Source organism: Methylobacterium sp. A54F (genome assembly GCF_053346035.1).
Genome location: NZ_JBKFBF010000012.1, coordinates 105821 through 160609, shown reverse-complemented (window position 1 = coordinate 160609; position 54789 = coordinate 105821). Strand labels below are relative to the sequence as shown.

56 protein-coding genes and 2 pseudogenes (1 of these 58 running past the window's edge) are annotated in these 54789 nt (G+C 71.6%); 36 read left to right on the top strand and 22 right to left on the bottom strand.

Going from position 1 to position 54789, the window contains the following annotated elements; translation table 11 throughout:
* Nucleotides 1–8: 8 nt before the first annotated feature.
* Complete coding sequence (locus ACLBXP_RS19765) at nt 9–593, top strand: urease accessory protein UreE (protein WP_447669493.1); 585 nt, start codon at nt 9–11, stop codon at nt 591–593.
* A gap of 227 nt (nt 594–820) precedes the next feature.
* On the opposite strand, the gene ACLBXP_RS19760 is transcribed toward ACLBXP_RS19765, so the two are convergent.
* Nucleotides 821–1057, bottom strand: coding sequence for a DUF2934 domain-containing protein (locus ACLBXP_RS19760; RefSeq protein WP_447669491.1), 237 nt, complete (start codon nt 1055–1057; stop codon nt 821–823).
* Nucleotides 1058–1453: 396 nt separating this feature from the next.
* Here ACLBXP_RS19760 and ACLBXP_RS19755 point away from each other — a divergent pair, with 396 nt between their 5' ends.
* The gene (locus ACLBXP_RS19755; RefSeq protein WP_447669490.1) at nt 1454–1663 is read left to right on the top strand and encodes a hypothetical protein; all 210 of its coding nucleotides are present in this window, start codon (nt 1454–1456) and stop codon (nt 1661–1663) included.
* Nucleotides 1664–1760: 97 nt separating this feature from the next.
* On the opposite strand, the gene ACLBXP_RS19750 is transcribed toward ACLBXP_RS19755, so the two are convergent.
* The 6 genes from ACLBXP_RS19750 to ACLBXP_RS19725 form a co-directional block, all read right to left on the bottom strand.
* On the bottom strand, nt 1761–2753 hold the full coding sequence (locus ACLBXP_RS19750; protein ID WP_447669489.1) for a calcium-binding protein: 993 nt from the start codon (nt 2751–2753) through the stop codon (nt 1761–1763).
* A 296-nt stretch (nt 2754–3049) separates the two neighbouring features.
* The gene (locus ACLBXP_RS19745; RefSeq protein WP_447669488.1) at nt 3050–3934 is read right to left on the bottom strand and encodes a 2-hydroxy-3-oxopropionate reductase; all 885 of its coding nucleotides are present in this window, start codon (nt 3932–3934) and stop codon (nt 3050–3052) included.
* 33 nt (nt 3935–3967) lie between these two features.
* Nucleotides 3968–4738: an HpcH/HpaI aldolase family protein gene (locus ACLBXP_RS19740; RefSeq protein WP_447669487.1), complete on the bottom strand. Its 771-nt coding sequence runs from the start codon at nt 4736–4738 to the stop codon at nt 3968–3970.
* Nucleotides 4739–4763: 25 nt separating this feature from the next.
* Nucleotides 4764–6125: a glucarate dehydratase gene (gene gudD, locus ACLBXP_RS19735; RefSeq protein ID WP_447669486.1), complete on the bottom strand. Its 1362-nt coding sequence runs from the start codon at nt 6123–6125 to the stop codon at nt 4764–4766.
* A 123-nt stretch (nt 6126–6248) separates the two neighbouring features.
* Nucleotides 6249–7133: a LysR substrate-binding domain-containing protein gene (locus ACLBXP_RS19730; RefSeq protein ID WP_447669485.1), complete on the bottom strand. Its 885-nt coding sequence runs from the start codon at nt 7131–7133 to the stop codon at nt 6249–6251.
* A gap of 84 nt (nt 7134–7217) precedes the next feature.
* Nucleotides 7218–8543 carry an MFS transporter gene (locus tag ACLBXP_RS19725; protein WP_447669484.1) on the bottom strand — a complete coding sequence of 442 codons (1326 nt, stop codon included), beginning with the start codon at nt 8541–8543 and terminating at the stop codon, nt 7218–7220.
* A 387-nt stretch (nt 8544–8930) separates the two neighbouring features.
* Here ACLBXP_RS19725 and dusA point away from each other — a divergent pair, with 387 nt between their 5' ends.
* Nucleotides 8931–9941, top strand: coding sequence for a tRNA dihydrouridine(20/20a) synthase DusA (dusA, locus tag ACLBXP_RS19720; protein WP_447669483.1), 1011 nt, complete (start codon nt 8931–8933; stop codon nt 9939–9941).
* A 1-nt stretch (nt 9942) separates the two neighbouring features.
* Here the strand turns inward: dusA and ACLBXP_RS19715 are convergent, their stop codons facing one another.
* The 3 genes from ACLBXP_RS19715 to cobS are packed head-to-tail and all read right to left on the bottom strand — an operon-like array spanning nt 9943 to nt 11742.
* Nucleotides 9943–10635 (bottom strand): retropepsin-like aspartic protease family protein, encoded by a 693-nt coding sequence (locus tag ACLBXP_RS19715; RefSeq protein ID WP_447669482.1) that lies wholly within the window; start codon nt 10633–10635, stop codon nt 9943–9945.
* Nucleotides 10632–10844 (bottom strand): DUF1289 domain-containing protein, encoded by a 213-nt coding sequence (locus ACLBXP_RS19710; protein WP_447669481.1) that lies wholly within the window; start codon nt 10842–10844, stop codon nt 10632–10634. The genes ACLBXP_RS19715 and ACLBXP_RS19710 overlap by 4 nt, the downstream gene beginning before the upstream one ends.
* Before the next feature lie 31 nt (nt 10845–10875).
* Nucleotides 10876–11742, bottom strand: coding sequence for an adenosylcobinamide-GDP ribazoletransferase (gene cobS, locus ACLBXP_RS19705; RefSeq protein WP_447669480.1), 867 nt, complete (start codon nt 11740–11742; stop codon nt 10876–10878).
* 115 nt (nt 11743–11857) lie between these two features.
* On the opposite strand from cobS, the gene cobT reads away from it, so the two are divergent.
* Nucleotides 11858–12877, top strand: a complete 1020-nt coding sequence (cobT, locus tag ACLBXP_RS19700) for a nicotinate-nucleotide--dimethylbenzimidazole phosphoribosyltransferase (protein ID WP_447669479.1) — start codon at nt 11858–11860, stop codon at nt 12875–12877.
* 18 nt (nt 12878–12895) lie between these two features.
* On the opposite strand, the gene ACLBXP_RS19695 is transcribed toward cobT, so the two are convergent.
* The 3 genes from ACLBXP_RS19695 to ACLBXP_RS19685 all read right to left on the bottom strand — a co-directional run bounded on the left by ACLBXP_RS19695 (nt 12896) and on the right by ACLBXP_RS19685 (nt 16731).
* A complete protein-coding gene (locus ACLBXP_RS19695; protein WP_447669478.1) occupies nt 12896–14413 on the bottom strand; it encodes an aspartate ammonia-lyase in 1518 nt (505 codons plus the stop codon).
* A 78-nt stretch (nt 14414–14491) separates the two neighbouring features.
* Entirely contained in the window at nt 14492–15421 is a 930-nt protein-coding gene (locus tag ACLBXP_RS19690; RefSeq protein WP_447669476.1) for an amino acid ABC transporter substrate-binding protein, read from the bottom strand.
* Nucleotides 15422–15450: 29 nt separating this feature from the next.
* Complete coding sequence (locus ACLBXP_RS19685; RefSeq protein WP_447669475.1) at nt 15451–16731, bottom strand: dicarboxylate/amino acid:cation symporter; 1281 nt, start codon at nt 16729–16731, stop codon at nt 15451–15453.
* Nucleotides 16732–17044: 313 nt separating this feature from the next.
* Between ACLBXP_RS19685 and ACLBXP_RS19680 the strand changes: the two genes are divergently transcribed.
* The 14 genes and pseudogenes from ACLBXP_RS19680 to ACLBXP_RS19615 all read left to right on the top strand — a co-directional run bounded on the left by ACLBXP_RS19680 (nt 17045) and on the right by ACLBXP_RS19615 (nt 29928).
* Nucleotides 17045–17962: a branched-chain amino acid ABC transporter permease gene (locus ACLBXP_RS19680; protein ID WP_447669474.1), complete on the top strand. Its 918-nt coding sequence runs from the start codon at nt 17045–17047 to the stop codon at nt 17960–17962.
* Between the two features lie 7 nt (nt 17963–17969).
* Nucleotides 17970–19364: a high-affinity branched-chain amino acid ABC transporter permease LivM gene (gene livM, locus ACLBXP_RS19675; RefSeq protein ID WP_447669473.1), complete on the top strand. Its 1395-nt coding sequence runs from the start codon at nt 17970–17972 to the stop codon at nt 19362–19364.
* Nucleotides 19364–20269 (top strand): ABC transporter ATP-binding protein, encoded by a 906-nt coding sequence (locus tag ACLBXP_RS19670; RefSeq protein WP_447669472.1) that lies wholly within the window; start codon nt 19364–19366, stop codon nt 20267–20269. Before livM ends, ACLBXP_RS19670 begins: the two co-directional genes overlap by 1 nt.
* Entirely contained in the window at nt 20266–21060 is a 795-nt protein-coding gene (locus ACLBXP_RS19665) for an ABC transporter ATP-binding protein (protein ID WP_447669471.1), read from the top strand. The genes ACLBXP_RS19670 and ACLBXP_RS19665 overlap by 4 nt, the downstream gene beginning before the upstream one ends.
* 4 nt (nt 21061–21064) lie before the next feature.
* On the top strand, nt 21065–21427 hold the full coding sequence (locus ACLBXP_RS19660; protein ID WP_447669470.1) for a DUF6867 family protein: 363 nt from the start codon (nt 21065–21067) through the stop codon (nt 21425–21427).
* Nucleotides 21428–21479: 52 nt separating this feature from the next.
* Nucleotides 21480–22616, top strand: coding sequence for a branched-chain amino acid ABC transporter substrate-binding protein (locus ACLBXP_RS19655; protein ID WP_447669469.1), 1137 nt, complete (start codon nt 21480–21482; stop codon nt 22614–22616).
* A gap of 410 nt (nt 22617–23026) precedes the next feature.
* Nucleotides 23027–24624 (top strand): annotated as a pseudogene (locus ACLBXP_RS19650) (porin).
* A 241-nt stretch (nt 24625–24865) separates the two neighbouring features.
* Nucleotides 24866–25786, top strand: a complete 921-nt coding sequence (locus tag ACLBXP_RS19645; protein WP_447669468.1) for an amino acid ABC transporter substrate-binding protein — start codon at nt 24866–24868, stop codon at nt 25784–25786.
* 86 nt (nt 25787–25872) lie between these two features.
* Entirely contained in the window at nt 25873–26595 is a 723-nt protein-coding gene (locus ACLBXP_RS19640; RefSeq protein WP_447669467.1) for an amino acid ABC transporter permease, read from the top strand.
* Complete coding sequence (locus ACLBXP_RS19635) at nt 26595–27287, top strand: amino acid ABC transporter permease (RefSeq protein WP_447669466.1); 693 nt, start codon at nt 26595–26597, stop codon at nt 27285–27287. The genes ACLBXP_RS19640 and ACLBXP_RS19635 overlap by 1 nt, the downstream gene beginning before the upstream one ends.
* 155 nt (nt 27288–27442) lie before the next feature.
* Complete coding sequence (locus ACLBXP_RS19630) at nt 27443–28171, top strand: amino acid ABC transporter ATP-binding protein (protein WP_447669499.1); 729 nt, start codon at nt 27443–27445, stop codon at nt 28169–28171.
* Between the two features lie 82 nt (nt 28172–28253).
* Nucleotides 28254–28919, top strand: coding sequence for a nitrile hydratase subunit alpha (gene nthA / locus ACLBXP_RS19625; RefSeq protein WP_447669465.1), 666 nt, complete (start codon nt 28254–28256; stop codon nt 28917–28919).
* Nucleotides 28916–29602, top strand: coding sequence for a nitrile hydratase subunit beta (gene nthB / locus ACLBXP_RS19620; RefSeq protein WP_447669464.1), 687 nt, complete (start codon nt 28916–28918; stop codon nt 29600–29602). Before nthA ends, nthB begins: the two co-directional genes overlap by 4 nt.
* Nucleotides 29599–29928, top strand: coding sequence for a nitrile hydratase accessory protein (locus ACLBXP_RS19615; protein WP_447669463.1), 330 nt, complete (start codon nt 29599–29601; stop codon nt 29926–29928). Before nthB ends, ACLBXP_RS19615 begins: the two co-directional genes overlap by 4 nt.
* Before the next feature lie 13 nt (nt 29929–29941).
* Here the strand turns inward: ACLBXP_RS19615 and ACLBXP_RS19610 are convergent, their stop codons facing one another.
* Complete coding sequence (locus ACLBXP_RS19610; RefSeq protein ID WP_447669462.1) at nt 29942–30202, bottom strand: hypothetical protein; 261 nt, start codon at nt 30200–30202, stop codon at nt 29942–29944.
* Between the two features lie 244 nt (nt 30203–30446).
* On the opposite strand from ACLBXP_RS19610, the gene irr reads away from it, so the two are divergent.
* Entirely contained in the window at nt 30447–30962 is a 516-nt protein-coding gene (gene irr, locus ACLBXP_RS19605) for a Fur family transcriptional regulator Irr (RefSeq protein WP_447669461.1), read from the top strand.
* Between the two features lie 98 nt (nt 30963–31060).
* On the opposite strand, the gene ACLBXP_RS19600 is transcribed toward irr, so the two are convergent.
* Nucleotides 31061–31648, bottom strand: coding sequence for an SH3 domain-containing protein (locus ACLBXP_RS19600; protein WP_447669460.1), 588 nt, complete (start codon nt 31646–31648; stop codon nt 31061–31063).
* A 227-nt stretch (nt 31649–31875) separates the two neighbouring features.
* On the opposite strand from ACLBXP_RS19600, the gene ACLBXP_RS19595 reads away from it, so the two are divergent.
* Nucleotides 31876–32880 (top strand): 2-hydroxyacid dehydrogenase, encoded by a 1005-nt coding sequence (locus ACLBXP_RS19595; RefSeq protein ID WP_447669459.1) that lies wholly within the window; start codon nt 31876–31878, stop codon nt 32878–32880.
* 329 nt (nt 32881–33209) lie between these two features.
* On the opposite strand, the gene ACLBXP_RS19590 is transcribed toward ACLBXP_RS19595, so the two are convergent.
* Together ACLBXP_RS19590 and ACLBXP_RS19585 are read right to left on the bottom strand one after the other, a co-directional pair.
* Nucleotides 33210–33845: a cyclic nucleotide-binding domain-containing protein gene (locus ACLBXP_RS19590; protein ID WP_447669458.1), complete on the bottom strand. Its 636-nt coding sequence runs from the start codon at nt 33843–33845 to the stop codon at nt 33210–33212.
* Nucleotides 33846–33931: 86 nt separating this feature from the next.
* The gene (locus ACLBXP_RS19585; protein WP_447669457.1) at nt 33932–35257 is read right to left on the bottom strand and encodes a flavin monoamine oxidase family protein; all 1326 of its coding nucleotides are present in this window, start codon (nt 35255–35257) and stop codon (nt 33932–33934) included.
* A gap of 122 nt (nt 35258–35379) precedes the next feature.
* Here ACLBXP_RS19585 and ACLBXP_RS19580 point away from each other — a divergent pair, with 122 nt between their 5' ends.
* Nucleotides 35380–36096: a sulfate transporter family protein gene (locus ACLBXP_RS19580; RefSeq protein ID WP_447669456.1), complete on the top strand. Its 717-nt coding sequence runs from the start codon at nt 35380–35382 to the stop codon at nt 36094–36096.
* Between the two features lie 7 nt (nt 36097–36103).
* Here ACLBXP_RS19580 and ACLBXP_RS19575 read toward each other — a convergent pair whose 3' ends face one another.
* From ACLBXP_RS19575 to ACLBXP_RS19560, 4 genes are all read right to left on the bottom strand, one after another.
* Nucleotides 36104–37267 carry a complex I NDUFA9 subunit family protein gene (locus ACLBXP_RS19575; protein ID WP_447669455.1) on the bottom strand — a complete coding sequence of 388 codons (1164 nt, stop codon included), beginning with the start codon at nt 37265–37267 and terminating at the stop codon, nt 36104–36106.
* 117 nt (nt 37268–37384) lie between these two features.
* Complete coding sequence (locus ACLBXP_RS19570; RefSeq protein WP_447669498.1) at nt 37385–38095, bottom strand: phosphatase PAP2 family protein; 711 nt, start codon at nt 38093–38095, stop codon at nt 37385–37387.
* A gap of 50 nt (nt 38096–38145) precedes the next feature.
* On the bottom strand, nt 38146–38688 hold the full coding sequence (locus ACLBXP_RS19565) for a 2'-5' RNA ligase family protein (RefSeq protein ID WP_447669454.1): 543 nt from the start codon (nt 38686–38688) through the stop codon (nt 38146–38148).
* A gap of 84 nt (nt 38689–38772) precedes the next feature.
* On the bottom strand, nt 38773–39912 hold the full coding sequence (locus tag ACLBXP_RS19560) for a spore photoproduct lyase family protein (RefSeq protein WP_447669453.1): 1140 nt from the start codon (nt 39910–39912) through the stop codon (nt 38773–38775).
* A gap of 74 nt (nt 39913–39986) precedes the next feature.
* Between ACLBXP_RS19560 and ACLBXP_RS19555 the strand changes: the two genes are divergently transcribed.
* From ACLBXP_RS19555 to ACLBXP_RS19530, 6 genes are all read left to right on the top strand, one after another.
* A complete protein-coding gene (locus tag ACLBXP_RS19555; protein ID WP_447669497.1) occupies nt 39987–40910 on the top strand; it encodes an alginate O-acetyltransferase AlgX-related protein in 924 nt (307 codons plus the stop codon).
* A gap of 209 nt (nt 40911–41119) precedes the next feature.
* Nucleotides 41120–42094: a glutathione S-transferase family protein gene (locus ACLBXP_RS19550; RefSeq protein WP_447669452.1), complete on the top strand. Its 975-nt coding sequence runs from the start codon at nt 41120–41122 to the stop codon at nt 42092–42094.
* 70 nt (nt 42095–42164) lie between these two features.
* The gene (locus ACLBXP_RS19545) at nt 42165–42665 is read left to right on the top strand and encodes a hypothetical protein (RefSeq protein ID WP_447669451.1); all 501 of its coding nucleotides are present in this window, start codon (nt 42165–42167) and stop codon (nt 42663–42665) included.
* Between the two features lie 129 nt (nt 42666–42794).
* A complete protein-coding gene (gene trxA, locus ACLBXP_RS19540; protein WP_447669450.1) occupies nt 42795–43709 on the top strand; it encodes a thioredoxin in 915 nt (304 codons plus the stop codon).
* Nucleotides 43710–43735: 26 nt separating this feature from the next.
* Nucleotides 43736–44404, top strand: coding sequence for an LON peptidase substrate-binding domain-containing protein (locus ACLBXP_RS19535; RefSeq protein WP_447669449.1), 669 nt, complete (start codon nt 43736–43738; stop codon nt 44402–44404).
* Between the two features lie 12 nt (nt 44405–44416).
* Nucleotides 44417–44623: a Trm112 family protein gene (locus ACLBXP_RS19530; protein WP_447669448.1), complete on the top strand. Its 207-nt coding sequence runs from the start codon at nt 44417–44419 to the stop codon at nt 44621–44623.
* A gap of 22 nt (nt 44624–44645) precedes the next feature.
* Here ACLBXP_RS19530 and ACLBXP_RS19525 read toward each other — a convergent pair whose 3' ends face one another.
* Nucleotides 44646–45839, bottom strand: a complete 1194-nt coding sequence (locus tag ACLBXP_RS19525; protein WP_447669447.1) for a DNA methyltransferase — start codon at nt 45837–45839, stop codon at nt 44646–44648.
* A 559-nt stretch (nt 45840–46398) separates the two neighbouring features.
* On the opposite strand from ACLBXP_RS19525, the pseudogene ACLBXP_RS19520 reads away from it, so the two are divergent.
* The 9 genes and pseudogenes from ACLBXP_RS19520 to ACLBXP_RS19480 form a co-directional block, all read left to right on the top strand.
* A pseudogene (locus ACLBXP_RS19520) lies at nt 46399–46485 on the top strand (PEP-CTERM sorting domain-containing protein); the annotation flags it as partial.
* Complete coding sequence (locus tag ACLBXP_RS19515) at nt 46482–46829, top strand: septal ring lytic transglycosylase RlpA family protein (protein ID WP_447669446.1); 348 nt, start codon at nt 46482–46484, stop codon at nt 46827–46829. The pseudogene ACLBXP_RS19520 and the gene ACLBXP_RS19515, both read left to right, overlap by 4 nt.
* Nucleotides 46830–46934: 105 nt before the next feature.
* The gene (locus ACLBXP_RS19510) at nt 46935–47249 is read left to right on the top strand and encodes a polyhydroxyalkanoic acid system family protein (protein ID WP_447669445.1); all 315 of its coding nucleotides are present in this window, start codon (nt 46935–46937) and stop codon (nt 47247–47249) included.
* A 63-nt stretch (nt 47250–47312) separates the two neighbouring features.
* Nucleotides 47313–47537, top strand: coding sequence for a hypothetical protein (locus ACLBXP_RS19505; RefSeq protein WP_447669444.1), 225 nt, complete (start codon nt 47313–47315; stop codon nt 47535–47537).
* 43 nt (nt 47538–47580) lie between these two features.
* Entirely contained in the window at nt 47581–49392 is a 1812-nt protein-coding gene (locus ACLBXP_RS19500; RefSeq protein WP_447669443.1) for an ATP-binding cassette domain-containing protein, read from the top strand.
* A 399-nt stretch (nt 49393–49791) separates the two neighbouring features.
* The gene (locus ACLBXP_RS19495; RefSeq protein WP_447669442.1) at nt 49792–51498 is read left to right on the top strand and encodes a porin; all 1707 of its coding nucleotides are present in this window, start codon (nt 49792–49794) and stop codon (nt 51496–51498) included.
* A 160-nt stretch (nt 51499–51658) separates the two neighbouring features.
* A complete protein-coding gene (locus ACLBXP_RS19490) occupies nt 51659–53731 on the top strand; it encodes a hypothetical protein (protein ID WP_447669441.1) in 2073 nt (690 codons plus the stop codon).
* 128 nt (nt 53732–53859) lie between these two features.
* The gene (locus tag ACLBXP_RS19485; protein WP_447669495.1) at nt 53860–54126 is read left to right on the top strand and encodes a hypothetical protein; all 267 of its coding nucleotides are present in this window, start codon (nt 53860–53862) and stop codon (nt 54124–54126) included.
* A gap of 582 nt (nt 54127–54708) precedes the next feature.
* A protein-coding gene (locus ACLBXP_RS19480) for a hypothetical protein (protein WP_447669440.1) crosses the window boundary here: on the top strand, nt 54709–54789 show its 5' portion. The gene runs 210 nt beyond the window's last position; only the first 81 of its 291 coding nucleotides appear in the window; it begins with the start codon at nt 54709–54711; the stop codon falls past the right edge of the window.

Genomic DNA, 54789 nt, shown 5'->3' with positions numbered 1-54789 from the left:
AGGAAACCATGCCGCAAGCCACCACCATCGTGCGGAAGGCCGCCGTGCGCGCCGACGCCGTCGCGGACGCCGTCACCCTCGACCATGCGGCCCGGCAGGCGCAGGACGGCACCCTGACGACGGAGGGCGGCCTTTCGGTCGCGCTGAGCCTGCCGAAGGCCGGCGCCCTCGAAGACGGCGACGCCCTGCGCCTGGAGGACGGCCGCCTCGTGCTGGTGCGGGCGGCCGGCGAGGCGCTCCTCGAGGTGCGGACGCAGAACCCCGCCCGCCTGATGCGCCTCGCCTGGCAACTCGGCGGGAGCCACGTCGCCGCCGAGATCGGCGCGGACGTGCTCTACGTCCCGGCCTCACCCGCCAACGCCGAGCTGATCCGGGGACAGGGCTGCACCGCGACCGCCGTCACCCGCGCCTTCCGGCCCGAGCGCGCCGCGCACGACCACAGCACCTGCGGGCACGATCACGGCCATGACCATGCCCATGACCATGCGCATGGGCACGATCATGGTCACGCTCATGATCATGGGCACGCCCACGGGGCCGAGGGCGGCCATCACGCTCACGTCCACGGTCCCGGCTGCAAGCACGACCACTGAGAGCCTGCTTGATTCATGAAAGCAAAGGGCTGTCGGACCGGTGGCCGTTGTCCAGCCCATCCCCCTCATCCTGAGGTGCCGCGAAGCAGCCTCGAAGGAGCCGTCCAGAAGCCGCGCGATCCCTGGAGCCCTCCTTCGAGGCCGCTGACGCGGCACCTCAGGATGAGGTAACGCGTTGGAATAACGCCTCAAACAGGCTCTGAGGCTGGCGCCCGCGCGCCGGTCCGCTAGCTGCGGTCCGGCGCCCGGTCGTCCTTCGGAGCGTCCTTCGGGGTTTCGGCCGGCGCCTTCCCGTTGCCCTGCGGCGGGTCGCCGGCCGGCTCGCGGCCGCGTTGAGCCCTGAGCTCGCGCTCGGCGAGGAGCCAGAACTCGATCTCCAGGCCCTCCGGCCGATGGTTGCGCTCCCAGAGCTCGTAGGCTCGCTCCCGGATCTCTCCCAGGGTGATGGGTCGATCAGTGGGCACGGGCCGCCTCCGTGCCGGAGCGCTCGCGGCGGACGCGTGCGGGGTCTGACCTGCCGATGCTGGCCTGCATGCCCTGGGTCTCTGACAAGCGGTGTTTCGCGGAAGCCCCCGGTTCCGGAACCGGAGGCCGGACGGTGATCCAACCGTTCCCTCGTGCGGCGGTTTCCTCCGGCCGCGTCGGAGACGCATTAGGTGCGGTGCAGCGGCAGGCTATCGTGCCCTGCAGATAGCCGGCGGACGCAGGCCGGACAAGTCCAGCGTCGCCGCGGGGCAGAATTTCGAAGCTTGGCTTGATATTTTAACATAGGATCATTGAACCCGTTCCTGGTCTATCCTCTCCTATGTGACGCTGTCGCAGCGCGTCGAGGCGGTCGGAGGAAACATCGGGAGGTTCGCATGGTCGCCAAGCAAGCCGAACTGGAGGCGCGCATCATCGCGCTGGAATACGCCCTGGAGGTGCTGGTCAACTGCCTGACCGACGCGCGGGCGATCCGACCCACGAAGATCGCCAACCTCCTCACCGCCGCGGCCCCGGAGGCCCAGTCGGCCTGCGGCAGCCCCGAGGTGGCCGCGGCCCTGAAGCAGCTCGCCCTCAAGCTGGGCTGACGCCTGCCCGGCCCGTCATGCGGTGCTCAGGCCCCGGACACGGAAGAGCCCCGCGGCCAAAGGGCCGCGGGGCTCCCCGGTTCGTTCGCGGTTTCCGTCAGGCGAAGGAGCCGGTGTTGACCGCGCTCGACTGAACGCCGGACAGCTCGACGGTGCCCCCGCCCGAGAGCGTCAGCAGCGCGTTGCCGCCGGTGGAGGTGCCGAGCGTGTAGGTCTGCCCCTGCAGGTCGAGCCGGTCGCCGCCCGCCTGATCGAAGCCGAGGATCAGGTCGGTGCCCGACCCTTGCGCGAAGAGGTAACGGTCGGCGCCGAGGTCGCCCGACAGCACGTCGTTGCCGAGATCCCCCGACAGGATGTCGTTGCCCTGCCCGCCGAAGATCGAGTCGTTGCCCTGACCACCCCACAGCGTGTCGGTGCCCTGGTTGCCGAACAGCAGGTCGTTCGCCTGGTTTCCGAACAGGAGATCGTCGCCCACGTTGCCGGCCAGGAGGTCGGCATCCGCCTCGCCGTAGAGGACGTCGTTGTCGCCGCCGCCGTTGAGGGTGTCGGCCCCGGTCCCGCCCCGCAGCGTGTCGAGACCGAAATCGCCGACGATCACGTCGTTGCCGTCGCCTCCGAAGAGCTGGTCGTTGCCGAGGTCGCCGTCCACGAGATCGTCGCCGGCCTCGCCAAACACGAAATCGTCGTCCTCGCCACCGGCAACGAAGTCGTTCCCGTCGCCGCCGTAGACGTAATCGTTCTGCTGCTCGCCGACGAGGAAGTCGTTCCCGGCGCCACCATAGAGCGTATCGTTGCCGGGATTGCCCGCGGCATAGTCCTCGCCCTCATTGCCAAAGATCACGTCGTCGCCGACCTCGCCGATGAGCTGGTCGTTGCCCTGGCGCCCGTAGATGGTGTCGTTGCCGGGACCGGCCGCGATGTAATCGAGGTCCGCACCGCCGTCGAGGAAGTCGTTGCCGGCCTGCCCGTCAATACGGTCGAAGCCTGCGAGCCCGGACAGCGTGTCATCGCCGACGTCGCCGATGATGATGTCGTCGCCGCCCGTACCCGTAAGATTGTCGTTGAGGGGAGATCCAATGAGGCTGGCCATGGCGTAAGTCTTTCCTCGCCTGACAGCGATGCTGCTGCGCTTGAGGAACCGCGATGTTGCACCCAAGTTCAGAAATTAACTGCCTCAATGTGTCGCATTACATATGTTAATAGACGGGTTTTCGTGAGAAGTGCGTCAACGCCAAGCTGAGATTACGGGCTTTTGCTCGGTTGGACCGGTGCGCGGGACGTTTCTACAGACGATAAACCAACGCGATGCTGCCGGGGCAAAGGGCCTGCCCGGGCAGCGGCCCGGGGAGGGTCGGATCGGGCGGCCTTGCCCCCGGCGCCGAAGGCTCAGCCCTCGGCAACCGGATGGTTCGCCATGATCTCGAGGGCGCGCACCATCGCGGAATGATCCCAGCCTTCGCCCCCGTTGGCCACGCAGGCGGAGAAGAGCTGCTGCGCGAGCGCCGTCGCGGGCAGGCTCAGGCCGAGGCTCCGTGCGCCTTCGAGCGCCAGGTTGAGATCCTTCTGGTGGAGCTTGATGCGGAAGCCGGGATCGAAGCTGCGCGTGATCATCCGCTCGCCGTGAAGCTCCAGGATCCGCGACGTCGCGAGCCCTCCGGTGATCGCCTGCCGGACCTTGGCCGGATCGGCGCCCGCCTTTGAGGCGAACAGGAGGCCTTCGGCCACCGCCTCGATCGTGAGCGCGACGATGATCTGGTTGGCAACCTTGGCGACCTGGCCCGCGCCGGCTTCGCCGACATGGGTCACCGCCTTGCCCATCAGCCCGAACAGCGGCGCGAGGCGATCGAACGCGGCGGCCGTGCCGCCGACCATGATGGACAGCGTCGCGTTCCTGGCGCCGACCTCGCCACCGGAGACCGGCGCGTCCAGGTAGTCGCAGCCCATCGCCTCGATGCGCTCGGCGAAGCCGCGCGTCGCGATCGGCGAGATCGAGCTCATGTCGACCACGGTCTTGCCGGGGCGCAGGCCGGCCGCCACGCCGTCCGCCCCGAACAGGACGGCTTCGACGTCGCCGGTGTCGGGCAGCATCAGGACGATGATGTCGGCGCGCCGGGCGATTTCGGCCGCGGTGGCGCAGGCCGTGCCGCCGGCCGCGATCAGGGCGTCGGGCACGGCCCGGCGCGTCTTGAGGAACAGCGTGTGGCCGCCCGCGATGAGATGGCCCGCCATGGGCGCACCCATGATGCCGAGGCCGATGAAGCCGACGTTCATGACTGTCTCCGGAAATCTGGATCGGGCGCGGGGTCAGGCGCCGTCGCGGAAGCGGGCGGCGAGGGCCTCGGAGCTGCGCGCGAGGAGCCCCATGTCCGACCCGACCGCCGTGAAGCGCGTCCCGGCGGCGACGTAGCGCCGGGCGAGCTCCTCGTTGGCCGTGAGGATGCCGGCGTGCCGGCCGGCCTTGCGGATGCGCAGGATGGCCTGCTCGATCACCGCCACCACCTCCGGGTGGTTCTGCTGGCCGAGGTAGCCCAGGCTCGTCGAGAGATCGCCGGGGCCGATGAAGACGCCGTCGACGCCCTCGACGCCCGCAATCTCCTCCAGGTTGTCGAGGGCCCGGCGCGACTCGATCTGCACCGCGACGAAGATCTCGGCCTCGCAGCGGGCGTGGTAGTCGGGGATGCGCCCGAACCGGGCGGCGCGGGGCGCCTGCGAGAAGCCGCGCACGCCGCGCGGCGCGTAGCGCGTCGCCGCGACCGCGCGGCGGGCCTGATCGGCATCGTCGATGTTGGGGATCATCAGCGACTGCGCCCCGGTGTCGAGGATGCGCTTGATGGTGATCGGCTCGTCGCTCGGCACCCGCACCATCGCGCTGGCGCTGCCTTCGCCCATGGCCTGCAACTGGCCGTAGATGTCGCGCAGGTCGTTGGCCGAGTGCTCCATGTCGAGGAGCAGCCAGTCGAAACCGGAGCCCGCGACGATCTCGGTCGAGATCGGGCTGGCGAGGCTGCACCACAGCCCGATCTGCTGGCGGCCTTGCGCCAGCGCGGCTTTGAAGCGGTTGGTCAGGATGTCCATGACGGGAACTCCGTGAAACGTCGGCTCAGCGGACGAGGCAGGGGCGCTTGTTGTCGAAGGTCCAGCCGGGGATCAGGAACTGCATCGCCGCCGCGTCGTCGCGGGCGCCGAGGCCGTGGTCCCGGTAGAGCTGGTGGGCCGCCTCGAGCTCCGTCCAGTCGATCTCGATGCCGAGGCCCGGCCGTTCCGGCACCCGCACGAGGCCGCCGCGGATCGCCAGCGGCTCCCTGGTCAGCCGCTGGCCGTCCTGCCAGATCCAGTGCGTGTCGATCGCCGTGACGTTCCCGGGCGCCGCCGCGGCGACGTGGGTGAACATCGCGAGCGACACGTCGAAGTGGTTGTTCGAGTGGGAGCCCCAGGTGAGCCCGTGGTCGCGGCAGAGCTGCGCGACCCGCACCGAGCCGGCGAGCGTCCAGAAGTGCGGGTCGGCCAGCGGGATGTCGACCGAGCCGAGCTGGATCGCGTGGTTCATCTGCCGCCAGTCGGTGGCGATCATGTTGGTGGCGGTGGGGAGCCCCGTGGCGCGGCGGAACTCGGCCATGATCTCGCGGCCGGAGAAGCCGTCCTCGGCGCCGCAGGGGTCTTCCGCGTAGGCGAGCACGTCGCCGCGGCCCTTGCACAGACGGATCGCCTCGGCGAGCGACCAGGCGCCGTTCGGATCGAGCGTGACGCGGGCCTTGGGGAAGCGCTCGTGGATCGCCGTGACGGCGGCGATCTCCGCCTCGCCCTCCAGCACCCCGCCCTTCAGCTTGAAGTCGTTGAAGCCGTAGGTCTCGTAGGCGGCTTCCGCGAGCCGCGCGATGGCCTCCGGCGTCATCGCCTCCTCGTCGCGCAGCCGGAACCAGCCGTCGCGCGCCTCCGGTTCGCGGTAGGGCAGGTCCGTGCGGCGGCGATCGCCGACGTAGAAGAGGTAGCCGAGCATCTCGACCGCGTCGCGCTGCTGGCCCTCGCCGAGAAGGGCGGCCACCGGCACGTCGAGGAACTGGCCGAGCAGGTCGAGGAAGGCCGATTCGACCGCCGTCACCGCGTGGATGGTGATGCGCAGGTCGAAGGTCTGCAGGCCGCGCCCGCCCGCGTCGCGGTCCGCGAAGCGGGTGCGCATCGCGTTGAGCACCGCCTGCCAGGCGCCGAGGGGCTGCCCGACGACGAGGTCGCGCGCGTCCTCCAGCGTCCGGCGGATGCCCTCGCCGCCGGGGACCTCGCCGAGGCCCGTGGCACCGGTCGAGTCGGTGAGGACCACGAGGTTGCGGGTGAAGAAGGGCCCGTGCGCCCCCGAGAGGTTCATGAGCATCGCATCGCGGCCGGCCACCGGCACGACCTTCATCTCGGTGATGGCGGGCGCGCGCGAGAAGCCGCGGGGGGAAGGGCTGGTCGTCTCGGGTGTCATGGCGTTCTCCCGGCTGCGGCGGCCTTCGTCGTGCCGTCCGTGCCTCCGGTTCTACGCCCGGCCCACGATGCCGGTCCAAGACCAAGGGTGGATCGATCGATGCGCGCGACGCATCGATGCCGGCTACGCGAGCGATTCGAGGACGCTCACCACCTTCCCGATCAGCGGATCGTCCCGGTCGCGCCGCCAAGCCAGGAACAGTTCGACCGACCGGGGCCGCATCATCGCGAGCGGCCTGAACACGACGCCCTCGAAGCGCAGGCGCTGGGCGGCCTCCGGCACCAGGGCGAGCCCGAGGGACGCGCGCACCAGGGCGAGGATGGAGTGGATCTGCGTGAGCTGCTGCAGGACACGCGGCTGGACACCGGCCTCTCCCAGCAGGCCAACAGTCAGATCGTGGAAGTAGCGCGCCTCGTGCGGCGCGTAGGCGATGAACGGCATCTCGTGCAGGTCGCGCACCGTGAGCGCATCGCGCCGGGCGAGCGGATGGTCGGCCGGCAGGGCGACGATGAGGGGCTCCGCGAGGGCGCGGACGCAGACGAGGTCCGAATGCGTCACCGGCGGACGAATCAGCGCCGCATCGATGCGGCCGGCAAGCAGCTCCTCGACTTGATCGCGCGTCACCATCTCCCGCAGGGCCAGGGTGACGTCGGGCATCGCGGTGCGGCAGGCGATGACGAGGCGGGGCAGGAAGTCGTAGGCCGAGGCCGCGGTGAAGCCGACCTTGAGCACCCCGGCCCGGCCGGCCGCGACTTGGCGGGTGACGTAGGTCGCGGTCTCGGCGAGCCGCAGGATGCGCTGCGCCTCCGGCAGGAAGCTGCGCCCCGCCGCCGTCAGCCGCACGGAGCGGCTGGAGCGCTCCAAGAGCTGCACGTCGAGGATGCGCTCGAGGACCTGGATCTGCCGCGACAGGGGCGGCTGCGTCATGTTCAGCCGCGCGGCGGCCCGGCCGAAATGCAGTTCCTCCGCGACGGCGGCGAAGCAGCGGAGCTGGCTGAAATCGAGCATGCCGCACCATAGCCGAACGCGGCCGCGACCGGAGTCGCGACCGCGGGGGGAAGTCCCGGGGAAGTCTGCGGGGACGGGGCGGGCTCAGCGCAGCTCGACCCGCTTGATCTCGCCGACGATCACCAGATAGCAGAGCACCGCCACCAGGGCATTCAGCCCGACGAACACCAGCGCGCCGTTGAACGATCCCGTCGCGTGGACGATGTACCCGATCGCGATCGGGGTGGTGATGCCGGCGGTGTTGCCGAAGGTGTTGAACAGGCCGCCCGAGAGGCCGCCGCTCGTGCGCGGCGAGGTGTCGGAGACGACCGCCCACCCGAGCGCCCCGATGCCCTTGCCGAAGAAGGCGAGCGCCATCAGGCCGACCACCACCGCATCGGCCTGCACGTAGTTGCAGCCGATGATCACCATCGAGAGCAGCATGCCGCCGACGATCGGGACCTTCCGCGCCACGGTGAGCGAGTGGCCGCGCTTGAGCAGCAGGTCCGAGATCCAGCCCCCGAGGATGCCGCCAATGAAGCCGCACAGGGCCGGGAGCACGGCCGCGAAGCCCGCCTGGAGGATCGACAGCCCGCGCTCCTTGACGAGGTAGACCGGGAACCAGGTGAGGAAGAAGTAGGTCAGCGTCGTGATGCAGTACTGCCCGATGTAGATGCCGAGCAGCATGCGGTTCGCGAGCAGCTGCCGGATGGTGTCCCAGCTGTTGCCCGGAGCCGCGGCCCCGGTGCGCCCGTCCATGTCGAGCAGCGCGCCGCCCGCGGCGAGGTAGTCGAGCTCGCCCTGATTGATCGACGGGTGCTCCTTCGGCCCGTGAACGGTCTGGGTCCAGATCAGCGCGAAGACGATGCCGATCACGCCCATCATGGTGAAGACGTGCTCCCACCCGAAGGTGTGCACCACCCATCCCATCAGCGGCGCGAACAGCACGGTCGCGAAGTACTGCGCGGAGTTGAAGAAGGCCGACGCCGTGCCCCGCTCGGCCGTCGGGAACCAGGCGGCGGTGATGCGCGCGTTCGCCGGAAACACCGGCGCCTCGGCGAGGCCGACGCACAGGCGCAGGCAGAACAGCACCGCGACCGCCGCGAAGCCGGTGAAGAAGCCGACCGCGCCCTGGAGCAGCGTGAACAGCGACCACAGGAAGACGGCGCCGGCATAGACCCACTTCGCGCCGTAGCGGTCGAGCAGCCAGCCGCCGGGCAGCTGGGCGAGCACGTAGGACCAGGCGAAGGCCGAGAAGACGTAGCCCATCGACACGGCGTCGAGGCCGAGGTCCTTGGCGAGCGCGGGGCCCGCGATCGAGAGGGTCGCCCGATCGGCGTAGTTGATGGTGGTCGCGATGAACAGCATCGTGACGATGCCGAGCCGGACGCGGCTCGACCGTGCCGCGCTCATGGCCAGAGCAGCGCTCATGGGCGATCTCCTCCTGGGACCCGTCCGGCCCGTACCGTGACGGACGCCGATCGACTTCTTCGTCTCAGGGAGACGCGGCGACCTTGCGCGAGGATGATCCTAGGGGTGCATAATCATGCCAGTCCAAATCAATCTCTGAATGGATCGATGCCGTATCTGCATTGATGGCGGCTTCGAGGCCGATGCTTTATCCAGGATGACCGACAGGCGGCTGCGGGCTCGCAGGATCGTGCAACCTGCCGCAGGCGTGGCGAGCGGCGATCCGCACCGGGCCGATCGTCGGGCCTTTCCGCACTGTCGGACGACCGCCCGCGCGTGGTATCCGACGCCGCCACCCTGTCCCGATCGCACCGACGTTCTCCGCTCGGCGCGACAGCATGAATCGACATGGAAGACGACGCACAGAGCTGGAGCGCATACCGCTTCTCCGTGGCCCCGATGATGGACTGGACGGACCGCCACTGCCGGGCCTTCCACCGGGTCCTGTCGCGGCGCGCCCGCCTCTATACCGAGATGGTGACGACGGGCGCCGTGCTGCACGGGCCGCGCGAGCGGCTCCTCGGGTTCTCCGCGGTCGAGCACCCGGTCGCCGTCCAGCTCGGCGGATCGGATCCGGACGACCTTGCGGCCGCGGCGCGGATCGCCGTGGATTTCGGCTACGACGAGATCAACCTCAACGTCGGCTGCCCCTCCGACCGGGTGCAGGACGGCCGCTTCGGCGCCTGCCTGATGTGCGAGCCGGCCCTCGTCGGCGCTTGCGTCGCGGCCATGAAGGCCGCCGTGCGGGTGCCCGTGACCGTGAAGTGCCGCATCGGCGTCGACGAGCAGGACCCGGAGGTCGCCCTCGACGCCCTCGCGACCGAGGTGACGCGGGCCGGGGTCGACGGGCTCGTGGTCCACGCCCGCAAGGCGTGGCTCAAGGGCCTCTCGCCGAAGGAGAACCGCGACGTGCCGCCCCTCGATTACGGCCGGGTGGCCCGGCTGAAGGCGGCGCTGCCGGACCTGCCGGTCGCGATCAACGGCGGCATCGCGACGGTGGCGGAGGCCCGCGCGCAGCTCGCCCACGTCGACGGCGTGATGATGGGTCGCGCGGCCTACGCCGAACCGGCCGGGCTCCTCGCCGTCGACCCCGAGCTGTTCGGCGAGCCCGCGCCCGTGGCGGATCCCTTCGCGGCGGTCGAGGCCTACGAGCCCTACATCGCGGCCGCCCTCGGCCGCGGCGAGCGCCTGCACGCGATGACGCGCCACATGCTCGGGCTGTTCAACGGGCGCCCCGGCGCGCGGGCCTATCGCCGCCACCTCTCGGTCGCCGCGACGCGCGGGGATGCGGATCTCGGGACGCTCCGCGCGGCGGTCGCGCACGTCTCGCGCGCGCTTCCGGAGCCGCGCGCGGCCTGACCTAGCGGCCCTGCAGGATCAGGCAGTCGCCGCGCACCTCGTAGGAGGGCAGGCGGCTGAGGAAGCTCTGCCCCAGCAGGTTGCCGGAGAGCGCCCCGGGCCGGCTCACCACCGCGGAGACCCGGCGCTCGGTGATCGGCCCGATCGTGAGGCTGTCGAGGAGCACGGGCGCCACCGTCGCGACGCCGTTGGCGGTCGCGACGCGCTGGGTGTAGGCGTTGTCGGCGGGGCGCAGGCCGAGGGCCGCCGCGTTCTCGGCGGTGAGCACCACGGCGCTCGCCCCCGTGTCGAACGCGAAGGACTGCGCCCGCCCGTTGACGATCGCCTCGACCTGGAAGTCGCCGTCGGCCCGCCGGTTGATCGTGACGGTGCCGCCCGGGCCGACCACCCCGGTGCCCGGCCGCAGCTCGCCCATCACCCGGGCGCCGACCGTGCCGAACTGGTCGCGATAGGCGTAGGCCGTCACCGCCACGAGGAAAATACCGGCCCAGATCAGGAGGTTGCGGACGCTCTCGCCCATCCGGTCGCGGAAGCGGTGCCAGAAACCCGCGGTGACGAGGATCAGCACCGCGGTGCCCGAGGCGAGGCCGGCGAGCTGATCGGGCGCGAGGCCCCCGGCGATCCGCTGGCTGCCGTCCGTGGCGATCAGCAGGACGAGGGCGAGTCCCAGGATGGCGAGCCCGGCATACATCATGGCTTGCTGTCGACGATCCCGCCCCGCGTGCCCGGGAGATAGGCGCGCCGGAGGCGTTCCGCGAGGCCGGCCATGATGGTGCGGCGCTGCGGCTCGGTGAGGCCGCCCCAGCGGGCGATCTCGTCGCGGGTGCGGCCGCAGCCCCGGCAGAGGCCGGTGGCGTCGTCCAGGACGCAGACTTTCGTGCAGGGGCTCGACGGTGGGCTCATCCTGTCCAGATGCCTGTCCGGCGCGTGTCCATCAAGCGGGCAGCGCGAGCAGCAGGCCGATCAGGGCCGCGATCTCCGCGACCTGCTGGCAGGCCCCCACCACGTCGCCGGTCTGGCCGCCGATCCGGCGCCGGGCGAGCTCGGTGACGGCGAGGGCCGCGGGCCCCGGGAGCGCGAGCATCAGGAGGAGGCCCTGCCAGGGCAGGCCGAAGGGGAGGGCGAGGAGCGCCAGGAGCACGCCGAGAGCCAGCGCGACCCCGACCGTGCCGGGGCTCGGCCGGCCGACCGCCGCGCCGGCCCCGCCGGGCCGGGCCGGCCGCAGCAGCACCAGCGGCGCGAGCGCCGCGACCCGCGAGAGCGCCGCGGCGAGGAGGAGCGCCACCGCCGTGTCGGCCCCAATCCGGTCCAGCAGCGTCGCGAGGGCCCCCATCCGCAGGGAGAGCGCCAGGACGAGGGCGGAGCCCCCGTAGGCGCCGATCCGGCTGTCGCGCATGATCTCGAGGCGCCGCGCCGGGTCGGAGCCGCCCCCGAACCCGTCCGCCACGTCGGCGAGGCCGTCCTCGTGCAGCGCCCCCGTCACCAGCACGGCGACCGCCACCGCGAGGCCCGCGGCGATGAAGGGCCCGAGCCCGAGGCCGCGGGCGGCGAGCAGGGTCAGCGCTGCCGGCACCGCGAGGAGGAGCCCGGCGAGCGGGAGCATCCGGGGGGCGGTGCGGAAATCCGGCACCGCGTGCGGGTCGGGCTCGCCGGGCAGCCGCGGCACGGGCAGGCGGGAGTAGAAGCGCAGGCAGGCGGCGAGATCGTAGACGAGGTCCCGGCCCGGCCACTCGGCCTCGTCCGGTCGCGGTTCCTGCCCGGGTTCTTGGCCGGGTTCTTGGCCTCTGGGGTCGCCCTGCATCGCCCGACGTCCTTCACCCTCGCCCCCGTGCCCGTTATAGCTCCGGCCCGCGCCGGCCCGGGCCCGGCTTCCCGCCGCCCACAGGATTTCTCGGCGCCCCCAGAGCGAGACCCGCATGAGCGAGACCGGCCCCTTCGCGGACATCCGCCGCCTGATCGAGACCATGCCGGGCCCGGACCGGGAGGCCGCCGCGGCCATCGCGGCCCGGGAGGCGGGGCTGACGAAGCCCGCCGGCGCCCTCGGCCGGCTGGAGCACCTCGTGGCCTGGCTCGGTGCCTGGCAGGGCAAGGCGAAACCGACCCTCGACCGGCCCCTCGTCTGCGTCTTCGCGGGCAGCCACGGCGTCACCGCGCGGGGCGTCTCGGCCTTCCCGGATGCGGTCAACCGGCAGATGCTCGACAACTTCGCGGCCGGGGGGGCAGCCATCAACCAGATCTGCGCGGCCTACGGCCTCGGCTTCAAGGTGTTCGACCTCGCCATCGACCTGCCGACCGGGGACATCACCGCGGCGCCCGCCCTCGACGAGAAGGCATGCGTGGCCACCATGGCCTTCGGCATGGAGGCGGTGGCGGCCGGCACCGATTGCCTCGCGGTGGGCGAGATGGGCATCGGCAACACCACGATCGCGGCGGCGATCTACGCGGCGCTGCTCGGCGGGGAGCCCGCCCACTGGGTCGGGCGCGGCACCGGCGTCGACGACGCGGGCCGGGCCCGCAAGGTCGCGGCCGTCGAGGCGGCGCTCGCCCACCATGCCGGCCACCTGGGCGACCCCCTGGAGGTGCTGGCGCGCCTCGGCGGCCGCGAGGTCGCCGCGATGGCGGGGGCGATCCTGGCCGCCCGCCTGCAACGGGTGCCGGTGGTCCTCGACGGCTACGTCTCGACCGCGGCGGCGACGGTGCTGCACGCCCTCGACCCGCGCGCCCTCGACCATTGCCTCGCCGGCCACGTCTCGGCGGAGGGCGCCCACGCCGAGGTGCTGGAGCGCCTCGGCCTCGTGCCGCTCCTCGCCCTCGGCATGCGCCTCGGCGAGGCCTCCGGCGCCGCCATGGCCCTCGGCCTCCTCAAGGGCGCGCTCGCCTGCCACCGCGACATGGCGACGTTCGAGCAGGCGGGGGTGTCGGGCCGGACGGATTGATCCGACCCCGGCCTGGCCTCAGCCCGCCTGCGAGGCCGGGCGGCGCCGGGTCGGGTGGGTCATGGCCTCCAGCTCCAGGAGCTCGTCGAGCTGCGCCTTGGTCAGCAGGCCCTCCTCGAGGACCAGCTCGGCGACCGTCCGGTTCTCCCGCAGCGCCCGCTGCGCCACCCGCGAGCTCGCCTCGTAGCCGAGGGTGGGCGCGAGCGCCGTGACGAGGCCGATCGAGCCCTCGACGAGGCTGCGGCAGCGCTCGCGGTCGGCCTCGATGCCCTCGACGCAGCGCTTCGTCAGGGTCTCCACCGCCGCGCTCAGCATGCGGATCGAGGTGAGCACGCAGTAGCCGATGGTGGGCTCGAAGGCGTTGAGCTGGAGCTGGCCGCCCTCGGCGCACAGCGTCACGGTGAGGTCGTGGCCGATCACCAGGAAGGCCACCTGGTTGACCACCTCCGGGATCACCGGGTTGACCTTGCCGGGCATGATCGAGGAGCCCGCCTGCACGGCCGGCAGGCGGATCTCGCCGAAGCCCGTGCGGGGCCCCGAGGAGAGCAGGCGCAGGTCGTTGCAGATCTTCGAGAGCTTGACCGCCACGCGCTTCAGGACGCCGGAGAACAGCACGAAGGCGCCGAGGTCGGAGGTCGCCTCGATGAGGTTGCCCGCGAGCACCATGGGCTGGCCCGAGACCCGCGACAGCTCCTCGACGGCGAGCGCCGCGTAGCGCGGGTCGGCGTTGATGCCGGTGCCGATGGCGGTGGCCCCGAGGTTCACCTCGCGGAACAGCCGCGCGATCTCGCCGAGGCGCGCCACGTCCTCCTTGAGGGTAGCGTGGAAGCCGTCGAACTCCTGGCCCAGCGTCATCGGCACGGCGTCCTGGAGCTGCGTGCGGCCCATCTTGAGGACGTCGGCGAACTCCACGGCCTTGCCCTTGAAGGCGTAGGCGAGGTCGTCGAGGGCCTTTACCAGCGGCTCCGTGGCGAAGATCACCGCGAGGCGGAGCGCCGTCGGGTAGGCGTCGTTCGTCGACTGCGCCATGTTGACGTCGTCGTTCGGGTGCAGCGCCTCGTAGGCGCCCGGCGCCTTGCCGAGGAGGCCGAGCGCCACGTTCGCCACGACCTCGTTGGCGTTCATGTTGGTGGAGGTGCCCGCCCCGCCCTGGATCGCGTCCACCACGAAGCTCTCGGCATAGGCCTTGTCGGTGGCGATCAGGATGCAGGCCCGGTCGATGGCGTCGGCCTTGGCGGGGTCGAGGTAGCCGAGGCGCCGGTTGGCGCGGGCGGCCGCCTGCTTCACCAGGGCGAGCGCCCGCACGAATTCCGGGAAGTGGCCGACCGGCACGCCGGTGATCGGGAAGTTCGCCACCGCCCGCTTGGTGTGGATGCCCCACAGCGCGTCCGCCGGCACGTCGCTGTAGCCGAGGAGGTCGTGCTCCGAGCGGACCCGCGCCCCCTCCATCGCCACGGTGCGGACGGTGGCGACCGCGAGCGCCTCGGGCGCCCCAGCCTCGCCGGCGGTCTCCGGAACGGCCTCGCTCGCCATCATGCCCCCCCTCGCACCGCGGGCCCGGGTCTCGGCGCCGGGCCGGTTGTTTTCCCCGGGCCGATTATCTCTCCGGGCCGGTCACTGTTCCAGGCCGATGACCTGGAAGTTCGCCCGCAGCTCGTCCGACATCGGCACGTTCAGCCGCTCGCCGTTCGGCAGGCGCTTCAGGAACCACTTGTCGTAGATCCAGCTCAGCTCGCGCGATTCGGCGAGCCGGTTGAAGGTGCCGGCCACGACGCCCGCGAACTCGGGGTCGTCCCGGCGGTACATCAGCCCGTAGGGCTCGAAAGAGAGCTTGTCGGGCAGCACGGTGTAGGCCGCCCCGTCCGCGCCCGCCCCGGCGATGAGGCCGTAGAGCAGCACGTCGTCGAGGCCCAGCGCGTCGGCGCGGCCGTCCTTCACCATCGCGAAGGATTCCGCGTGGTCGCGCCCCGTCACGACGGTCGCGGGGATCCTGAGGCGGGCGAACAGGGCGCGCAGCGCCCCCTCGTTGGTGGTGCCCGCGGTGGCGGCGACCCGCTTGTCGGCGAGGTCGCGGTAGCTCTTCAGGGGCGAGTCGCGCCGCACCAGGAGCTTCGTGGCGCTGACGTAGGTGACGGGCGAGAAGGCGACCTGCTTGCGGCGCTCGGCGTTCGCGGTGGTCGAGCCGCATTCGAGGTCGATCCGGCCGTCGAGGAGCGCCGGGATGCGCGTCTCGGAGGTCACCGGCACGTAGGCCACCTTGATGTCGGAGCGGCCGACCGCCTTCGACACGTCGTCCACCACGTCGAGGCAGAGGTCGATGGCGTAGCCTACAGGATGGTCTGCGCCGGGCTCCACGAAGGAGAAGGGCAGGGAGCTCGTGCGGTAGCCGAGGCTGATCGTGCCCGTCTCGTTGACCTTCCGGAGCGTGCCGGTCAGGACCTCGACCGCGCCGGCTGGGCCGGCGGCCAGGAAGCCGGCCAGCAGGCCCGCCAGCAGGCCAGGCAGCACACCTGGGCGGGCGAGGCCGTGAACGCGTTGGCGCATGGTGCCATCTCCCCCGGGGCGCCCCGGCCCTACTCGGCTGGTTCCGGCAGCGGGTTGACGTCCCGGTCGAGGCTCTGGTCGGTCGCGGTGAGCTGGCCCTCCCACTTCGCCACCGCCACCGTCGCCACGCTGTTGCCAAGCACGTTCGTCGCCGAGCGGCCCATGTCGAGGAACTGGTCGATGCCGATGATGAGCAGCAGGCCCGCCTCGGGGATGTGGAACTGCGACAGGGTCGCGGAGATCACCACCAGCGAGGCGCGGGGCACGCCCGCCATGCCCTTCGAGGTCACCATCAGGAGGAGCAGCATGGTGAGCTGCTGCCCGAGCGTCAGGGGGATGTTGTAGGCCTGGGCGATGAACATCACCGCGAAGGTGCAGTACATCATCGAGCCGTCGAGGTTGAACGAGTAGCCCATCGGCAGCACGAACGAGGTGATGCGGTTGGGCACGCCGTAGCGCTCGAGGTTCGCCAGGGTCTTCGGATAGGCGGCCTCGCTCGACGCGGTCGAGAAGGCGAGCACGAAGGGCTCCTTGATCAGGTTGACGAGGCGGCGGATGCCGCCCGCGCCGACGAGCAGGAAGCCCGCGAAGACGAGCAGGCACCACAGCATCGCGAGGCTGAAGTAGAACTCCAGCATGAACTTCGCGTAGGTGACGATGACGCCGATGCCCTGGGTGGTGATGGTCGCCGCGATCGCCGCGAACACGGCCACGGGGGCGAAGTTCATCACGTAGCCGGTGATCTTCAGCATCACGTCGGCGAGGCTCTCGATGCCGACCGCCAACGGCTTGCCCTTCTCGCCGATGGCGGCGAGCGCCACCCCGAAGAACACCGAGAACACCACGATCTGCAGGATCTCGTTGTTGGCCATCGCCTCCACGGGGCTCTTCGGCACCAGGTGGATGACGAACTCCTTTAGCGAGAGCGAGGCGGCCTTGAGGTTCGTCGAGGCGCCGGCATCGGGCAGCGGCAGGTTCAGGTTGCTGCCGGGCTGCAGCAGGTTGACCATCACGAGGCCGAGGAGCAGCGAGCAGAACGAGGCGCCGACGAACCAGAGCAGCGCCTTGCCGCCGACGCGGCCGACCGAGGCGGTGTCGCCGAGGTGCGCGATGCCGACCACCAGGGTCGAGAACACCAGCGGCGCGATGATCATCTTGATCAGCCGCAGGAAGATGTCGCTGATCAGCGAGATGTAGCCTGAGATTTCCTTGGCGGTCTGTGGGTCGGGCCAGGTGATGCTGCAGAGGTACCCGACCACGATGCCGAGCAGCATCCCGATGAAGATGTACGTCGTCAGCCTCGTACCCATCAGGATCGCCCCCGCAGCCATTTGTCACGCGCCGGTCATGGGATGAAATCAAGCAGGAAGCAGGCCATTCGGCAAGTTGTGGAACGCGCGACCGAGTGACAACGCGGGCGAAAGCCTCGCGGACGCCAGCTTGACCCGGACGGCAACGCGTGCCCTTTCTCGTGCCCGGGCAACCGGCCCGGACCGTCCCCCTCGGGGCGCCCGCGGTACGGGACTTGCTCCCCGCGGCGCGCCGCCTCGCCGGCCCCGCGAGGTTCCCGCCGCGAACGCACTTTCCCGACCCTCAGCAACCGTCGAGTCGAGCCGCCGCCGGATGGATGTCTTCGTACAGCAGCTGATCAACGGCCTGACGCTCGGGTCGATCTACGGCCTGATCGCGATCGGCTACACGATGGTGTTCGGCATCATCGGCATGGTGAACTTCGCCCACGGCGACGTCTTCATGGTGTCGAGCTTCATCGCGCTGATCGCCTTCCTGATCCTCACCGCCTGGCTCGGGGTCTCGTCGCTGGCGCTCGCCTTCCTGATCGTGCTCGTGGTCAGCATGGCGCTCACCGCGCTCTGGGGCTGGGCGATCGAGCGCGTCGCCTACCGGCCCCTGCGCGGCTCCTTCCGGCTGGCGCCGCTGATCTCGGCGATCGGCGTCTCGATCTTCCTGTCGAACTTCGTGCAGGTGGCCCAGGGCGCCCGCAACAAGCCGACGCCGCCCATGCTCAACGGCGGCTTCACCCTGTTCGAGGAGGGCGGCTACGCGGTGACGCTCTCCTACAAGCAGTGCCTGATCATGGTGGTGACGGCGGTGCTGCTCACGGGCTTCTGGTACCTCGTGCAGCGCACCCCCTTCGGCCGGGCGCAGCGCGCCTGCGAGCAGGACCGCAAGATGGCCGCCCTCCTCGGCATCGACGTCGACCGCACCATCTCGCTCACCTTCGTGCTCGGCGCGGCGCTGGCGGCGGTCGCGGGCGTCCTCTACCTGATGTACTACGGCGTGGTGTCGTTCTCGGACGGGTTCGTGCCCGGTGTGAAGGCCTTCACGGCCGCCGTGCTCGGGGGGATCGGCTCGCTGCCGGGCGCCGTGCTCGGAGGGCTCATCATCGGGCTCATCGAGACCTTCTGGTCGGCCTACTTCTCGATCGAGTACAAGGACGTGGCGGCCTTCTCGATCCTCGCCATCGTGCTGATCTTCATGCCCTCGGGAATCCTCGGCCGCGCCGAGGTCGAGAAGGTCTGAGCCGGCGATGCCGACCCACGCGCAGGCCGCCGGCCCCGCCCCGATTCCCGCGATCCTGAAGGACGCCGCCCTCTACGCCCTCGTGGCGTTCGGGCTCTGCGTCCCCATCGTCAGCTACCGGACCGACCTGAGCCAGACGAGCGCCCTCGACCTGACGCCCCGCTGGGGCCTCGTCGCGGCCCTCTGCGGGGCGATCTTCGCCCTGCGGATCGTCCAGCGCCTCGTGCTCCTGCGCCGCGACGCCCGGCGCGCCCTGACGCCCTCGGCCCACCAGGCCACCGAGGCGGTGCAGGCCGAGCCGAATGCCGGCCAGCGCGTCGGCCGGGTCGCGCTGCCGCTGTTCATCGGGTTCGCGCTGTTCCTGCCCCTCATCGCGGCGCTCGCCACCGGGGGGCTGTCCTCGGCCCGCTACTGGATCGACCTCGGCATCCTGATCCTCACCTACGTGATGCTCGGCTGGGGCCTCAACATCGTGGTCGGCCTCGCGGGCCTGCTCGACCTCGGCTACGTCGCCTTCTACGCGGTGGGGGCCTATTCCTACGCCCTGCTCTCGACGACCTTCGGGCTCTCCTTCTGGATCTGCCTGCCGCTCGCCGGCCTGTTCGCGGCGCTCTGGGGCATGCTCCTCGGCTTCCCGGTGCTGCGCCTGCGCGGCGACTACCTCGCCATCGTGACGCTGGCCTTCGGCGAGATCATCCGCCTCGTGCTCATCAACTGGACGGACTTCACGGGCGGCGCGGCCGGCATCTCGTCGATCCCCCGCGCGACCTTCTTCGGCCTGCCCTTCACGGCGGGCGAGGACGGCTTCGCGGCCCGCTTCGGCCTGCCCTTCGACTCGATGCACCGCATCGTCTTCCTGTACTACCTGATCCTGGCGCTGGCCCTCGTCACCAACCTCGTGACGCTGCGCCTGCGCCGCCTGCCGGTCGGGCGCGCCTGGGAGGCCCTGCGCGAGGACGAGATCGCCTGCCGCTCGCTGGGCATCAACACCACCACGACGAAGCTCACGGCCTTCGCCCTCGGCGCCATGTTCGGCGGCTTCGCGGGCTCCTTCTTCGCCGTGCGCCAGGGCTTCATCAGCCCCGAGAGCTTCAACTTCCTGGAGAGCGCCATCATCCTCGCCATCGTCGTCCTCGGCGGCATGGGCAGCCAGGTCGGCGTCGCGGTGGCGGCGGTGGCGATGGTCGGCGGCCCCGAGCTCCTGCGCAACCTCGGCTTCCTGAAGGCCGTGTTCGGCGAGGGCTTCGACCCGAACGAGTACCGCCTGCTGCTGTTCGGCCTCGCCATGGTGGCCATGATGGTCTGGCGCCCCCGGGGGCTGATCTCGGAGCGGGTGCCCTCGGTCGCCCTCAAGGAGCGCCGCGCCATCGCGGGCAGCCTCGTGCGCGAGGGGCACGGCTGATGGGCGCCGACACCCGCGACGCGGTGCTGGCCGTCGAGCACCTCACCATGCGCTTCGGCGGGCTGACCGCCGTCGGCGACCTCTCCTTCCGGGTGCGGCGCGGCGACATCACCGCGCTGATCGGCCCGAACGGGGCCGGCAAGACCACGGTCTTCAACTGCATCACCGGCTTCTACAAGCCCACCGAGGGGCGGCTCTCGCTCAGCCACGGCGACGGCGCCGTGCACCTCCTGGAGCGCCTGCCGAACCACGCGGTGAACCGGCGCGCGCGGGTCGCCCGCACCTTCCAGAACATCCGCCTGTTCTCCGGCATGACGGTGCTGGAGAACCTGTTGGTGGCCCAGCACGCGCCGCTGATGCGCGCCTCGGGGATGACGGTGCTGGGGCTTCTCGGCATCGGCGGCTACCGCGCGGCGGAGGCCGCCGCGATCGAGCGGGCCAAGGCCTGGCTGGAGCGCATCGACCTCACGGCGCGCGCCGACGATCCGGCGGGCGACCTGCCCTACGGCGCCCAGCGCCGGCTCGAGATCGCCCGGGCGATGTGCACCGATCCGGTGCTGCTCTGCCTCGACGAGCCGGCGGCCGGCCTCAACCCGCGCGAGTCGCTGGAGCTGAACGCGCTGCTGCGCCACATCCGCGACGCGCACGACACCTCCGTGCTCCTCATCGAGCACGACATGTCGGTGGTGATGGAGATCTCCGACCACGTGGTCGTGCTCGATTACGGCGTGAAGATCGCCGACGGCACCCCCGCCGAGATCCGCGCGGACCCCCGCGTCATCGCCGCCTACCTCGGCGTCGAGGACGAGGAGGTCGAGGCGGTGGAGGCCGAGGTCGGCATCGCGCACGTCGCTGCCGACCACGGTCCTGCCGATGCGGATGCGGCCGCGAAGGTGCACCCATGAGCGTCGCCGGCATCAACGTCCTCGTCGAGGAGACCCGCGCCCGCCAGGCGGCGGCCGCCGAGCCGCTCCTCGCGGTCCGGGGCGTCTCGACCTACTACGGCAGCGTCGCGGCGCTGCGCTCCGTCGACATGGACGTCGCCCGGGGCGAGATCGTCACGCTGATCGGCGCCAACGGGGCCGGCAAGTCGACCCTGATGATGACGATCTTCGGGGCGCCCCAGGCGCGCTCGGGCACGATCCACTACGCGGGGCGGGACATCACCCGGCTGCCCTCGCACGAGATCGCCCGCCTCGGCATCGCGCAATCGCCGGAGGGGCGGCGCGTCTTCCCGCGCATGACCGTCTACGAGAACCTGCAGATGGGCGCCGCGCTGCACGGCGGGCGCCACTTCGCGGAGGACCTGGAGCGGGTCTGCGCCCTGTTCCCCCGCCTCAAGGAGCGTTTGTACCAGCGCGGCGGCACCATGTCGGGGGGCGAGCAGCAGATGCTCGCCATCGCCCGCGCCCTGATGAGCCGGCCGACCCTCCTCCTCCTCGACGAGCCCTCGCTCGGCCTCGCGCCCCTCGTGGTGAAGCAGATCTTCGGGGCGATCCGCGACCTCAACGCGCGGGACGGGATGACGATCTTCCTCGTGGAGCAGAACGCCTACCACGCGCTGAAGCTCGCCCACCGGGGCTACGTGCTGGTCAACGGGCGCATCACCCTGAGTGGCACCGGCCGCCAGCTCCTCGACGATCCCTCCATCAAGGCCGCCTACCTCGAGGGCGGCCACCCGGGCGTGGAGACCTGAGCCGATGCAGGGGATCCTCTACGAGGAGGCGTCGGTCGGCCTCTTCCTGCTCGTCACGGTGCTGATGGGCGGCTGGGCCGCCTGGATGACCGCCCGCGGGCTCGCCCGCGCCTGGCGCCCGTTCTGGCAGTGCGTGCCGGCGCTCCTCGCGGTCGCCGCCGCCGTGCGCTTCATCCACTTCGCCCTGTTCGAGGGCACGCTCCTGTCGGCGCAGTACTACGCGGTCGACGCGGCCGTGGTGCTCGCGGTGGGGGCGGTGGGTTTCCGGGTGACCCGCACCCGGCAGATGACCACACAGTATCGCTGGCTCTACGAGCGCACCAGCCCGCTGACCTGGCGCGCGCGTGCGGCCGCCGAGGGACCCTGATCCGCCTCAAGGCACACGCGGCGCCGGGCGGACATCACACGGAGGGAACAGGATGAGATCGATGCTTCTGGCCGGCCTCGCGCTCGGCCTACTGGCCTCGGGCGCGGCCCAGGCGCAGGTCAAGATCGGCGTGGCGAGCCCGCTCACCGGCGGCAGCGCGGCCTTCGGCAACCAGATCCGCAACGGCGTCACCCAGGCCGTCGAGGACATCAACAAGGCCGGCGGCGTGAAGGTCGGCGGCAAGTCCGAGAAGTTCGTCCTCTCGGTGGGCGACGACGCCTCCGACCCGAAGCAGGGTGTCTCGGTGGCGAACAAGTTCGCCTCGGAGGGCGTCAAGATGGTCGTCGGCGACTTCAACTCCGGCGTCTCGATCCCGTCCTCGGACGTCTACCAGGATGCCGGCATCATCCAGATCACCCCGGCTTCCACGAACGTGAAGTTCACCGAGCGCGGCAACTGGAACACCTTCCGGACCTGCGGCCGCGACGACCAGCAGGGCGCTGTGGCGGGCGAGTACCTCGCCAGCAACTTCAAGGGCAAGAAGGTCGCCTTCGTCCACGACAAGACCCCCTACGGCAAGGGGCTCGCCGACGAGACCCTGAAGACCTTCAAGGCCAAGGGCGGCGGCAAGGAGGCCGTCTACGAGGGCATCAACCCGGGCGAGAAGGACTATTCGGCCCTCGTCTCGAAGCTGAAGCAGGCGGGCGTCGAGGTCGTCTACTTCGGCGGCATCCACACCGAGGCCGGCCTGATCGTGCGCCAGATGCGCGACCAGGGCCTCAAGGCCCCCCTCATGGGCGGTGATGGCATCACCGACAAGGAGTTCGTGCAGATCGCCGGCCCCGGCTCCGAGGGCACGCTGATGACCTTCTCGCCCGACGCGCGCAAGAACCCGAACGCCAAGGACGTGGTGGCGGCCTTCAAGGCCAAGAACATCGATCCCGAGGCCTACACGCTCTACGCCTACGCGGCCGTGCAGATCCTCAAGAACGCCATGGAGGCGACGGGCTCGACGGACGGCAAGAAGCTCGCCGACTACCTGCACCAGGGCAAGCCGAACCAGACCGTGATCGGCGACATCGCCTACGACAAGAAGGGCGACATCACCCGGCCCGACTACGTCCTCTACATGTGGAAGAAGAACGCCTCGGGCGCGATCGACTACACGGGCAACGAGATCACCCAGTAGTCCTGTGATCCTGGGTCGGCGATTCGGCGAATTCGTCGGGCCGTCGACACCCTGAGGCGGCAACCGAAACCCGCTACAACCACAACACAGCAAGGGGGCCGTCGCCGGATGCCGGGGGCGGCCCTTTCCGTTGCCTGGGGGGCTCCGATTCCTTGCAGAAAAGTCACAGTGGGCGGCGACCTGCTGTGAGTCCCGGGCCCGGAGCGCATAAGCGCTTGAGTCCCGAGCGTATTGAATTATCCAATTGTATTCAGGGTGAAGCACACGAACAGTGCTCACGGGCAGAACAGCTAGCACAACGAATGTGCAGCCCGATGGAGAGCCCGCACCGCCCGGCCGCGAAGGCCATGGGGGTGTGCGGCCGCATCGGAACGCCCTGTGGGCATGTCAGCTGGGTTGGGGTTGGACACATGATCAAGATCAAGTCGGTACTGCTCGGTGGCGCTGCGGGTCTCGCGACCGTGGTCGGCGCACAGGCTGCGGACCTGCCGATCAAGAAGGCTGCGCCGATCGAGTACGTGCGCGTCTGCTCCGCCTACGGCGCGGGCTTCTTCTACATCCCGGGCACCGATACCTGCCTGCGCGTCTCGGGCCGCGCCCGCTTCGAGGCCGGCGTCGTCGGATCCAACTACGTCCGCGGCAGCGACCTCTCGAACTACCGCGGCGCGATGCGCCTCAACGTCGACGCCCGCACGCAGACCGCCTAGGGACGCTCCGCGCCTTCACCCGCCTCGACGTCCAGAGCCGCACCGGCAACTTCGTGACCTCGGGCTCGCAGCAGCGCATCGGCAACGCCTTCCCGGCGCTCGGCCCCGACACGTTCGGCCGCGCCCAGCAGTACGTGAACGTCGACAAGGCCTTCGTGCAGTTCGCCGGCCTGACCGCGGGTCGCGCCTCGTCGTTCTTCGACTTCTACGCCCACGACTTCGAGATCATGGCCCTGTCCCTCGGTTCGGACGTGGCCTCCACGAACCTCCTCGCCTACACGGCGAAGTTCGGCGAGGGCTGGTCGGCCACGATCTCGCTCGAGGATCCGACCTTCCGCTGGCAGCCGATCTTCTCGTCGATCTCGAACCAGGCGACGGCCAACTCCTCCTTCGCGGTGTTCGTCAACAACGCCTCGCTCTCGCCGGTGGCCAACGCCTTCAACGCGGCCGGCCTGCCGACCTCCGAGGTCTACTTCGACGTCACCCAGAAGAACCGCACCCCCGACTTCGTCGGCGCGCTCCGCCTCGACCAGGCCTGGGGTTCGGCCCAGCTCTCGGCCGCCGTCCACGAGGTCGGCATCGGCAACCCGACCGGCACCATCTTCGGGCTGAACGGCGGCGCCGCCTCCCTCGCCGCGGTCCGCCGCCCCTCCAACGAGTACGGCTGGGCCGTGCAGGGCGGCATCAAGGTGAACCTGCCCTTCATCGCCCCGGGCGACACCCTCTACCTGCAGGGTGCCTACGGTGAGGGCGCGATGTCCTACACCGGCTTCCAGGCCTACACCGCGACCTGGATCCAGAGCTCGACGCTCAACCAGAACACCCAGTTCGCGCAGTACTTCAACGACGCCGTCGTCAACCCGATCACCGGCCGCATCGAGCTGTCGAACAGCTTCACGGTCGTGGCGTCCTACCTGCACTACTGGTCGCCGGAGTGGCGCTCGGCCTTCTACGGCTCCTACGGCGAGGTCCAGTACAGCAAGGCCGCCCGCGCCGCGCTCAGCCTCTCGAACGGCGCCATCGGCGGCACCGTGCCCCCGTCCTTCATCACCAACCCGGCCGGCTACGCCCTCAGCCCCGTGCTCCGGGACGTCAACCAGGTGGTGGCCGGCGCGAGCCTGATCTGGTCGCCGGTGAAGGACCTCGATATCGGCATGGAGGGTCTCTACACCCGCGTCGGCCTCAACCAGGGCCGCACGCCGGACCTGACCCGCACGCTGACGATCGCCGGCCAGCCCGCCTACACGGTGACCCAGCAGGACTCCTACCAGATCCGCGCCCGCGTCCAGCGCGACTTCTAAGACCCGACGACCCGAAGCCCCCGCGCGACGACCTCGCGCGGGGGCTTTCGCATGCGTGGCGCACGAGCGCCAGCAAGCGCCTGTGAGTGCGACAAAATCCGCTTGTCCTCACCTGCGTCGCGCGCCGGGGCCGGCACCATCATTGCAGAGGCGCGACGTCCTGCTAGGCTCGGGTTCAACGGCGCAGGGAAGATCGTTCCCCGGCCGGCGGGCGATTGACGGATCAGGAGTCCCCTTGTCGATGCATTCCCAACCACGTCTCCGCGCAAGCGTCGCGGCCCTCGGCCTGTTCCTCGCGACCGCCGGCGCCGCCGGGGCCCAGGAACTCACCGGCACCCTCAAGAAGGTCAAGGACACGGGCGCCATCACCATCGGCTACCGCGATTCGTCGGTGCCGTTCTCCTACCTGGACGCCAACCAGAAGCCGGTCGGCTACGCGATGGACATCTGCCTGCGGATCGCCGACGCCGTGAAGCAGAATCTCGGCCTGCAGAAGATCGACGTTAAGCTCAACCCCGTCACCTCGGCGACCCGCATCCCGCTGATGGCCAACGGCACCATCGATCTCGAGTGCGGCTCGACCACCAACAACGCCGAGCGCGAGAAGCAGGTCTGGTTCACCAACTCGCACTTCCTGACCGCGACCCGCTACGTTTCCAAGAAGTCGGCCAACCTTCACACGATCGAGGACCTGAAGGGCAAGACCGTCGTCTCGACCTCGGGCACCACGAACATCAAGCAGATCAACGAGGCCAACGTCGAGCGCAAGCTCGGCCTGACCATCCTGCCCGCCAAGGACCACGCCGAGGCGTTCCTGATGGTCGAGACCGGGCGCGCTGTGGCCTTCGTGATGGACGACGTGCTGCTCGCCTCGCTCGCCGCCGCATCGAAGGATCCGGGCGCCTACGAGATATCGACCGAGGCCCTCTCGAAGCCCGAGCCCTACGGCATCATGGTGCGCAAGGACGACGCGGCCTTCAAGAAGGTGGCGGACGAGGCGACCGCCAAGCTCTACACGAGCCCCGAGGGCAAGACGCTCTACGACAAGTGGTTCACCCAGCCGATCCCCCCGCGCAACATCAACCTGAACCTGCCGATGAGCGCGGAGATGAAGAAGCAGTTCACCACGCCGATCTCCAGCCCGGACCCGGCCGCCTACTGACCTGAACCGGAGCCGGTTCCGCGAGCGCGGGGCCGGCTCCGCCTCCTTCACGGCCCTCCCTTCCTCGCGCGGCTGAACCGGGACCGATGAACTACAACTGGAACTGGGGCATCTTCCTCGAAGCGAGCCCCGAGGGCACCGGCACCTACGCCGACATGCTGCTGTCCGGCCTGCTCTGGACCATCGCCACCGCGCTCTCGTCCTGGGTGATCGCCTTCTGCCTCGGCTCGCTGATCGGCGTGCTGCGCACGCTGCCCAGCAAGGCGGCGAACGCCGTCGGGACGGCCTACGTGGAGCTGTTCCGCAACATCCCGCTCCTCGTGCAGATGTTCCTCTGGTACTTCGTGCTGCCGGAGGTGCTCCCGCAGGCCTGGGGCAACTGGCTGAAGCAACTGCCGAACGCGCCCTTCTACACCGGCGTCGTCTGCCTCGGCTTCTTCACCGCCTCCCGCGTCGCCGAGCAGGTCCGCGCCGGCATCCAGTCCCTGCCGCGCGGGCAGCGCATGGCCGGCACCGCGATGGGCTTCACGGTGGCGCAGACCTACCGCTACGTGATCCTGCCGAACGCCTACCGGATCATCCTGCCCCCGCTCACCTCCGAGTTCCTGAACAACCTCAAGAACACGTCGGTGGCCCTCACCATCGGCCTCCTGGAGCTGACCGCCCGCGCCCGCTCCATGCAGGAATTCTCGTTCCAGGTGTTCGAGGCCTTCACGGCCGCCACGATCCTGTACGTCCTCATCAACCTCGTCGTGATCACCTGCGCGAGCTACCTCGAGCGGGCCGTGGCGGTTCCGGGGCAGCGCTGATGTTCGCAAACTTCGATTTCAGCGTCATCGGGTCGTCGCTGCCCTACCTGTTCGGCCAGGGCATGATCTTCACCGTGACCCTGACGGCGCTCGCGGCCGGCATGGGCATCATCCTCGGCACGCTGCTCGCCATGATGCGCCTGTCGGGCGTGCCCGGCCTCAAGCAGGTGGCCAAAACCTACGTGGAGCTGATGCGCTCCCTGCCCCTCGTGCTGGTGATCTTCTGGTTCTACTTCCTGGTGCCCTACATCGGCGCCTACGTGACCGGCTCGCCGAACCCGATCCAGGTCGGCGCCTTCCCGTCGGCCTTGATCACCTTCACGCTGTTCGAGGCGGCCTACTTCTCCGAGATCATGCGGGCGGGCATCCAGTCGATCCCCAAGGGCCAGAGCGGCGCCGCCTCGGCGCTGGGCATGACCTACTGGCAGTCGATGACGAACGTCATCCTGCCCCAGGCCTTCCGGAACATGCTGCCGCTGCTGCTCACGCAGACCATCGTGCTGTTCCAGGACACCTCGCTCGTCTACGTTCTGTCGCTGACGGACTTCCTCGGGGCCGCCTCGAAGGTCGCCCAGCGCGACGGGCGCCTCGTCGAGATGTACCTGTTCGCGGCGGTCGTCTACTTCGCCGTGTGCTTCACGGCCTCCTTCCTGGTGCGGCGCCTGCAGCGCCGCGTCGCCATCATCCGCTGACGCACCGTTCCGAGGAGCGCGCCATGACCTCATCGCCGATGCCCGGCCCCGTCGTCACCGAGCCGGTCGCCACCGGCGCCGAGGCACCCACGGATGACGGGCTGCAGCCCGGCCGCCTCGTCACGCCGCAGGCGGGCGCCGCCGCCGGCGCGTCGATGATCGACATCAGCGGCGTCAGCAAGTGGTACGGCGACTTCCAGGTGCTGACGGACTGCACCACCCGCATCGCCAAGGGCGACGTCGTGGTGGTCTGCGGCCCCTCGGGCTCCGGCAAGTCGACGCTGATCAAGTGCGTGAACGCCCTGGAGCCCTTCCAGAAGGGCCAGATCACGGTGGACGGCACCAAGATCGCCGACAAGTCCACCAACCTGCCCAAGCTCCGCTCGCGGGTCGGCATGGTGTTCCAGCACTTCGAGCTGTTCCCCCATCTCTCGATCACCGAGAACCTCACCATCGCGCAGCGCAAGGTGCTCGGCCGCTCGTCCGAGGACGCGAAGAAGCGGGGTCTCGATCTCCTCGCCCGCGTCGGCCTCTCGGCCCATGCCGCGAAGTACCCGGGCCAGCTCTCGGGCGGCCAGCAGCAGCGCGTGGCCATCGCCCGGGCGCTCGCCATGAACCCCGTGGTGATGCTGTTCGACGAGCCGACCTCGGCGCTCGACCCCGAGATGGTCGGCGAGGTGCTCGACGTCATGGTGGAGCTCGCCCGCGACGGCATGACCATGATGGTCGTCACCCACGAGATGGGCTTCGCCCGGAAGGTCGCCGACCGGGTGATCTTCATGGACCGCGGCGAGATCGTGGAGGACGCCAGCAAGGACGACTTCTTCGGCAAGCCGCGCTCCGAGCGCGCCCAGACCTTCCTGTCGAAGATCCTGCAGCACTGACGGGGCCCGCCCCGCCGGTGCGGGGCGGTCTTCGCCTGAGGGAACCGGAGGCCCGGCCCGCACCCGGTTCGAGGAAGCCGGCATGGCGCACGAGCACACGAACGCGCACACGAACGCGCACACGCACGATCACCACCCCGAGCACGATCACGCGCGCAGCGCGCTCTCGCCCATGGAGCTGCGGGTGCGGGCGCTCGAATCGCTCCTCGTGGAGAAGGGCTACGTCGATCCGGCGGCGCTCAATGCGCTGATCGAGACCTACGAGACCCGCGTCGGCCCGCACGAGGGCGCCCGCGCCGTGGCCCGCGCCTGGACGGACCCGGCCTTCCGCGACCGCCTCCTCGCCGACGCCACCCCGACCCTGCGCGAGATCGGGATCGGAGGGCGGGGCGGCGAGCACATGGTGGTGGTCGCGAACACGCCCGAGACCCACAACCTCGTCGTCTGCACCCTGTGCTCCTGCTACCCCTGGCCGGTGCTCGGCCTGCCGCCGGTCTGGTACAAGGCGCCGGCCTACCGCGCCCGCGCCGTGATCGACCCCCGCGGGGTGCTCGCCGAGTTCGGCGTCGCGCTGCCGGCGGAGACCCGCATCCGCGTCTGGGACTCGACGGCCGAGCTCCGCTACATGGTGCTGCCGATGCGCCCGGACGGCACGGAGGGCCTCGACGAGGCGGCGCTCGCCGCCCTCGTGACCCGCGACGCGATGATCGGGACGGGGCTGCCCCGGGCCCCGGGGGGTGCCCCGTGAACGGCGGGCAGGACCTCGGCGGGATGCACGGCCTCGGCCCGGTGGCGCCGGAGGCCGGCGAGCCGGTCTTCCACGCCGAGTGGGAGCGCCGGGTCTTCGCCCTCGCGATGGCGATGGGGCTCACCGGCGCCTGGAACCTCGACCACAGCCGCGCGGCCCGGGAGGCCCTGCCGCCGGCGGAGTACCTCACGTCGTCCTACTACGCGATCTGGCTGAAGGCGCTGGAGCGGCAGCTCGCGGAATGCGGCCTCGCGAGCCCGGCGGAGATCGCGGCCGGCCGGGCCGACGCGCCGGCCGCGCCCGTGGCGCGCGTGCTGCGCTGCGAGGAGGTCGCCCCGCTCTTCGCCCACGGCTTCCCGAGCGACCGGCCCGTGGCGCAGGCGCCCCGCTTCGCGCCCAGCGACGCGGTGCGGGCCCGGCGCATGAACCCGCCGGGGCACACCCGTCTACCGCGCTACGTCCGCGGCTGCCGCGGCACGGTCGAGAGCGTGTGCGGCAGCTTCGTGTTTCCCGACAGCAACGCCCGCCTGGCCGGCGCCGCGCCGCAATGGCTCTACACCGTGCGCTTCGCGGGCAGCGAGCTGTGGGGGGCGGATGCCGAGCCCGGCCTCGCGGTCTCGGTCAACGCCTTCGAGAGCTACCTCGAGAGCGACCCGGAGCCGGCCGGCGGGGGCGCCGCGTGAGCGGCCTGCCCGGCCCTGCGGGGCCCGCCGCCGAATCACCCTTCGGCGCCCCCTGGGAGGCGCAGGTCTTCGGCCTCGTCGTCAGCCTGCAGGAGCGCGGCGTCTTCACCTGGGCCGAGTGGGCCGCGGCCCTCGGCGAGGCGGCGGGCGCCCAGGGCGGCACCACCGACTACGCGGCGTGGCTGACGGCGGTCGAGACCCTCATGGCGCGCCGCGGCATCGCCGAGGCGGCAGACCTCGCCGCGCGCCGCGACGCCTTCGCGCGGGCCGCCGAGGCGACCCCGCACGGCCAGCCGATCCTGCTCGCCAACGATCCGGGGCCCTGAGGGGGACCTGCGCCTACCAGCGCTGGCTGCGCATGCGGCAGTAGCCGCCCATGTCCTGGTAGCCCGCCGGACAGCGGCGGACGCAGGTGCCGGCCGCGAACTTCAGGGGCCTGCGGCAGGTGTTCCGGAACCGCTGCTCCCGGAACATGTACGACTGGGCCGGTCCCGCGGCGGCGTGCTCCGCCGCGGCGATCGGGAGCGCGACGCCGGCCGGGATGGCGACGGCGAGCGCGAGCAGGACGGCGGTGATGCGGGCGCGCAGGGGATCTGCCATAGGGGTCGGCTCCGGGGACGGGCTGGTCGAGGGCGACCGTCAACGCCGTCGGGGGCGAACGGTTCAGGTTGCGCGGAGATTGACCGGCGGATAGGTGCCGGCCCCGTTCGCACCACGGCCTCACGATCCCGGTTGATCGTCGCGGACGCATAGCGCCCCGCTTGCGGCGCGGGTTGCGGCATCTGCGACGCTCTCCTATACTCAGCCGTGAATTATCCATTCCCGCGAGCGTTCAGTCCCGCCGATGTCCGAACTGGTGCCCCTGCAGGCCGTGCTCAACGCGCGGATTCCCTCCCTCACGGGTGAGGCTGCCGGTGCCGGCCGCCGCGGCTGCCCGCTCTCAGACCTGCGCGACCGCCTGCGCCGCGCCGGCCTGCGGCCGACCCGCCAGCGCCTGTCCCTCGGCTGGCTGCTGTTCGGGCGCGGTGACCGCCACCTGACGGCGGAGATGCTCTACGACGAGGCCATGCGCGCCAAGGTGCCGGTCTCGCTCGCCACCGTCTACAACACCCTGCACCAGTTCACCGAGGCCGGCCTCCTGCGCCAGCTCGCGCTGGACGGCTCGAAGGCCTATTTCGACACGAACCCGAGCGAGCACCACCACTTCTACCTCGAGGACGAGGGACAGGTGCTGGACATGCCCGATTGCGGCATCACCGTCGATTCGCTGCCCGAGGCCCCCGAGGGCATGGAGATCGCCGGCGTCGAGGTGATCGTGCGCCTGCGCCGCCGCAGCCCGAGCCGCCGGCAGGCCGGGTAAGCCGCCGGTCGCTTCGCGAGCCGCATGGAACTGCGAAAGGCCCGGTCTCCCGGGCCTTTTTCGTGCCGGCTCCCCGGGTGCCCTCGGCGAGGCCTGCCTCAATCGACCTTCTCGTTGGGGTAGACGCCCCAGAGGCGATCCTGCCGGACGTAGCCGTCCACGTCGCCGCGCTTCTCGGGCAGCGCCACGATCAGGCGGCACCAGGTGCCGGTGCAGCTCTTCACGCTGCCGATGACCCCGCCCTGAAGCCGGGCCTCGTCCTGGGCATCGTCCGCCGCGCGGGCGCGCAGGGGCACCGCCGCGCCCTTCTCGGGCCCCTTCTCGGTTCCCTTGGGCGCGATCACGATTGCCGTGCGGCGCCCGGAGAGCAGCGAGTGCAGCACCCAGCCCTCCGTCCCTTCCGAATCGCGGATGCGCCGCCAGGTCTCGAACTCGGCGACGATCTCGACGGGCAGGCCGGCGCGCTGGAACACCCAGAGGGTGCGGTGATCCTTCGAGGGACCCTCGCGCAGGTTCACGCGGTCCGTCTTCAGGCTCGCGTAGCGGGGCAGCGCCAAACCGGTGACGCGCCCGGTCCCGGCCTCCGGTGCCGGGCTCGGCGCCGCCAGGGCTGCGCCGGGCAGGAGGGGCCCCGCGAGGGCGTGCAGGCCGAGGACCGTCAGGGTCAGGTAGGTCAGGGAACGCATCGTCCGTCTCCCGTAGCGGTCCGCCCGATTTCCCGCGGGCGGCCGTGGGCCGCTGGCCCGCATTGTGTTACGCCTTCGCTCTGCTAGAGAGGCCGGAGGGCCCGAGCGGGCGCCGAGGCACCGGATCCTGTCTGGCCGAGACTGGTTAATGGAGCCTGAAACCGCGATCCGGACAACCGGATGCGGCGGACGTAGCCCGGCCCCGGGCCAGCGTTGCGGGAGGAAGGATGTCGTCGTTGAAGCGCAAGCCGCTGGTGGTCGTCACGCGGCGCCTGCCGGACGCGGTCGAGACCCGCATGCGGGAACTGTTCGACACTCGCCTCAACCACGATGACAAGCCCCTCTCGGAGGAGGCGCTGGCCGCGGCGATCCGGGAGGCCGACGTGCTGGTGCCGACCGTCACCGACGAGATCGATTCCGGCCTCCTGGCCCAGGCCGGCCCGAACCTGCGGCTGATCGCGAACTTCGGCAACGGCGTCGACCACATCGACGTGGGCGTGGCGCTGGAGCGCGGCATCACGGTGACCAACACGCCGGGCGTGCTCACCGAGGACACCGCCGACATGACCATGGCGCTGATCCTCGCCGTGGCGCGCCGGGTGACCGAGGGCGCCCGCATCATCCCCGACGACGACTGGACCACCGGCTGGTCGCCGACCTGGATGCTGGGCCGCCGCATCACCGGCAAGCGCCTCGGCATCGTCGGCATGGGCCGCATCGGCCAGGCGCTGGCCCGCCGCGCCCGCGCCTTCGGCCTGCAGATCCATTACCACAACCGCCGCCGGGTGCCGGCGCCGATCGAGAGCAACCTCGACGCGACCTACTGGGAATCCCTCGACCAGATGCTCGCCCGGGTCGACATCGTCTCGGTGAACTGCCCGCACACGCCGGCCACCTATCACCTGCTCTCCGCGCGTCGCCTCAAGCTCCTGAAGCCCGAGGCGATCGTGGTGAACACCGCCCGCGGCGAGGTGATCGACGAGACCGCGCTCGCCCGCCTCATCGAGTCCGGCGAGATCTCGGCGGCCGGCCTCGACGTGTTCGAGCAGGAGCCCGCGGTGAGCCCGCGCCTCGTGAAGCTCGCCCGCACCGGCAAGGTGGTGCTGCTGCCGCACATGGGCTCGGCCACGCACGAGAGCCGCGTCGACATGGGCGAGAAGGTCATCATCAACATCAAGACCTTCATGGACGGCCACCGCCCGCCGGACCGCATCCTGCCGAGCATGCTCTGAGGCCGGTTCCGCGACCCATTCCCACGCCTTCCACCTCATCCTGAGGTGCGCAGCGAAGCGAAGCCTCGAAGGAGGGTTCCAGGGGGCGTGGAGGATTCTGGAGGGCTCCTTCGAGGCCCCCTCACGGGGGCACCTCAGGATGAGGTGGGTGGATGGGGTCCGCCCGGTGATGGCTGCCTCCCACCCGCGACCTCATCCTGAGGTGCGCAGCGAAGCGGAGCCTCGAAGGAGCCCTCCAGCTCGCAGACGATCCCTGGAGGACTCCTTCGAGGCCCCCTGCAGGGGCACCTCAGGTCGAGGGTTCGGAGGAGCGGGCCCGGCCGGGGTGATCAGAGCACCTCGCTCCCGGCGGGCACGCCGGGGCGCGGGGCGGCCGGGGACCCGGCGCTCTGGAACAGGCGCTCGCTCGTCAGCTTCAGGAAGTAGAAGCCGAACTCGGGGTTCTGGAAGTAGAGCTGCTTCACCTCCGAGTAGGAGATGCACAGCGCGTGGCCCGCCTCGACGCAGTGGAGCGAGCCGGTGCGCAGGTTGCCCGGCGAGAGCAGGCCGAGCTCCCCCACGATGGCGCCGGGCCCGATCTCGATGCCGAATTCCGGCAGGCGGAAGCGCCCGCTCTCGACGTAGAGCATCTCGGCCGCCGCCTCGCCCTTCCGGAACACCACCTGCCCGGCCTTGAACGCCCGGCTCGTGCCGAAGGGGCGCAGCCAGTCGAGGGAGAGGTCGCCGGCCGCCGCCCGCTCGGTCTGGCGGATCAGGCGGATCATCTGCCAGAGCCGGAAGGCGTTGAAGGGGATCTGGATCGCCTCCGTCAGCACCACCGGCATGCTGCCGATGAGGAAGCCGTAGGTGATCACCGCGACGCTCGCCAGGAGGGCGATGATCCGGAGCGGGATCATCGTGCTCATGGCCGAGGCCGTGATCGTCAGCGCGGTGCCGAGATAGCCGATCGCTTCGATCCAATCCATGCGGCGCCCTTCTCGCAGCGTGCCCGGGGGACCTGATGCATGTTCGGCCCAGGGCTGCAAGGCGAAGCTCCGGCGGATCGACGCCGTCAGGCCGGGGCGGCGGGGCGCGTCAGGCGGTCGGCGGCCTCCGCGGCGGCGCGCTCGCCCTCCTCCCAGGCACCCCCCACCGTGCCCCATTGCAGGCGCGAGAGGGCCTCGCCCGCGAACCAGAGGCGCTCGCCCACCGGCGCGCGCAGGGCGCCCCGCGCCGCGGCGTGGCCCGGCGGCACCACCGCCCAGGAGCCCCGCGCCCAGGGATCGTGCCGCCAGGCGCTCACGGCCGGGATCGCGAGGCCGTGCAGGCGCCGCGCCCCGAAATGCTCGGCCAGCACCGAGCGGACGAGGCGTCGCGTCCCGTCCTCGCCCGAGCCCTGCGCGTCGAGGGCCTCGGCGGTCGGCGCGTCGATCTCGAAGTAGTGGAACGGCGTGCCGTCGATCCGGGTGAGGAGCCCCGGGGGCTTCCGGCGCCCGCCGACGATGCTGGCGAGGCGGTCGGCGCCCCGGAACGGGCTCGACGGCCAGTGCAGCACCGCGTGCTCGTAGAGACCGATCGAGAAGCCGTCGATCGCCGCCCGCGCCGCCTCCGGCAGGGCGGGCGTGAAGGCGACGCTCCTTTGCAGCACCATCACGGGGACCGTGACGATGGCGGCCCGTGCGGTGACCGTGCGGCCGTCCGCCGTCTCGATCCGCACGCCCGCGCCCGACCAGTCGATGGCCGAGACGGGGCTCGACAGGGCCACCTGCAGGCCCTGCGCGAGGCGGGCGAGGTAGCCGCCGTAGCCGCCGGCGAGGAAGTGGTTGTCGCCGTATTCCATGCTCGGGAAGTCGTGCAGCGAGACCTCCCCGAGGGGCCGGCCCGACACGAGGCCGTGCACGCAGGCGACCCGCGCGCGCCACGGCCCGAGACCCGGCGGCAGGGCGCTCGACGCGGGGCGGTCCGGCCCCTCCGCCGCGGCGCCCGCCGTCATGGCGCGGTCGGCCACCGCGAAGGCGCGGTCGGAGGCGGCGCGCTCGGCCGCGCGGCCCGGCCGGCGCCCGATCCAGACGTGGCCCTCCTGGGGCGCCCGGCGCAGCGGCTCGCCCCGCGCCCGGCCGAGGCGCACCAGCGGGTTGATCGGGCCCGCGTGCAGCCAGTGCGCGCCGAGATCGACGGCGTGCCCGCGCAGGAGGCTCGTCAGCGCCCGGCCGCCGACGCGGTCGCGCGCCTCCAGCACCGCCACGGAGAGGCCGAGGGCGATGAGCGTCCGCGCGGCGCCGATCCCGGCCGCGCCCGCGCCCACCACGACGACGTCCGGCCGATCGGGCAGGGGCGCGAGGCGCGGCGCGGCGGCGGGCCGGAGGCGGGCGTGGCTGGGCTGCGGGTCGGAACTCATGCGCGCTCGGCTCGGGTGGAAGGGGTACGGGGGAAAGCGGCCGGACGCCGCCGGGCCTTGATTGTCGGCGCCCGCGTCATCAGAACCGGCCGGGCGGAATCTCCCGCCGGGATGGAGCGATCATGCTGATCGAGGCGGCCTTCGCGGCCCTGCGCCAGACGTTCTCGCGTCCGCTCCGGGCGATCCTGTGGAAGTCGCTGGGGCTCACCCTCGGGCTGCTCGTGCTCGTGTGGTTCGGGCTGACGCGGCTGATCCAGTGGTTCCAGGCGAGCCATCACATCTCGACCCAGTACCCGATCCTGGACAGCCTCGCCTACTTCCTGGCCGGCGCCGGGCTGTTCGTGGCGCTGGCCTACGTGATGCCGGCGGTGTCCATCCTGGTGGCCGGCTTCTTCCTCGACGATGCCGCCGAGATCGTGGAGCGCACCGACTTTCCCGGGGAGCCGACCGGCCGGCCGCTGCCCTTCGGCACCGCCATGCTCTACGCGGCGCGCTTCGCCGGGCTGACGCTCCTCGTGAACCTCGCCGCGCTGGTGCTGTTCTTCGTGCCGCTCGTCGGCGTGGCGGCCTTCTTCGCCGCCAATGCCTACCTGCTGTCGCGGGAGTATTTCGAGATGGCCGCCGCCCGCTACCGGCCGCTGCCGGAGGCGGGCGAGATGCGCCGCCACTTCTCGCTGACGACGCTCGCCGCCGGCTGCCTGCTGGCGGGCCTCATGGTGATCCCGGTGGCGAACCTCCTCACCCCGCTGTTCGGCATCGCGCTCATGGTGCACGTCCACAAGGGCCTGAGCCGGAAGGTTTTGCTGGCGCCCCCCGGCCAGCCCCGCCGGCTGCCCTGAGGCCGCCTCAGCGCCGGGTTCCCCAGCGGTCGCCCATCCGGCTCGGTGAGGCGGCGTCCGCGCCGATGGCCGGGCCGCTCGCCCGGTCCGGGCGGTGCTGCGAGGTGGCGTCCATCGGCTCGGCCGCGAGGAGGTCCGGCGTCTCGGCCATGCTCGGCTTCCCCCGGCCCGTGGCGAACTGGCCTGCCTTGCGGAAGCGCCAGAGGTAGCCCGGCACCACCGCCTCGGCCGCCGTCGGGATGATGCCGAGCCCCGCGAAATCCCGCCCCTCGCTCCGGGCGGCCTCGGAGACCACGTTGTCGGTCTGCAGCAGCACCACCTGGTCGCGGGTGAGCTTCAGGTCGGCCGGGAGCAGCCCGAGGGCCAGCGTGTCGGCGATCTCCAGCGCCCGCGCCTGGATCCGGGCGATCGGCAGCGGCAGCGAGACCACGAGGCGGCGGCGCTGCGTCGTCTCCAGCATGTAGCGCACGAGGTGCTCCAGCGTCGCGACCTCGGGGCCGCCGAGCTCGTAGACCTTGCCGGGCGCCACGCGGCCCTCGACGGCCCGGGCGACGGCCTCCGCGACATCGCCGACGAAGACGGGCTGGAAGCGCGTCTCGGCGCCGGCCAGCGGCAGCACCGGCAGGGCGCGGGCGAGGCTCGCGAAGCGGTTGAAGAAGCTGTCGCCCGGCCCGAAGATCAGCGAGGGCCGGAACACGATGGCCTCCGGCTGCGCGGCGAAGACGTTCGCCTCGCCCTCGGCCTTGGTGCGCGCGTAGGCCGAATCCGAGCGCGGGTCGGCGCCGATCGCCGAGACGTGGATCATCGCCGCGCCCGCCGCGGCGGCGGCCCGGGCGATCTCCCCGGCGCCGTCCGCCTGGAGCCGCGCGAAGCTCTGGGCGCCCGCCTCCTGCAGGATGCCGACGAGGTTGATCACCACGTCCGAGCCCTCGACGGCCCGGCGGATGGAGTCCGGGTAGCGCAGGTTCGCCTGGACGGCGATGATCTGCCCGACCTTGCCGAGGGGCTGCAGGAACAGGGCGAGGTCCGGCCGGCGCACCGCCACGCGGATGCGGTAGCCCCGCTTGGCGAGCGCCCGCACCACGTGACGGCCGACGAAGCCCGAGCCGCCGAAGATGGTGACGAGCTGCGAGGTGGGGCGGATCTGGGGGAGGGTATCGAAGCCGGTCATCGCTGCTTCCCGGAAAATCGGCCGGCGCCCGCGGGGGACGCGCGTGTCGAGGCGTTCCTTAGACCACTTTGCGGCGGATGGGAGCCGTCGCCGCGCCGCGAATCGCGACGGCGCCCCTCAGGCCGGGGGCGGCGGGTCCGGCGCCTCCACCTCGCCGCGGCGCTGGAGCTGGAGGGCCACGAACCAGCACAGGGCCGCCCAGGCGGCGCCGATGCACCAGCCCGCCACCACGTCGCTCGGCCAGTGCACGCCGAGATACATGCGGCTGATCCCGACGAGGAGCGTCACCGTCACGCCGAGGACCAGGACCAGAGCCTTCACCCGCCGGTGCGGGTCGAGGCGGGCGAGGAGCGTCGCGAGCGTCAGGTAGGCGATGGCCGACATCATCGCGTGGCCGCTCGGAAAGCTCGCCGTGAACACCTCCATGCCGTGGGGCACGAGGTCCGGCCGCGGGCGGTGGTAGAACAGCTTGAGCACCGTCGAGACGATCTCGCCGCTGCCGACCGCCGCGACCACGAAGAACCCGATGCGGCGCTTGCCGGTGAGGACGAGGTAGGCCGCCACGGCCGCGGTGACGAAGACGATGGTGAAGACGCTGCCGAGCCCGGTGATGTCCCGCATGGTCTCTTCGAGCCAGGGCGGGCCGATCGGGTCCGAGAGGTCGGCCGGGTTGCGCAGGGCGAGCAGGATCCGGCGGTCGAGGGCCTCCGTCGAACCTTCGCCGACCTCGTGGGCGAGGGCGAAGAAGCCGTAGCCGAGGAGGCTGACGGTGAGGAGCGCGGCGAGCGGGCCGATCTCGTTGAGGCGCAGGCGCAGCCACACCGCCATGGCCCGGCCGAACACCGGGTTGTGGCGCACCACGCCGAGGTCCGGCCGCCTCACGAGAAGGCTCCGAAGGCGAAGCGCGCCCGTTCCTCCCAGGGACCGCCGAGGTAGCGCCAGAGCAGGAGGCCGGGCGCCCGGAAGCGGAACGGGCTGAAGCCGTGCTGGAGGCCCGCGTGCAGGGCCCGCGCGGTGTCGGGCGCCACCTTGTTCTGCACCGTGACGTGCGGGCGCCAGCCCTGCCGGTCCTGCGCCGTGAGGCCCGCCTCGAATGCCTTGGCGAGCCGCGCGCGGAAGGCCGCCAGCGCCTCGGAATCCAGGACGTAGGCGACGCCCCGCCCCGTGAAGCGCAGGCCCGTGACCGCCACCTCCGGCGCCGGGCAGGTGCGGATGAGCGCCGCGATCGTCTCGGTGACGGCGCGCTCGTCCGGGCCGGGCAGGTGGTGGAACAGGGTGGCGTGGGCGGGGATGTGGTTCAGCGCCTCCGGGAAGTGGCGCCGGCGCTCCCCGTCGAACCGCGCGAAGGTCTCCGCATCGAAGGCGAGGGTCAGGATCAGCGGGTCGTCTGTGGGCGGGGAGTCGGTCGGGGCGTGCGACATGCGGTCCGGGAATCGTGCCAGGGGAATCGTGCCAGGGGAATCGTGCCAAGGGCCGGGTTTCCCGCGAAATGGCGCGGCGGCCGGTCAGGTCCAGTAGAGGATGCGCGCGGCCGGCAGGTCCCGGGCCAGCATCCCCGTGAGGGCTTCGCGCAGCTCGGCCATCCGGTCGCGCGGCAGCACGTACTTCACCGAGCCGAACTTGGTGAGCTTGCGGCTCCGCTCCGCCTCGACCATCGGCAGGTCCGATCCCGGATACCAGCCGGTGAGGACCTCCTTCGAGCCGGGCGTGAAGCGGTGCGTGATCAGCTCGGCCGTGAGATCGAGGTCGGCGACGCCGTCGAGTTCGCGGGCCGCGTCGCGGATCAGCGCCCCGTAGGCGGCCTGCCAGCCGGCAACTGGCAGGATCGGCGCGATGGTCAGGCCGACCGGATACCCGGCGCGGGCGACCCGGCCCATCGCGGAGAGCCGGTCGGCGAGGGGCGCGGTGCCCCCCTCGTAGCGGGCCGCCGGGGCTGCGTTCACCGAGAAGCGGATGCGGGTGCGCCGGCCGTGGGGCAGGTCGAGGAGCGGCCCGACCGCGGCGAACTTCGTGGTGAAGCGCAGCTGGACCGGCGCCTCCCAGGCGCCGAAGTGCCGGATCGCCGCCGAGAGGGAGCCGGTGAGGTGCTCGATGCCGAGGGGATCGGTGTAGCAGGAGGCCTCGAAGGTGGTGCCCTCCGCCTGCCGCGCGCGCTGCGCCGACGTGACGGCGCCGTGCCCCAGATAGCCTTCGAGATTGCCCAGGATGGCGTCGAGGTTGGCGTAGGCCCGCGTCACCGGCGGGCCCGAGAGGGAGCCGGCGAGGTAGCAGTACTGGCAGTGTGCCGGGCAGCCCTCGGCGAGGTCGAAGCGCCAGTCGGCGCTCGGCGGAATCGGCTGCAGCTTCAGCTTCGTCGGCGGCGCCACCACGATGGCGAGCGTCGCCTTGGCCTCCGCGTAGGCGCGCCGCGGGTCGGCACCGCCGAGGCCGCCGATGCGGTTCGCCCTCAGGCGCTCGACGGGCAGGCCGAGCCCCTCGGCGCGGGCCACCATCGCGCGGCCGTGGGCGTGTTCGAGGGCGGCCGGCGTGACCAGCACCCGCCGGGGGCGCCACAGGCGCGCCGGCCGTGCCGCCCGCGGGGCGAGCCGTTCGGGCGCCGCTCCGGGCGGGGCGTCCAGCGAGGGTTCCAGAAGGTCGGGTTCCATGAGGGTTGAACGCCGGCCCGCTGCCGGAGGTCCGGCGCTATCGCGCCCGGCACGGCGCGGCTAAACAGCCCTCCATGTTCGTGAAGCGCTGGGACACCGTGCATGTGGGTCGCGACGGCTGGCTGTTCCTCACCGGCGGCAGCAACCGCGTCATGGACCAGTACGGCGGCGGGCTCCGGCGCTGGTGGCACCTGCGGGCCTGGGCGCGGCTGATCGAGGCGCGCACCGCGCGGGCGGCGGCGCTGGGCATCCGCTGCGTCCACGCGATCGTGCCGGAGAAGCTCTCGGTCTACGACCATCTCACCCGCGACCTGCCCTACGATCCCGGCCGCGCCTCGACGCGGCGCCTCGCGCGCCGGCTCGCCGGCTCGCCCGGCTACGTCGACCTGCTGGCCCCCTTCCGGGCCGCGCGGGACGGGCCGCCCCTCTACTTCCGCACCGACAGCCACTGGAGCGCGGCCGGCTGCCTGCTGGCCTACCGGGAGCTGATGCGGGCGCTCGCCGCGGTGCCGCCGGCCGACCTCGACGCCCGCCCGGGCCACGAGGCGGCCTTCGTGATGGACCTCGGCGAGAAGCTGCCCGGACGGCCCGTCGAGCGCGCCGTCTACCGCAGCTACCTGCGCGACGCCGTGCGGGTCCATGCCGGGCGGCTCGTGGAGACGCACGAGGCGGAGGGGCGGGCCCGCGCGCTCCACACCGGCGCGCACGTCACCTACCGCAACGCGGCCGCCCACGCGGATCCCCGCCGGCTCCTGCTGTTCGGTGATTCCTACGCGCACTTCGCGCCCGGCATGCTGACCGAGCTCCTGGCCGAGAGCTTCGCCGAGGTGGATTTCGTGTGGTCCTCGGCGCTGGACTGGGCCTACATCGCCCGCTCGCGGCCCGACATCCTGGTCTTCGAGCTGGCGGAGCGCTTCCTCGCCCGGCTGCCGCGGGACGATTACGACGTCGCCGCCGAGCGGCGCTTGCCCGGCCGCCGGGCGCTCGTCCCCGCCTGAGGACTGTGCCGGCCCGGGACGCCGGGTTCCGGGCAAAGAAAAGGAGCGCCGTTGCCGACGCTCCGAGCTGGAGGTTGCCTGACCGAAGCTGACGGGGCAGGCTCGCATAGCGTCGAGCAAAGCCCGGCCGCCGACAAGCGCGAATGTGCCCTGCGCGCGCATTCGTGATGATCCCAGGTCGTGGTCCGCGCGGGGGAGGGGAACGTCCGATGGGGATGCTCGTCGACGGGGCGTGGCAGGACCGCTGGTACGACACGAAGTCGACCGGCGGCCGCTTCGAGCGCAAGCAATCGGCCTTCCGCAACTGGGTGACGGCGGACGGCTCGCCCGGGCCCTCGGGGTCGGGCGGGTTCCCGAGTGCCGCCGGGCGCTACCACCTCTACGTCTCGCTCGCCTGCCCGTGGGCGCACCGCACCCTGATCGTCCGCGCCCTCAAGGGCCTGGAGGACGCGATCTCGGTCTCGGTGGTCGATCCGCACATGGGCGGGGAGGGCTGGGTGTTCGGCGACAGCCCCGGCGCCACGCCGGACCCGATCGGCGGCGCGCAACGCCTCTACGAGGTCTATCTCCGCGCCGATCCCCGCTACACCGGCCGCGTCACGGTGCCGGTCCTGTGGGATCGGGAGCGGGACACCATCGTCTCGAACGAATCCGCCGAGATCATCCGGATGCTGAACGCCGCCTTCGGGGGAACGGGGCCGGACCTCTACCCGGCTGCCCTGCGGGAGGCGATCGATGCCGTGAACGCCCGCGTCTACGACCGGGTCAACAACGGCGTCTACAAGGCCGGCTTCGCGACCACGCAGGCGGCCTACGCGGAAGCCTTCGAGGCCCTGTTCGCGGAACTCGACGCCCTCGAGGAGGCGCTCGGCCGGTCGCGCTACCTGTGCGGCCCGCTCACGGAGGCCGACATCCGCCTGTTCACGACGCTCGTGCGGTTCGACCCCGTCTATGTCGGCCACTTCAAGTGCAACCGCCGCCGCATCGCCGACTACCCGAACCTGTCGAACTACCTGCGCGACCTCTACGCCCTGCCGGGCGTCGCCGGCACCGTGAACCTCACCCACATCAAGCGGCACTATTACGAGAGCCACCCGACCATCAATCCGACCGGCATCGTGCCGCTCGGGCCCGAGACGGACCTGTCCGCCCCGAACGACCGTGCGCTCCGGTTCGGGGCCTGAGCGCAGGGCCTCGGCGCGGGGCCGGGCCTCCGGGCCTCGACAGCGCCGCCCGCCGCCATAGATCCCTGCCATGACGACCCGCTCCCCGAACCGTGCCCTCGCCCTGCTGCTCGCGGCCCCGCTCCTCGCGGCCCCCGGCGCGGCCTGGGCGCAGGCCGCCGTGAAGCTCGAAGGGCGGTGCGAGCGGCTTGTCATCGCCGGCCAGGACCTCACGGGATCCTGCAAGGGCACGATGATGAACCTCGTCGCCCGCAACCGCACGAGCTTCGATTTTGCGTCGAGCGAGGGGCGGACCCTGAGCTTCAGCGGCAACGGCGCCCAGCAGGACCGCACCGAGGATTCCGACCCGCTCCAGCCCATCAACCTCGTCATCCCAGGGCAGTCGGGCAAGGACGGCGTGGTGCAGAACCCGGTCCTGGTCGTGGGATCCTGCAAGTTCTCCTCGCCGGAGCCGGGCAAGACCGCGATCACTTGCGAGGCCGAGGCGTCCGGCAAGGGCACGCCCGCGGGAGCCTACGCGGGGACCTTCGTGACCGACGCCAAGCCGCCGGAGGGCGCGCCCAAGCCCTGAGCCCGCCGGACGCGGTGGATCGGGCCGCGGGCGGGGTGGTCAGGCCAGGGGGCAAACCCCATGTAAACGCCCGCGTTTTCGTGGCCTGAGCGCCCCGCCCGCGCCATCGGCCGTCGCCGCGAGGAAGAGATGCTGAACGACACACCCGTCACCGGTGCCCCCCAGGGGGCCGGCGGCGACCTCATCAAGGACACGACCACCGCGAGCTTCCGGCAGGACGTCATCGCGGAGTCGATGAACCGCCCCGTCCTGGTCGATTTCTGGGCGCCCTGGTGCGGGCCCTGCAAGCAGCTCACGCCGGTGATCGAGAAGGCCGTGACGGCCGCGGGCGGCAAGGTCGCCCTCGTCAAGATGAACATCGACGAGCATCCCTCCATCGCGGGCCAGCTCGGCATCCAGTCGATCCCGGCCGTGATCGCCTTCCAGCGCGGGCAGCCCGTCGACGGCTTCATGGGCGCGGTGCCCGAGAGCCAGGTGAAGAGCTTCATCGAGCGCCTCGTGGGCCCCGGCGGCCCGAGCCCCATCGACGAGATCATGGCGGAGGCCGAGGTGGCGCTGGCGGAGGGCGACCTCGCGGGCGCCTCGGAGCTCTACGCGGCGGTGCTCGGCCAGGAGCCCGACCACGTCGCGGCGCTGAGCGGCCTCGCCAAGATCCAGCTCGACGCGGGCGAGATCGAGAACGCCCGGCAGGTGCTCGCCATGGTGCCCGAGGCCAAGGCCAACGACCCGGCCATCGTGGGCATCCGGGCGGCGATCGAGCTCGCCGAGCAGGCCGCCTCCCTCGGCGACCTCGCCGGGCTCGCCGCGCAGGTCGAGGCGAACCCCGAGGACCACCAGGCCCGCTTCGATCTCGCGCTCGGGCTCAACGGCCGCAACGAGCGCGAGCAGGCCGTCGACAACCTGATCGAGATCGTCCGGCGCGACCGGACCTGGAACGAGGACGGGGCGCGCAAGCAGCTGCTGCAGTTCTTCGAGGCCTGGGGTCCGATGGACCCGGCCGCGATCCGCGGGCGGCGCAAGCTCTCGACGCTGCTGTTCGCCTGAGGCCCCGCGCGGGCAGGGGAGGGACGATGAGCACCCATGCGGGCTACAAGGGGCCGGCGGATTGTCCCGCCGTGATCCCCGTCTTCCCCCTTCCGGGCGCCCTGCTGCTGCCGCGGGGGCAGATGCCCCTCAACATCTTCGAGCCGCGCTACCTCGCGATGGTGGACGACGCGCTGCGCACCGACCGCATCATCGGCATGGTCCAGCCCGACGCGGAGGGCGGCGGCTCGCCGATGGCGCCGAAGCTCTACCGGGTCGGCTGCGCGGGCCGCCTCACCCAGTTCGCCGAGACCGGCGACGGGCGCTACCTCATCTCGCTGACGGGCATCAGCCGCTTCCGCATCGAGAGCGAGCTCGCCACCGCCTCGACCTACCGGCGCTGCCAGGTCTCCTACGACGCCTTCGCGAGCGACTTCGAGGCGCGCGCGGGCGAGGACGCCGTGGACCGCGACGGCGTCCTGAAGGCGCTGCGCGACTTCGTGGAGGCGAACGACCTGAAGGTCGACTGGGCCGGCATCGAGGAGGCGCCGAACGAGGCCCTCGTCAACGCGCTTTGCATGATGAGCCCGTTCGGCGTGCGCGAGAAGCAGGCGATGCTGGAGGCCGCGGACCTCAAGACGCGGGCCGAGGTCTTGATCGCGGTGACCGAGATGGAGTTGGTACGCGGCTCCGGCTCCGAGCCGACGCTGCAGTGAGTGACACAGACGATGGCCGATGACCTCTCCCCACCCGTCGAGGCGACCCGGGTGGACCCGAAGCTCCTCGAACTCCTGGTCTGCCCCCTCACCAAGGGCACCCTCGAGTACGATTCGGCCCAGCAGGAGCTGATCAGCCGCTCGGCGAAGCTCGCCTACCCGATCCGGGACGGCATCCCGATCATGCTGCCCGAGGAGGCGCGCCAGCTCGGCGACTAGCGCGGCAGGGGCGCCGTCCGCTTCAGGCCGCGGTGCCCATGCCCTTGCGCAGCAGGCTGCGGTAATCGTCGATCAGGACGCGCCGGCCGCCGCGCTCGGCGTGCCAGAAATCCCAGCCGTTGCAGGCCGGCAGGCCCTGGACCAGGGCGCCGATCTTGTGGATCGAGCCCGTGACCGGTCCGGCCATCAGCGTCCCGTCCGGGCGCACGGTGGCCCGGAAGCGGCCGCGGGCGTCCGTGAGGGTCTCGCCCGGCCGGATGTGGCCGGCCTCGATCACGCTGAGGAACGGCACCCGTGGCTCGGCCCGCTTGGCCGGGGCGAGGGCCAGGGCCGCCTGCGAGAGCGGCTCGATCCCCGCGATGCGGGCGCGGGCGGCCTCCGCGTAGACGGTCTCGCGCTCGATGCCGATGAAGCGGCGCCCCAGGCGCTTGGCCACCGCACCCGTCGTGCCGGTGCCGAAGAACGGGTCGAGCACCACGTCCCCGGGATTGGAGGCCGAGAGCAGCGTGCGGGCGAGCAGCGCCTCGGGCTTCTGGGTCGGGTGGACCTTGGTGCCGTTCCGGTCCTTCAGGCGCTCGTCCCCGGTGCAGAGGGGGATGAACCAGTCCGAGCGCATCTGAAGGTCCTCGTTGCCGGCCTTCAGCGCCTCGTAGTGGAAGGTGTAGGCCTTCGCCTCCGCCGAGCGCGAGGCCCAGATCAGGGTCTCGTGGGCGTTGGTGAAGCGCTTGCCGCGGAAGTTCGGCATCGGGTTGGCCTTGCGCCAGACGATGTCATTGAGGATCCAGAAACCAAGATCCTGCAGGACCGTGCCGACCCGGAAGATGTTGTGGTACGAGCCGATTACCCAGAGGGTGGCGTTCGGCTTCATCACCCGCCGGCAGGCCGTGAGCCAGTCGCGGGTGAAGGCGTCGTACTGCGCGAAGCTCGCGAACTGATCCCAGGCGTCGTCGACCGCGTCGACGCGGCTCTGGTCGGGTCGCAGGAGCGAGCCCTCGCCGAGCTGGAGGTTGTAGGGCGGGTCCGCGAAGACGCAGTCGACCGAGGCCGCCGGCAGGGCGTTCATGGCGGCGACGCAGTCGCCGACGATGACCTGATCGAGGGGAAGGACGCCTTCGGCGGGTACGAGACCCATCCGTGGCGCCGACGCGGCACGCCCGGTACGCGAGACCTGTTTCCGGGCGGCGGCGCCAGCAACCACGGTACGCGGGGAAGCCATGGCAAACACCGGTTACGCGACTGACCGGCTCGTTATGGCTCCGGTAGGGTAAAGGTCGGGTTGCCGGATCGAGGAAAATGCGTCTCGATTTGGGGCTGCAACTTTTGCCGGGCGGGGCCGTCGCTGCGAACGACTGCGTTACGGGCGAGCCTCAACATTTCCTTAACTGCGCGGTCCCGCATCGTCATCGCGGCGGTTCAGCGGTTCTACGATGGACTGACGGACTTCGACTGGCGCGTTGCAACGGATGCTGTCCGTCATCGAGCATTCGCGCATCTTTGCGAATGGATCACGGCACAACCTGACCTTCAAATCTATTTTCGATCGCAATCCCGGATTGTTCCGTTCGCTGAGGGGATGGCTGGGTTTCCCTCAGCGCAGGCCTTGGCGCCATGCGCGCCAATATCCGGTTGCTTGGCGGGGTTCGCCGGGCACTGAGAATGAATGTAGAAACCAGCCGGTCCGATATAAAACGCAAGCATTGAATATTTGCGCGTTACATAGACCGTCCAGGCCCGAGCGATATCCCCGAAATTAGCCTCAGGAGGCAGCCGATGAGCCAGCGAATGCCGGTCTCATTTTGGCCCTCATCGGCTTCATTTTGCGCCGCCGTCGCAAAGAACAAAGGGAATGCGCATGCACATGAAGCCTGCTCGTCGGACCGTCGCCGCCTGCCTGGGAACCCTCGCCGCGCTGGTGGCGCTGGCACAGCCCGCCGCCGCCCAGTCCGGCGCGGCCTCCTGGTACGGAAGCGGCCATCGGACTGCGAGCGGTGAGCGCTTCAATCCGAACGGGATGACCGCCGCTCACCGCAGCCTGCCCTTCGGCACGCGGGTTCTCGTGGAGAACCGGCGCACGGGGCGCTCCGTGGTGGTGCGCATCAACGATCGCGGGCCCTTCGTGCGGGGTCGCATCATCGATCTGTCCCGCGGCTCGGCCCGGGCGCTCGGCATGGGCGGCACCACCTGGGTGTCCCTGCGCATCCTGTAGCGGAGGCGCGCGGCCGGCGTTGCCCGCGGCGCCGGCCGCCCCCATCTGAGGGGGCGTGTCGCCCCCCCTCGGGGGCCGTCCGGAACCCAGGATGGTAGCCCCCGCATGGCCAAGCCGCTGATCGTCGACATCCCCCACGACCTCGGCCGCGAGGAGGCCCGGCGCCGGATCGAGACCGGGGTCGAGCAGGGCCGGGCGCTGCTCGCCAAGAGCGGCGTGACGATCGCCAACCTCGCCTGGACGGGGGACCGCCTCGATTTCGACCTCTCGGCGCTCACCCAGCGGGTGGACGGACAGATCGACGTCGGCGCCGACAGCGTCCGCGTCGAGGTGCGCCTGCCGCTGCTGCTCGCCCTGTTCGCCGACAAGATCAAGAAGTCCCTCGGCAACGAGGGCAACCTGCTCCTGACCAAGAAGTAGCGGGCGCCCGGAACCGGCCGCCGCCGCCTCCCGTTGGCGACGACACGTCAGTCAGGAGGCACGATGGCCAACCCATCCCAGCCCGGCCCGGGGCCGATCCCCGAGGCGCCGGTGCCCGACACGCCCTTCGAGCCGCCCCACACGCCGACCCCGGCGCCCGGGCCCGAGATCCCGGGCGACACGCCCCAGGAAGCGCCCGGCGGCCGTCCGGCCGAGATCCCCATCAACGATCCCGGCCCCTCGCCGCAGATCACGCCCGACCCGTCCCCGACCGGCCCGGTGGCCTGATCCCGTTTGTGGCCGTGGTCCGGCGCTGTCATAAGCCCCGGCCATGGCCGCTCCCCCGCTCCTCACCCTTCAGGACGTCGCGCTCACCTTCGGCGGCACGCCGCTGATCGAGCGCGCCGAATTCGCGATCTCCCCGGGCGAGCGCACCTGCCTCGTCGGCCGCAACGGCTCGGGCAAGTCCACCCTCATGCGCATCGCCGCCGGCCTCGTGGAGCCCGACCGCGGCGTCCGCTTCGTGCAGCCCGGCACGACCATCCGCTACCTCGCGCAGGAGCCGGACTTCTCCGGCTTCGCGACCGTCCTCGACTTCGTGGAGGCGGGGCTCGCGCCCGGCGACGCCTCCCACCGCGCCCGCTACCTCCTGGAGAGCCTCGGCCTCACCGGCGCGGAGGATCCGATGCGCCTGTCGGGCGGGGAGGGGCGGCGGGCCGCGCTCGCGCAGGCGCTGGCGCCCGAGCCCGACGTGCTGCTCCTCGACGAGCCGACCAACCACCTCGACCTGCCGGCCATCGAATGGCTGGAGGCCGAGCTGAGATCGACCCGCGCGGCCCTCGTGCTGATCAGCCACGATCGGCGCTTCCTCTCCGCGCTCTCCCGCGCCACCGTCTGGCTCGACCGCGGGGTGACGCGGCGCATCGACCAGGGCTTCTCGGGGTTCGAGGCCTGGCGCGACGCGTTCTTCGAGGAGGAGGAGCGCGACCGGCACAAGCTCGACCGCAAGATCGCCGCGGAGGAGGACTGGCTGCGCTACGGCGTCACCGCGCGGCGCAAGCGCAACGTCCGCCGCCTGGGCAACCTGCACGCCCTGCGCAAGGAGCGCCGCGAGGATCGCCGCCCGGTCGGCACCGCCACGATGACCTCCACCGAGGCCGATCCCTCCGGGGCCCTGGTGGTGGAGGCCCGCGGGGCCGCCAAGGCCTACGGGGCGCGCACCCTCGTCGACCACCTCTCCCTGCGGGTGATGCGCGGCGACCGGCTCGGCATCGTGGGCGCCAACGGGGCCGGCAAGACCACGCTCGTGAACCTCCTCACCGGCAAGCTCGCCCCCGATTCGGGCGAGATCCGGCTCGGCACCAACCTGAAGATGATGCTCCTCGACCAGGCCCGGGCCGTGCTGGAGCCCGGGATGACGGTGACCGACGTCCTCACCGGCGGCCGCGGCGACAGCGTGACGGTGAACGGCCAGAGCCGGCACGTGATCGGCTACCTCAAGGACTTCCTGTTCGCGCCCGAGCAGGCGCGCACGCCCGTGAGCGTGCTCTCCGGCGGCGAGCGCAACCGCCTGCTGATCGCCCGGGCGCTCGCCCAGCCCGCCAACCTCCTCGTCCTCGATGAGCCGACGAACGACCTCGACCTCGAGACCCTCGACCTGCTGCAGGAGATGCTGGGCGACTACGCGGGCACGCTGATCCTGGTGAGCCACGACCGCGACTTCCTCGACCGGGTCGTCGGCAGCGTGCTGGTGAGCGAGGGCAACGGCCGCTGGGTGGAGTATGCCGGCGGCTATACCGACATGGTGGCGCAGCGGGGGGCCGGCGTGCAGGCCCGCGCCGTGGCCGGCAAGACCAAGCCCGAGCGGAGCGAGCGGGCCCCCCGGCCCGCGCCCGCGCCTGAGGCCCAGGGCAAGCCGAAGCTCGGCTTCAACGAGCAGCACGAGCTGAAGACGCTGCCGGCCCGGATCGCGACCCTGGAGAAGGCCGTGTCGCAGCTCCGCGAGGTTCTCGCCGATCCCGGGCTCTACGCCCGCGATCCCGCCCGCTTCGAGAAGGCCTCAGCACTGCTGGCGGAGGCCGAGACGGGTCTCGCGGCGGCGGAGGACCGCTGGCTGACCCTCGAGATGCTGCGCGAGGCCTGAGCGTCCCGGCGCCGTCCGCCCGGGCGCCGCGCTGATGATTCCCTGGGCAGCCAAGTGAAGGCCCTGCCTGTTCGGGAGGCGGCAAAACAGTCCCGTGCGCCGTTGTCCCTTGGCGTTTCCATCTTTTCCTGCAGCGCCCTGCCGTTGCGAGGCTGCAACAGAATTCGGCAAAGCCGGATTGTGACGGTCCTGAGTCACGGATTCGTGTTGCCCGGTGGGAGGCCCCTCGGACATGGTGACGGCGCGGCAGGGGAGACCCCGCCGCGGGGTCGGCTCACCCGAGCGGGGAGGGCTCAACCTCTGGGGAAACGGACACGCGGCCGCACGCACCCCGGCAGAGGGGCGGCGGGACGCACACAAGTCCACCCCGAAGGTCTCGAAACTGCTGGAGGGTTTGTTATGAAGCTCGTCAAGGGCTTGCTCTTGGGATCGGCGACGGCGCTCGTCCCGGTCGTGGCCGCACAGGCCGCGGATCTCCCGGTCAAGAAGGCGGCGCCCGTCGAGTACGTGCGCGTCTGCTCCGCCTACGGCGCGGGCTTCTTCTACATCCCGGGCACCGATACCTGCCTGCGCGTCTCGGGCCGCGCCCGCTTCGAGGCCGGCTACCTCACGAGCTACAACCGGAACGCCAACACCGGCGACACCACGCAGTATCGCGGGCTGGCCCGGTTCAACCTCGACGCCCGCACGCAGACCGCCTACGGGACGCTCCGCGCCTTCACCCGCCTCGAGGTCGCGAGCCGCACCGGCCAGCACATGACCTCGGGCACGCAGCAGCGCTACGCCAACGCCTTCCCGGCGCTCGGCCCCGACACGTTCGGCCGCGCCCAGCAATACGTGAACGTCGACAAGGCCTTCGTGCAGTTCGCCGGCCTGACCGCCGGTCGCGCCTCGTCGTTCTTCGACTTCTACGCCCACGACTTCGAGATGATCGCCCTGACGCACGGCTCTGACGTGCCGTCCACGAACCTCCTCGCCTACACGGCGAAGTTCGGCGAGGGCTGGTCGGCCACCCTCTCGATGGAAGACCCGACCTTCCGCTTCCAGCCGATCTACGCGAACTACGCGGGGGGCGCCACGTCGGCGGCCATCAACTCGGCGATCGGCAGCAACTTCGCGACGAGCTCGGGCTTCGGCGTCTTCGTGAACGCGCAGCCCTTCTCGCCGATCTACATCCCGGGCGCCGTCGACGCGCTGGGCCGCCCGACCGCGGTCGCCCAGTTCGACGTCTCCCAGAAGAACCGCACCCCCGACTTCGTCGGCGCCCTGCGCTACGACGCCGCCTGGGGCTCGTTCCAGCTCTCGGCCGCCGTCCACGAGGTCGGCATCGGCAACGCGCTCGCCATCTCGGCCACGCCGTTCAGCCCCCTCAACGCGGCCGGCGCCGCGATCCTGCCGACCACCGCCGCGGTGGCCCGCCCGTCGAACGTCTACGGCTTCGGCGTGCAGGCCGGCGTGAAGGTCAACCTGCCCTTCATCGCGCCCGGCGACACCTTCTACCTGCAGGGCGCCTACGCCGACGGCGCGATGTCCTACTCGGGCTTCCAGCAGCCCCAGGGCGGCGAGATCCTCTCGACCAGCATCATCCCGATCCAGGGCGGCGTCGTGCCCTTCCTGGCCGATGCGGTCCTGAACCCGGCCACCGGCCGCCTCGAGACCTCGCAGAGCTTCACGATCGTGGGCTCCTACCTGCACTACTGGTCGCCGGAGTGGCGCTCGGCCTTCTTCGGCTCCTACGGCGAGGTCCACTTCCCGAAGGGCGCCCGCTCGGCGCTCGCCGCGATCGGCTTCAACGGCCTGCCGAACACCAGCGCGACCGGCGCGACCGGCGTCACCAACGTCAACGCGCTGGGCTTCAACAACGCCCTGCGCGACGCCAACAGCCTGTTCGCCGGCGCGAGCCTGATCTGGTCGCCGGTGAAGGACCTCGACATCGGCATGGAGGGCGCCTACCTGCGCTACGCCCTCAACAACGGCCGCGTCGCGGACGGCAACCGGCCGGGCTTCACCGCCGCCGGTGCCACCACGGTGGCGGGCGTCCCGGTCCGCAGCGTCACCTCGACGGACGGCTTCTACGCCCGCTTCCGCGTCCAGCGCGATTTCTAGGACCCGCGCCGGCGCAAGCGGCACGACCCAGACCCCGGCCGCGAGGCCGGGGTTTTTCGTTTGGTTTCCGAAGCGTTAACGGGGTGCCTTCATGATGCCGTGAAGGCCGCGCGAAATGCCGGCCGCATCCGGCCTCCCTCCGATCGGGGTCCCCCCGCCCGTGTCGTCCGCGTCCCGCTTCCCGCTCTCATCGTCCTGGCGCCGCTTCGGCTGGCTCGCCGGGCTGCCGGCGCTGGGGCTCCTGTGGGGTGGGGCGACGCTCCTCGCCGCCCCCCGGATCACCGCGGCCCTGGAGGCCGAGGCGGAGGCGGCGGTGCGGGCGACCGAGGCGGACGGCGCCGAGCCCTGGCTGCGGGTCTCCGTCGCGGGCCGGGACCTCGTCGCCCGGGGGGAGGCCCCCACCGCCGCGGCGCGGGACCAGGCGCTGGCCCGCCTCGCCGCGCTGGTGGAGCCGCGCCGGATCGTCTCCGACCTCAGCCTCGTGGAGGAGGCCTCGCCCTTCACCTTCACGGCGACCCGCGGGCCCGCGGGGGTCGCGCTCAGCGGCGAGCGGCCGGCCGAGATCGGCCGCCGGGCCCTGGCGAGCCGCCTTTCCGCCGACCTGCCGGAGGGCGCCGCGATCGACGACGGGGCCCGCGCGGCCCGCGGGGCGCCGCCGGATTTCCTGGCCGCGGCGTCCTACGCCGTCGGGCGCCTGCGCCAGCTGGCGCCGGGCGGGTCCGCCTCCCTGAAGGACACGACCCTGAGCTTCCGCGGCGAGGCGGTGGACGTCGCCGCCTACGACGCCCTGCGGACCGCCTTCGCGGATCCGCCGCGGGGCTACAGCCTCGGGCGCGTCGAGATCCTGCCCCCCACCGTGTCCGATTTCGGCTTCGCGATCGAGCGCACCGGCTCGGGCCTCGTGCTGACGGGCTACGCGGTCTCGGAAGCCGCCCGTGCCGAGCTGCGGGCCCGCGCGGCGGAGATCGCGGAGGGCGCGTTCGTGGACGACCGCACGCGCACGGCGCGGGGCCTTGCCGCCGGCATCGACGGCTCGGCGCTGACGGGCTTCGCAGCCCGGATCGCCGGCCTGCTGCAGGTCGGGCAGGTCACCTTCGCGCAGGGGCGGCTGTCGGTGGCCGGGGAGGCGGTCGACGGGCAGGCGGTCGAGGAGATCGCCGCCCTGCTGCGCGACGCGCGGCCCGCGGGCGTCGGGGCCGGCACGGTCGCGGTGACGCCCCATGCCCTGTCCCCCTACCGGGTGAGCGTGCGGCGCGAGGCCGACAGCGTGACGCTCTCCGGCCATCTGCCCGACGCGGCCGCCCGCGAGCGGGTCCTCGCCGCGCTCCGGCCGCGCTTCTTCCGCGAGCGCATCCTCGACCGCACGCGCCTCGCGGCGGGTGCGCCGGAGGGCCTCGTCCCGGCGCTCGAGGCCGCCGCGCCGATGCTCGCCACCCTGGCGTCGGGCGAGGTGGCGGTGGCCGACCGCAGCCTGACGCTCGGGGGCGAGAGCCTCTACGCGGAGAGCGCCCGCCGCCTGGGCGAGACCCTGCCGCGGGCGCTGCCCCCCGGCTGGTCGGCCCGCGCCGCCGTCGCCGCCCGCGGGGGCCCGGAGCGCCGCGAGGCCGATGCCTGCCGGCAGCGCTTCGCGAGCGATGCCGCCGGCAGCCTCCGCTTCGATCCCGGCAGCAGCCTTCTGCGCCCGGCCTTCTACCCCGTGCTCGACACCCTCGCGGGCCTCGCCAGGGCCTGCCCGGACCTGCGCATCGTCGTGGCGGGCCATGCCGATCCGGCGCCGCCCCCGAACGCCCCGAAGCCCGCGGCCGACGCGCCGGCGGAGGCAGGAGCTGCCGCGGAGACGCCGCCGCTGCCCCCGGCCGACAAGCCCGACGCACACAAAGACAAGAAGAGTGCCGGCAAGCCGGACCCCAAGAAGGCGGATCCCAAGAAAGCGGACCAGAAGAAAGCGGACCAGAAGAAGCCGGACACGGACAGGACAGCCAAGGACACCACCAAGGACACCACGAAGGACACTGTCAGAGATTCGGCCAAGGCGACGCCTCCCAAGCCTGCCGCCGCGAAGCCCGAGGGCGGATCGGGGGAGGAGGCTCCGCCCCCGGACCTGCCACGGCAGCGGGCGCTCGCCATCGTCGAGTACCTCCTCCAGGCCGGCGTTCCGGCCGAACAGGTCGCCGCCGCACCCGCCGAGCCGGCCCAGCCCAAGCGGTTCGAGGTCGGCTTCGCCCTGCGCTGAGCGCCGCTCTCCCGGGCGCGTGACCGGGGCCGGCAGGGTTGCGCCGCCCAGCCAACCGCGGCAGGAGAGGCCGCCGCGGAGGGTCGCCTCCGCACGAGGAGCGATCCGTGATGGCGCTGATCTCTGCTCTGTGGCCGGGCACCGCCGGCGCGTTCGCGCTCGGCCTCCTCGCGGGATGGCTGACCGGCTTCGGACATCCGGCGGCGATCGCGGGGCTCCTCCTCGCGGCGCTCGGCCTCGGCCTCACCGCCGTCTCCGGCCTCGTCGTCGGCGTCGCGGGACTCTGGATCGAATCGGCCGCCCTGATGCTGCCGGCCTACCTCGCCGGCGCGGCGGCGGGCGCCCTCGCGCTGCGGCTCGCCGAGCCGGCTCCCCGGGACGGTGCCCGGCATTAGGGGCTCCCGCGCTACGCCGATATTTCGCTCGCGCAGTAGATGGCGCTGACGCCGCACGCCCTCGTCCAGGCCCACACGCGCCTCGACCGCGGCCTGATCGACGGGCTGCCGCCGGAGAAGTCACCCGTGGTGCGGGGCTGAGCGGGAGAACGGGCGAGCGCGGCCCTCGAACGAAAATGGCCCGCCAGCCGGTGGCTGACGGGCCATGCGCAGGGTCCACGCCATGCAGGTCGACACGGGAGCCTCCGGCCCGACTGGCATCGGACCAGCCGGGGAACTCAACCGATCGTCGCCCGCGCGGCCACTACCCCTGCCGGTCGTGGTTGGGTGGACTGTCCTGATCCGCATCAGCCGTGCGAGATGACGAGAAGCTGTTGCCGTGACGGCTCATCGCTGACCTCCTCTCACTGGCCGACGCCTGTCGCGTCGGTCAGGGGAGGCTAGGCCTGTTCGGGGGCGGATGGCAAGGGGGGCGAGCGGAGGCTTCGTGACCGCCCGTGCCGGCTGCCGCTTTCCTTCTGGGGCTGCGCGCCCATCTGATTCCAGGGCGATCGGGAGACCGAGGGGCCCGAGGAGGATGATATGAAGCAACGCCTGTTCGCTGCGGCCGCTCTGGCCGGGGCCCTGTTCCTGTTGCCGGCGGGCGCCGAGGCGCAGAACGTC

Coding starts and splice junctions, on each gene's coding strand:
- ACLBXP_RS19765 (WP_447669493.1), top strand. CDS start 9: ATGCCGCAAGCCACCACCATCGTGCGGAAGGCCGCCGTGCGCGCCGAC.
- ACLBXP_RS19645 (WP_447669468.1), top strand. CDS start 24,866: ATGCATTCCCAACCACGTCTCCGCGCAAGCGTCGCGGCCCTCGGCCTG.
- ACLBXP_RS19685 (WP_447669475.1), bottom strand. CDS start 16,731: ATGGGTACGAGGCTGACGACGTACATCTTCATCGGGATGCTGCTCGGC.
- ACLBXP_RS19640 (WP_447669467.1), top strand. CDS start 25,873: ATGAACTACAACTGGAACTGGGGCATCTTCCTCGAAGCGAGCCCCGAG.
- ACLBXP_RS19535 (WP_447669449.1), top strand. CDS start 43,736: ATGAGCACCCATGCGGGCTACAAGGGGCCGGCGGATTGTCCCGCCGTG.
- ACLBXP_RS19670 (WP_447669472.1), top strand. CDS start 19,364: ATGGGCGCCGACACCCGCGACGCGGTGCTGGCCGTCGAGCACCTCACC.
- ACLBXP_RS19580 (WP_447669456.1), top strand. CDS start 35,380: ATGCTGATCGAGGCGGCCTTCGCGGCCCTGCGCCAGACGTTCTCGCGT.
- ACLBXP_RS19725 (WP_447669484.1), bottom strand. CDS start 8,543: ATGAGCGCTGCTCTGGCCATGAGCGCGGCACGGTCGAGCCGCGTCCGG.
- ACLBXP_RS19495 (WP_447669442.1), top strand. CDS start 49,792: ATGAAGCTCGTCAAGGGCTTGCTCTTGGGATCGGCGACGGCGCTCGTC.
- ACLBXP_RS19745 (WP_447669488.1), bottom strand. CDS start 3,934: ATGAACGTCGGCTTCATCGGCCTCGGCATCATGGGTGCGCCCATGGCG.
- ACLBXP_RS19515 (WP_447669446.1), top strand. CDS start 46,482: ATGAAGCCTGCTCGTCGGACCGTCGCCGCCTGCCTGGGAACCCTCGCC.
- ACLBXP_RS19590 (WP_447669458.1), bottom strand. CDS start 33,845: ATGGATTGGATCGAAGCGATCGGCTATCTCGGCACCGCGCTGACGATC.
- ACLBXP_RS19710 (WP_447669481.1), bottom strand. CDS start 10,844: ATGAGCCCACCGTCGAGCCCCTGCACGAAAGTCTGCGTCCTGGACGAC.
- ACLBXP_RS19695 (WP_447669478.1), bottom strand. CDS start 14,413: ATGATGGCGAGCGAGGCCGTTCCGGAGACCGCCGGCGAGGCTGGGGCG.
- ACLBXP_RS19755 (WP_447669490.1), top strand. CDS start 1,454: ATGGTCGCCAAGCAAGCCGAACTGGAGGCGCGCATCATCGCGCTGGAA.
- ACLBXP_RS19630 (WP_447669499.1), top strand. CDS start 27,443: ATGATCGACATCAGCGGCGTCAGCAAGTGGTACGGCGACTTCCAGGTG.
- ACLBXP_RS19610 (WP_447669462.1), bottom strand. CDS start 30,202: ATGGCAGATCCCCTGCGCGCCCGCATCACCGCCGTCCTGCTCGCGCTC.
- ACLBXP_RS19545 (WP_447669451.1), top strand. CDS start 42,165: ATGACGACCCGCTCCCCGAACCGTGCCCTCGCCCTGCTGCTCGCGGCC.
- ACLBXP_RS19500 (WP_447669443.1), top strand. CDS start 47,581: ATGGCCGCTCCCCCGCTCCTCACCCTTCAGGACGTCGCGCTCACCTTC.
- ACLBXP_RS19600 (WP_447669460.1), bottom strand. CDS start 31,648: ATGCGTTCCCTGACCTACCTGACCCTGACGGTCCTCGGCCTGCACGCC.
- ACLBXP_RS19665 (WP_447669471.1), top strand. CDS start 20,266: ATGAGCGTCGCCGGCATCAACGTCCTCGTCGAGGAGACCCGCGCCCGC.
- ACLBXP_RS19560 (WP_447669453.1), bottom strand. CDS start 39,912: ATGGAACCCGACCTTCTGGAACCCTCGCTGGACGCCCCGCCCGGAGCG.
- ACLBXP_RS19730 (WP_447669485.1), bottom strand. CDS start 7,133: ATGCTCGATTTCAGCCAGCTCCGCTGCTTCGCCGCCGTCGCGGAGGAA.
- livM (WP_447669473.1), top strand. CDS start 17,970: ATGCCGACCCACGCGCAGGCCGCCGGCCCCGCCCCGATTCCCGCGATC.
- ACLBXP_RS19680 (WP_447669474.1), top strand. CDS start 17,045: ATGGATGTCTTCGTACAGCAGCTGATCAACGGCCTGACGCTCGGGTCG.
- ACLBXP_RS19690 (WP_447669476.1), bottom strand. CDS start 15,421: ATGCGCCAACGCGTTCACGGCCTCGCCCGCCCAGGTGTGCTGCCTGGC.
- ACLBXP_RS19740 (WP_447669487.1), bottom strand. CDS start 4,738: ATGGACATCCTGACCAACCGCTTCAAAGCCGCGCTGGCGCAAGGCCGC.
- dusA (WP_447669483.1), top strand. CDS start 8,931: ATGGAAGACGACGCACAGAGCTGGAGCGCATACCGCTTCTCCGTGGCC.
- ACLBXP_RS19750 (WP_447669489.1), bottom strand. CDS start 2,753: ATGGCCAGCCTCATTGGATCTCCCCTCAACGACAATCTTACGGGTACG.
- ACLBXP_RS19525 (WP_447669447.1), bottom strand. CDS start 45,839: ATGGCTTCCCCGCGTACCGTGGTTGCTGGCGCCGCCGCCCGGAAACAG.
- ACLBXP_RS19715 (WP_447669482.1), bottom strand. CDS start 10,635: ATGATGTATGCCGGGCTCGCCATCCTGGGACTCGCCCTCGTCCTGCTG.
- ACLBXP_RS19530 (WP_447669448.1), top strand. CDS start 44,417: ATGGCCGATGACCTCTCCCCACCCGTCGAGGCGACCCGGGTGGACCCG.
- ACLBXP_RS19555 (WP_447669497.1), top strand. CDS start 39,987: ATGTTCGTGAAGCGCTGGGACACCGTGCATGTGGGTCGCGACGGCTGG.
- ACLBXP_RS19635 (WP_447669466.1), top strand. CDS start 26,595: ATGTTCGCAAACTTCGATTTCAGCGTCATCGGGTCGTCGCTGCCCTAC.
- trxA (WP_447669450.1), top strand. CDS start 42,795: ATGCTGAACGACACACCCGTCACCGGTGCCCCCCAGGGGGCCGGCGGC.
- ACLBXP_RS19550 (WP_447669452.1), top strand. CDS start 41,120: ATGGGGATGCTCGTCGACGGGGCGTGGCAGGACCGCTGGTACGACACG.
- ACLBXP_RS19565 (WP_447669454.1), bottom strand. CDS start 38,688: ATGTCGCACGCCCCGACCGACTCCCCGCCCACAGACGACCCGCTGATC.
- gudD (WP_447669486.1), bottom strand. CDS start 6,125: ATGACACCCGAGACGACCAGCCCTTCCCCCCGCGGCTTCTCGCGCGCG.
- cobT (WP_447669479.1), top strand. CDS start 11,858: ATGAGCGAGACCGGCCCCTTCGCGGACATCCGCCGCCTGATCGAGACC.
- ACLBXP_RS19570 (WP_447669498.1), bottom strand. CDS start 38,095: ATGGCGGTGTGGCTGCGCCTGCGCCTCAACGAGATCGGCCCGCTCGCC.
- cobS (WP_447669480.1), bottom strand. CDS start 11,742: ATGCAGGGCGACCCCAGAGGCCAAGAACCCGGCCAAGAACCCGGGCAG.
- ACLBXP_RS19585 (WP_447669457.1), bottom strand. CDS start 35,257: ATGAGTTCCGACCCGCAGCCCAGCCACGCCCGCCTCCGGCCCGCCGCC.
- ACLBXP_RS19595 (WP_447669459.1), top strand. CDS start 31,876: ATGTCGTCGTTGAAGCGCAAGCCGCTGGTGGTCGTCACGCGGCGCCTG.
- ACLBXP_RS19505 (WP_447669444.1), top strand. CDS start 47,313: ATGGCCAACCCATCCCAGCCCGGCCCGGGGCCGATCCCCGAGGCGCCG.
- nthA (WP_447669465.1), top strand. CDS start 28,254: ATGGCGCACGAGCACACGAACGCGCACACGAACGCGCACACGCACGAT.
- irr (WP_447669461.1), top strand. CDS start 30,447: ATGTCCGAACTGGTGCCCCTGCAGGCCGTGCTCAACGCGCGGATTCCC.
- ACLBXP_RS19575 (WP_447669455.1), bottom strand. CDS start 37,267: ATGACCGGCTTCGATACCCTCCCCCAGATCCGCCCCACCTCGCAGCTC.
- ACLBXP_RS19660 (WP_447669470.1), top strand. CDS start 21,065: ATGCAGGGGATCCTCTACGAGGAGGCGTCGGTCGGCCTCTTCCTGCTC.
- ACLBXP_RS19510 (WP_447669445.1), top strand. CDS start 46,935: ATGGCCAAGCCGCTGATCGTCGACATCCCCCACGACCTCGGCCGCGAG.
- ACLBXP_RS19655 (WP_447669469.1), top strand. CDS start 21,480: ATGAGATCGATGCTTCTGGCCGGCCTCGCGCTCGGCCTACTGGCCTCG.